Genomic DNA, 57,671 nt, shown 5'->3' on the forward strand with positions numbered 1-57,671 from the left:
TCGCAATCTCGCAATCTCACGCAATCAAAACACCAGTGGCTGGAATATTTAAAACAGCAAGTTGGGACACTTTTTTTCTAACATAATTGGCAATACTGGCGCGACATTCATTGGTCGGGTTCATTATGTCACTGAGTAAAACCATCATCTTATCCTTACGCTATATCCGCCTCTTCTCGCCGGCTGCCTTGCTGTCGATATTCAAGGAGGTACCTCATGAAGCGTAAAAAGATTCTTGCGGTTGGTGCTGGGTGTCTCGCGATTTTTTTTGCCTTGGTGATTGTTGACGAACTCGAGCCAGACGTGCAAAAGGTGAAAGAAAAGCCGCCAGTGTTAGCCCCCGTGTCTGTACTAGACGTTACCCCAAGTGCACATGCATCGAGTTTGACCTTGTTGGCGACAACCTCGGCGCGCTGGCCTGTGCAGTTGAAAGCTTCCAGCAGCGCCAGATTGGCGTGGCTAAATCCAAACATTGAGCCGGGCATATTGGTGCAGAAAGGCACGGAGTTAGCACGTTTAAATACCAGTCTGTTGGTATCCAATATGGCGCAGGCAAACAGTGACCTCAAACAAGCGGAATTAAACCTTAAAAAAGCAGAGCATGAGCAGACGGTAGCATTGCGTATGCTATCGCTTACAAAAAGCTCGCCATTTGCACGAAAGGAGCCTCAAGTTGCTGCTGCAAAAGCAGAATTAAACAGAGCCAAGCAAGCCTATGAGAGCGCGGATGTTTTGCTAAGAGACGCGAATATTGTTGCACCGTTTGATGCTGTGATCATGCGTCGCAATATCAGTCCAGGGGAATGGTTGGTTGCTGGGCAAGTCGTATTTGAATTGGCGGCGAGTGCGTCGATAGATATTGAATTGCCTGTGTCAGAAATGGATTGGCCGAAGGTGCAATCTGCGTTGATTGTGCCTGAGATTCGCATTGTTGATCGCAGTGCAAATGAATGGCCGGCAGATGTGCGCTATGTGTCTCCACAAGCTGATGAAGCAACGCGTCAAAGAAAGGTGGTGTTATCGGTCAGCTATCCTTACCAGCACGAGCCTCGCCTTCTTCCCAATCAGCAGGTCAGTGTGGTCGTCAATTTGGGGGAGCAACAACAGGTTTCTGCCTTGCCGTTGAGTGCGATGACACGCGATGGTTATGTTTGGACGATAGACAAGCAAGATCGCCTGCAAAAAGAGTGGGTCACGCCCGTCGGGCAAGTTCAAGATTCGGTGTTTGTTCGCTTTGATACTGAGCGGGATAATCCGCGCCGTGTAGTGGCGTATCCGTTGATGTCCATGTTGCCAGGTAAGCATGTTTCTCCTCAGCGCTTGAACGCGCAGGAGGTGGCGCAATGAATTGGCTCACCAAATGGTTCATTCATAATCCTGTTGGAGCGAACCTGTTGATGATTGCCATTATTGTGAGTGGTGCGATGGCTGCTGGGCAATTACGGGTTGAATCCTTTCCTCAGATTGCGCCTTCGTCAGTCATGATCACTGTGGCGTATCCCGGAGGCACAGCCAAGCAGATTGATGAAAGCGTTACACAGCGAATTGAAGAAGCCATTAGTGGCGTGGCGGGCATCAAACACATCACCAGTCAATCAAGTGCAGGGCAGTCGAGCGTGGTGGTGCGAAAAACCAGCAGTGCTGATCTTAATAAATTGCTGGATGACATTCGCAACCGGGTGAATACCATTAATGCGTTTCCCACACAGGCAGAAAAACCGCAAGTTGTCCGAAATGAATTTACTAATCTTGCTGCATTTGTTGTGGTGTCTGCTCCGCGCAGTGACCACGAATTACAGCCCATTGCGAGGCAAGTCGAACAGGCACTTAAGAAGCATGCTCAGATCTCGAATGTTACGAACTGGGGCAGTCGCTTCCCAGAGTTGGTTATAGAACCAGACACTGCAGAGCTTAAAAAACTGGGGCTGAGTTTAGATGATTTGGCGACGCTTATTGAACAGCGGTCGCTGGAGTCCCGCACGGGTGAATTGGTCAGTGATAAAGGCCGTATGATCATTCGCGGCGATGGTTACGCAGATGATATTCAAAAGCTACATCGATTAGCGATTGTCGCTGGACCCGCGGGTACGGTGTATCTAGGTGAGATTGCCACGTTACGCCGAGGTTATGAGCAAAGCGGCGCAATTGTAAGAAACAATGGAGAGAACGCCATTGCTTTGTTGATCAGCACCAGCCAGACCGACAATTTACTGAGCGTCAGCAAGGCCATAGAAGAAACCTTGGCGGCACAACGTCACATTCTGCCATCGGACATTGCGTTAGACACAATGGCGGATATGGCCCCCTATATTGAGGATCAGCTTTTCAGGTTGGGCGACAATGCGTGGCAGGGGTTGGCGATCATCATCTTGTTGCTTGGTCTCTTTCTTGAACTGAAGCTCGCGTTTTGGGTGGCTGTTGGAATCCCCGTTGCTTTGGCTGGCACGCTAGGGGCCATGCAATTGGCAAACTATAGCCTTAATGATATTACCTTGTTTGGTTTCATCTTGGTGCTGGGGATATTGGTCGATGATGCCGTGGTGGTTGGTGAATCCATTTATGATGAACGCGCAAAAGGGCTAAATGGTCAAGAGGCCGCGTGGCAAGGGGTGCATTCGGTATCAGTTGCGACCGTGTTTGGTGTATTGACGACCATCGCGGCATTCTCGCCCATGCTTTGGATCGATAACGATTTAGCCAAAGTGCTGGCAGGTTTTTCTGCGGTCGTCATTTTTGCGCTGATCTTCTCCCTGATTGAAAGCAAGCTAATTTTACCCTCACATTTGGCGCACCTGTCCCCGCAAAAACCATCAAAAAGTGCAATCCGGCGCGTTCAAGAAGCCGCCCGGCAAGGGTTAAAAACAGTCAACATGCATGTCTACAAACCCCTGTTAGAAGTGGCTTTAGAATACAAGTTAGCGTCGCTATTAGGGTTTGTTGCAGCCGTGGTGCTGGCCTATGGGATGTGGTCAACAGGATCGATAAGAAGCGCTATTTTCCCCGATATTCCAGGTCGTTATGTCACGGCAAAAATCTCGCTGGAAGACGGCGCGCCATTGCCACTGCAACAACAGGCATTGTTTCAAACGGAATCCGCTATTGAGGCCGTTGCACAGGCATTGAAAGATGACTATCCACTGGTTGCGTCACCGTTGGTGAACGTGCTGGCTTGGTCGGATGGTCATGGCAGTATAGAAATCACCGTAGAGTTAACCCATGAAGCATTAAGTGTATTGCCTGGGAACGTGGTGATTGATCAGTGGCGGGCGCAAACGGGCGCCATTGAAGGTGCGTATTCCGTGCAATTCAGTGCTGCGGATTCACCAATCGGTGGCACGTATGTGTCTATTTCATCCAGAGATCGAGAGTTAGCGAAACGCGTAGCGGGCCAACTGGCTCAAACACTTGAAACGTTGCCAGGTGTCAGCGACATTTATGACGATGGGAAGTCCGGACAGCCTCAGGTACGCATAGTGCTAAATGCGTTTGGTCAGCAATTAGGGGTGACGCAAGCGACCTTGGCACGGTTGGCCGGAGAAGCCTTTGGAGAACGTGAGATCCATCGCTTATTGGAGCAAGGTATAGAGACTAAGTTGCTGCTCAAATACCCGCGAGAGGAACGTAAAACGCTAGCGCAATTGGCACAAGCCTTGGTCAAATTGCCGAATGGTGAGAGCGTTCCCTTAGGCGACATTGCGACATTCCAACACGAGCAAGAAACGCAGATCATTCATCGTCGAAATCGCGAACAGGTGGTGAATCTGTATTGGAAACAAAATCGCGATATCCAAGCGCCAGAACAGACACTTATTCAGCTAGAAAAGACGATCGAAACATTGCACCTCCAATATCCTGATGTGGAGATCAAAGCGGGGGGAGAATTTGAAGAAATCGATGATGTATCTGATGGGTTTACATCAGCGATGGTGCTGACACTTTTGTTGATTTACATCTTGCTTGCGGTGCCGCTCCAGTCCTATTGGCAGCCATTTATTATCATGGCGATAATTCCTTTCGGGTTTGCCGGGGCGATATTCGGGCACTACGTGATGGATTTGCCGATCAGCTTGTTGTCGATGTTTGGCATGATGGCAATGACAGGCATCGTTATCAACGATTCCTTGGTGCTTATTACGCGGTTCAACGCAGAGTATAGACATGGCATGCCATTAAAAGACGCTTTGATCACTGCGGGAACAAGCCGCTTTCGGGCGATATTCCTGACCACGCTCACCACGGTGTGTGGATTGATTCCGCTGCTTAGCGAAACGGCTGAACAGGCACAGTATTTAAAACCAGCCGCTGTTTCTTTGGTGTTTGGTGAGTTGTTTGCAACTGTCGTTACCTTGATTTTGATTCCCGTGTTACTGGGGATGACAACACGCAAATTACCGAAAGTGGACGATGAGTTGTCTTTGAGCGCTGTGTAATTGATTTTAGGGAGTATTGGGGCGATAGTAACCTTATTGTCCCATGCTTTCTGGCACCAATGACTGAACCCCCATCCCCTTTTTACCTCGTTCCTGAAGTTGCCTTGCTCGAACAACTTCCTGAGCATTTGCGTAAACGTTTCATACATGCACTGACTTTGATGCACAAACATCTTGATGATCAGCTTTCATGGGAACAAATTGCCACGAAAAGTGCCATTTCTCCTTATCATTTTCATCGTCAATTTACGGATTTGTTCCATGAAACGCCCGGGCATTACTTAGGCCGACTGCGATTACAGCGGGCAGTGAATCTGTTGATGAAAAATGCACCTTGGACCATCACTGAAATCGCACAACATTGCGGCTTTTCTTCCTCGCAAGCATTAGGGAAAGCGCTTAAGCGTGAATTGGGTGTGACTGCAAAACAGATCCGTAAAATGGGGATTACATCTACCGCGAATGAAACGGTGGCGTTGATGAACAAGTTGGCGCACCCAGGCGAAGGGAACACGCTGGAGCATGAATTAGCGCAAGCGATGCCAACCGAGTTGGTTTGGTACCCGCAAAGAGGGATGAAAAAGATAGCCCTTGATGACCGCAACTGGGATAAGGTATTCAATGCCTATGGTGAGAAAGCTGTTCGGCTCATGGGCATCACGCCGATCAAAGACATAGAGAAATCATGGGAAGAAATTGAAACTGTGATTGGCGATTGGCAGGTGGACAATGAGGAATACGATAACGTTATCCAAGAAGGGTATTTTTTGTGTTGTGATGTCTATGTGGCGTCGGATATCGGTTATATCGCTGCCATTGAATCTTTATTTCAGCGTACAGAACAAGAGCAACTGTCTGTTGATGTAAGAGGCGTTTTGGTAGAAATGATCCGAGACATTGATCTGTCTGACACTGGCGGTGTCACCTTTTCACTGCAAATACCCATCAAAGTGAAATAAGCTTTCTCATTCGTCACCGTTATGATTTTACCGCCAGCACTTCATCGCCAATCCATTGTTGGAGTAGCTGGCCGAATATCATCGACACGTCTTCTTCTGGGAAATTTTCCACCAATTTCGCGCCAATATCATTCAAGGCATCGCCTTCGCGTACATAGCCAATCGCGGCAGATTCCAACGGTGAAATACTGCGAAAATGCGGTGAATCGCCTTTGCGCCAAATCAGTATGTCGATGGCGTGAGGAAGTGGCGCAACCTCGGGTGGTGTTTCATCCTGATCGATGGCGTGCCAGATTTCCAGCGTGTTGAATTGCAGGGTATTGATGGTCAAGGTCGCGACAGGGTGTAGCGCAAAATTCTCCGGGTCACTGCTGGCAAGTCGCTGCAGATCTTCCATGGTCATCACTGTGCTGTTGCCGCCGTCGAAGGCGCGACGTAACGTCCAATCCAATGTGGCTAATTCAGCCACTTCCAAATCATTGGGAAGCTGTTCAGCCAAAAATGTCGTGAACGTTTGACCGTACAAGCCGATGTTGTTGAAGGTGGAGTGGTGCGTCTGCACATAGTCAGCGGCTAACTGGCGAAACCAATTATCGCCAAGGTAGGTCGCGGTATGTTCAAACGTATCCCAAAGCACATCCATTAACCGCACGCGGTACGCATTGTGATAAATGGCAATGCGGTGTTCAGACGTTATACCGTGTGCCGCTTTGGTCACCCAATCCGCACCTGCACTTTCTTTCGCCAATACAGTGCGTTGAAAGTCGTCTTGTATTTCTAGCAGATTCATAGGGCAACCTTTGGATGCAGAATGGCTTGTGCAATCGTTCGCGCGGTATCGAGCTCTTCCAATAGCTCGGCGAGCGGCGGAATGTTGTCGTCGCGCTCAATCATGGTGGGGGTTTCCCCAAACCGAACGAGTGCTTGTTGATAGAGTGTCCAAACGCTGTCGCACACGGGGTGATCGTGTGTATCAATCAAATGGTCGCCGTTATTTTGGTGACCCGCTAAATGGAATTGTTGAACACTGCCAACGGGAATGCCGTTGAGAAATTCTTTCGAAGAGAAGCCGTGGTTGAAGGCGCTGACATAGATATTGTTGATATCCAGCAGTAGCTTTGCGCCTGTAGCTTCATGAATGGCTGCGAGAAATTCCCATTCTGTCATTTGTGACGAGGTAAATTCCACGTAGCTAGATACATTTTCTAACACCAAAGGGCGCTGAAGTACTTCTTGCGCTTGGTGAACGTTACGGATCACCACGTCGAGCGCTTCTTGCGTAAAGGGCAGGGGCATTAAATCGTGGAGTTTTCGTCCATGCACGCCTGTCCAGCAAAGGTGATCAGACACCCACATGGGTTCTATGCGTTGCTCAAGTTTTTTGAGGCGTTTGAGGTAGTCGGTATCAAGGCCATTGATAGAGCCTATCGACATTGATACACCATGCATTGCCATGGGGTAATCGGCACGAATGCGGTCTAGCATGGTCAATGGCTTTCCGCCATCGACCATGTAATTATCGGAAATGACTTCGAGCCAATCAACGGGCTGCGGCGCAGTCAAAAAATCGTTGTAATGTTGAGTGCGTAATCCTAAGCCAAAGCCTGAAGTCATTTCCGTTCTCCTACAAATTACTTGATATCAGAGATAGTGCCGCCTTCGTTCAGGCACTCTTTCGCTTCCATTGCTTTAAAGCCGTGACCTGCACAAACGTTCTGGCCTTTACACGCATTTTCAGCAGTTTTACAGTCTGAGTTGCCTTTACAAGAGTGGATGCCGTAACAGTGAACTTTGTCACCCGCACCAATCGCTGAGCCAGAGCTGCCCGCTGGAAGTTCAGCGGCTGATACGCTTGCGCTCATTGCTAGAGCCAGTGCTACAGATGCGAATGTGCTTGTTTTTGCGATATTGTTCATGGTCTATCTCCAATATGTATTAAGAATGAGTAGCCATTGTTGTGCTCTAAAAGTGAGTAGAATTGAGAGCACTGCCACCATCTGGTATTGACGTATGTCGAATCCAATTAAAGAGACCCACGACATTCTGAGTTTATTTCAAAAATGTAAAAAATATGGAAAATACTTTTAACACATTGTTTTTCTGATAATTATTTTGGGTGAGGAGATAGAGTGCCAAAAGGTGTTGCATGTTTGTCTCAAAGTGACTGAAATCATTCAATAAATGAGACTTAATTTGGCGTGTGTTGTTTTGCAGAAAGGTGCATATAGTGCGTTTTTTAGCTTTTACAGTTGGAGTGACGGTTTATTTTCTTCGATGGAAACAGACGCAGTATGGAAATGGCTATTGCCGTTTTCTGCTTATTTTACGGCGAGATAAAAAATCAGACATGGAATGAAAAAGAGAGGTTTAGAATTAATTCGTTTGTTTCTCTACTTGATAGAACGAAAACAAAACCTCTTTGGATAAACCTAAAAAAAGCCGCTGAGCAGTGGATGTCAGCAGCTATGTTGTTTCTATACGATAGAGGCTGTGAAGTGCGAGGGTGAAGCACTCTCTACGTATATAATATGAACAATGATCAGTTCAATGGTCCCAACGCTTCTGCCACCATGTCAACGTTGCCAAGCCCTTCAGATGGGATGTAACCGCTGCCTGAAAAGCCCGTAAATGCGCTGCGGTTTGTACCAATCAGTTCATTGATAGTCGTGCCATCATTGGTGACGACAAACACATCAGGGCCTGCGGTGTCGGTGAAGGTTTGATCGATAACCTCATTGCTCAACGCAGTCACACGATCGTGTTTATCGACAGACCACCAGTTTGCAATGAAATCAGCGCCGCCAACATGGCATTCAGCGGTGGCTTCAACAACATCACCTGTAATGCCCAACGCGTATTGGCTCTCACCTGGCACGTTGACCTTCAAGTTTGCTGTGCTGCATGTGTTGGGATCGTTGTCAGTGAGTTCATTGACGATGCCTTCATTCAAATCAATGTTCTGCATCCCCGCGCGTTTCATTGCACCGAAGTAAGCTGGCGATGAGGTTTGGTAGCTGAGTGCGTAAATGTTGAAATCTGCACCATTCACGCTGTCGTTTGAATACGTGGTGGCTGGAAGGTTTGACACATTAATCGGTGTGCCCACATGTACAAAAGCAACGTTGTTATCTGTACGTACTCTGTCCTTTGCATCCGTGACTTGAATGGCTTCACATGAGAGCGAGCGCACGATCAGCATGCCTTGTTCATCGGACCCTTCGAACACAAATCCCATGTCGGTCAGGCTATTCACCGTGATGCCTTCAGGCACCTGCGATTGTAAATCGGCCTTTGCGACCACTATGCCGCCAGCGATTTCACGGCAGTTAGAAAAGTCGACATCTGAATTGCTGAGTTTTATTTGGTTACTGTGGCAGGCCGTAACGCCTAAACATAACGCGCCAATAAGGGCGGTGCGCGGGTTGATTGCTGCTCTACGAATTTTCGTTGTCATGCTCGTCGTCATGAAATAGCTCCGGTTTCATATTCTGATAAATGGCGTAGCGAGAAAAAACGGTTACTGAAGTGAGGACAATTTCTGCCCTGTAACGAAATCAAAAGACGCCAGTATGAGTTGGTAAACGGTATCGACTTCGCTGTCAGTGGTAGGGGTATAAATCATCACAAACCCCTCCCAGCCCAATCTTTTTTTCGACCAAGGGTGAGGTGTCGCCCACCCAGCATTGACCGCTTTTACGGCTAAATCGGGTGACAATGAGGCATGCAAACTGCCATCTGGGTGCATGTGGGCGAATTCGCGACCACCCACAATAGATTGTGGGTTTGCCAGTGATACGTGCTCTTCAATCCAGAACCCTTTTGTCCCAGACATGGAAATCACAGTCTCTCGAATATCCACACCAGGAATGCGAGAAGCACGGGCCATCAGATCTTTCAACAAAGCAGGGTTTGATTCTCCGCCTAGCTGAACATGCGGCACGCTGTTTGTCGTAGCAGGGACAGGGCTGGTTCTTGTTGGTAACGTTTCAACGCCAGTCGCGAAGGATGTTTGAACGACAGAAGATGACAAAATGAAGGCAAATAGCGCGCTGATTTTCCGTTTCGTGCTCATAACATCACTCCGTGATTGAGTTGTAGATTGGTTTAGAAGTGGTAACGCAAGCCCACTTGCACTTCATGTGCGGTTGCGTCATCGATACGAAAGCCGTCAGTGAATGAATCTTGGCCAGTGGTGGCATCACCCAATGAAATGTATTGGTACTCACCGATCAGACTCAACTGGTCAGTGATGTCATAGCTAGCACCAACACCGACGTTCCACGTAAATTCGGTCGAGGTTTCGTCAGCATAGTCATCGTAGTAGCCGTCAACAGTCCCATCAATGGAATCGAACGTGCCACCTATTTGATCGATAAACGTATTCACACCTGCGCCACCTAAACGTGCTGAATATTCGTTTCGTGCCACACCCACGCCTGCCTTTATGTAAGGGGTAAATGCAGTGCCAGTGTCAACGTCGTAGAAACCTTCCACAGTCAGCGTCGTGCTCTTGAGTTTGCCGTTAAGCACATATTCTTCACCTGTGCGTGCACCAGTGCCTACACGTTGGCTATTAAATTTGCCTTCGCGATAGCCCAAACGCGTTTCAATGCGGAATTGTTCGTTGATCACATAGCCCAAGCCCAACGTGCTTACGGTGCCGTCACCTGCGCCGAACTTACCGGGGAAATCGGCATCTTGTGCGATGTTGTTACCGTAAGGTTCTGAGTCTGTCGCTTGGTAGCTTTTACCCAATAAACCTGTGACGTATAAGCCTTCTGCGCTAGCGAGACCTGATAAAAAGGTCGTTGCGAATGCGGCAACATATAGAGGTGTGCGCGTTAAATTCATGATGTCTCCCTTCGCGTTACGTGATGTGGTGTATTACGCAGTGAGAAGTTACAACAAATTGTTTACATCTGTTATCCTGTATTATCAGAAGATATAATTCCGTAAAGCAGAACAATGATTGATTACCTAAAGCACATGGCGATATTTGCCCGCGTGGTGGACGAAGGTTCTTTTCGTGCAGCGGCAAAAGATTTGAACTTGGCACCGTCTCGAGTGAGCCAAACCGTGTCAGATCTTGAAGACCATTTGGGGATCACCTTGCTTTACCGCACCACACGAAAACTTGCACTGAGTAATGAAGGGAAGTTGTTTTATCCCCGCGTGGTGGAAATGCTTCGGAATGCGGAAATGGGGTTGGATGAGCTGAATGCCTTGTCCGTTGAGCCGCTTGGTGCGCTGAATGTGTCGCTGCCTGCCTATATGGCCTCTTCTCGGATCTCTACGATTTTGGCCGAATTTGTCCGCGAATACCCTCGCGTTACCTTGTCAGTTTCTTATACCGACCATCTTGTCGGGTTATTGGAGAACGGTTTCGATTTGAATATTCGAATGGGTTGGCTCGAGGACAGTTCCATGGTGGCGCGAAAGCTTGGGGAATATCAGCGAGTGTTGGTTGCAGGGACTGAATATGTCGCGTCTCGCCCTAGCCCTAAAACACCCGAAGATGTGCAATCGTGGGATTGGATCAGCTACAAACAGCGCAATGAGAACATTGAATTCACCGCAAATGACGAAACCTGCGTGATTGCTTTCAATAACTATCGCCTGCAGGTCGACAGCATCGATGCTCTGGCGCATTTAGTGCAGCAAAACGTGGGTGTGACAGTACTGCCGTGGCACCTTGCTGAAGAGGGGGTGACGTCGGGCAAGCTTGTTCACCTGCTGCCAGAATGGACGCTTAGTCCTTTAGGCTGCTACGCCGTCTGGCCAGACAAATCTCGACGCGCCAATCTGACGCTGTTGCTTGCCCGTTTTCTGGCGGAAAAAGAACAGTATTACTCCGTTGCGCCGACGCGCTAGCGGCGCGTTTAACGACTAAGCACGCACTTTCTCAAATAAGCCTCTCATTGCACCCTTGCTGGTTTTACTGATGGTCTGCATCAGTTTGAAGCTCGGGTCGAACACGCCTTGTTGTTCTAGCTCGTCGATCATTACCATCCAGAGTTTTGCAGTCATTTGAGCATCGGCCAGTGCGCGGTGAAAGACGCCGTCGTTGTCGATGTGTTTGAAGCGCACTAAATCGCCCAATTTGTGGGTAGGTGCATCTTGTATCAAGCGGCGAGCAATCAACATTGAACACGCAAACTGGCCAGAATAACGCACGTTCACACGTTCTAATTCAGCATCAAGAAAACGCTTATCGAACGAGGCATTGTGCGCAACAAGGTGGCTGTCGCCAATGAAATGTCCAAATTTCGCCATAACGTCTTCACAACTTGCTGCAGTGCGAAGCATGTTGTTGGTGATACCCGTGTAACCCTCGATAAAACTGCTGACGCGACGGCCTGGATTCATCAATTCTTGGAAGGTATCGACGACGTCACCATTCACTAATTTAACCGCACCGATTTCGATGGCGCGATCGCCCATGTTCGGTGATAAGCCTGTGGTTTCGAAGTCGAGAACGATAACGGAATGCGCGGGTGTTGATGGCATGAAATGGAACCTTGTTGATGTGCGATAGTGCAATAAGGCGGAGTATACAGAGACACGGTTGACTTAGGAATGTGTTCGCGAGCACATCGCCGATGAATCGATGCTAGCGAGAGCGATAATGCGAAAGTGAGAAGAGCACGTTTCAGTGCTCTGTCTGCATGCATCAATGGCTGTCGTCCAACTAGATATTTGCGTTCATTGTGGCGGTGTGTTGAATGTTGAAGCTGGCGAAATCGTTCGCGGCGATGGCGCGTGAGAAATACCAACCTTGTACTTCTACATCCGCTTTCTGTGAGACGTAAGCATATTGCTCCTTGGTCTCTACGCCTTCGACAATAATTTTGATATCGAGCTCGTTGGCAATGGCTATTAAGCCGTTAAACACTTTCTGACCCTTTTCATTGCTGAGTGCAGCCACGAAACTTTGATCAATCTTGAGTGCGTCAATATCAAACCGGTTTAGGTAGCTGAGCGAACTGTAGCCGGTGCCAAAATCATCAATGTGAACGCGCGCGCCAGCCTCATGCAATCGGCGAATCGAATCCCCCACCATGATTTCGTTTTGAATCAATGTATCTTCGGTTATCTCGAAATGGATCAATCCGGGTACGCGTTCAATCAGCAGAAGAATGTCTCCCACCTTTTGTGCATTGGTCAGCGTTGGGCTGGTGATGTTCACACTGATCGGAATTTCCAATCCTTCGCGTATCCATGCTTCACACTGCGCCACGCTATTTTTGACGACCCAAACATCAATGTCGCTCATCATGTTGGCTTTCTCGAAAATATGCAGAAAATCAGCGGGTAACTCGACATTGCCTCGCTGGTCTCTCACCCGAATTAAGGCTTCCATTCCGACGACCTTTTGCGTAATGGAATTGATCTGTGGTTGGTATTCTAAGTAAAACTCGCGGTTAGAGAAAAGTGCCATGCTCTTGTGAGTGTCTTCCATTTCTTTTGAGCGAAGCAACGTTTCGCGTACTGGATCAACAGAAAGCACATATGCTTCTTCTTCGCTGCGAGTAAAGGTGGTGTCGAGAGACGGTATGTAGACCTCTTGCTGCTTGGCTTGATTGTCGATTCTGCGCACGAAAGGCAGATAGATCAGCACATTGAGGGCAATAATAAAGAGCTGCAACACAATAGCAGAAATGTCCCCGCCTGTTGCTACGTATGCATTGATGATGATTGGGCTACTCATCGGCGCCAATGTGTAAGGCACGGCGACCAAGCCCATTTGCAGCACAAGTACGGTCACAACAACGTTCACGAGTGGCGTGAAAAGAAAGGGAAGGAACAAGCGCGGGTTGAAGATAATAGGCAATCCGAATAACAGCAGTTCGTTTATGTTGAAGAGCCCAAGGGGAATACTGGTAATGGCAATTACCCGCATCATTTTGCTTTTGGAAAACGCGATCAGCGCGATGGATAGGCCCAGTGTGGCACCTGCGCCACCAACAAAAACAAACAGAGAGAGGGTAGAAAGGCTCATCACATTGGGAGCATGGCCCCCAGCCAGAACAGCAGTGCGGTTAATGTCCAACGCGGTGATCAATGGCTCAACCATAGGGGTAAGCGCGTAATAGCCGTGTATTCCAATAAACCAAAACATGGAATTAAGCGCGGCAAACGTGCAGCCTGATTCGATAGGGTTGTTTTCAACATCCATTCCATGAAAAGCATTCAATAGGACGTCGAACTCGAAATAATTGAATAAGGCATTAAGTGCGAATGCCACGACGGCGACAGCCGCTGCGACAAGCGCCCCCGGTAGCATCAGGTTCATGGAATCTTTGACGGGTTTGCCAGCCAGTTCGGTTTCTAGAATTCGAGCGAAAGGCATGCGTTCTAATTTGGAAAGCAGTGGCACACTATAGAGCGGCATAGTGAGACCAACAAACAATAACAAGGTGGCTTCAGCTTGGCCTTCGTGACCGAGAATTTGTGCTGTGACCGCAATGTAGGCCATGTTCAAAATGGCGATGGGTGGGCGAGGTAACCGCCAGTAGATTGCGAGCATCATGCTGATGGAGGCGGCAAAAAAATAGGGGTAGAGACTCGTTAACCAATCGTTGAGTTGATGGAGCCCATCCACCAACAGGGGCTCGTCTAAACCGAAAAAATCGAGCAAGCTAGATGCGAATATCAATATGTTCGACAGAATCAAACAGGGAACAAGCCAAAGCATGCCATCTCGTAGTGCGCTGAGTGCGCCTGAACGGCGGGGTAGTGAAGGTGACAAGAGCTGAACGAACCAACTGTTCATTAAAGGGGTTTTCATACCAATTTCTCGTAATACTACGCGGTTGCCTTTCATTGAACGTGTCATACACCAGGGTGTTTTTATTCACGGACAGGCAATAATCATCAAGGGGCCTCTCCTCTCTCAGTGAGACGATAAGAGTGGCACAATGATCCTCTTTTCTTGGGTAGGAAAAAGATAAATTGAACATTAGAAACAAAGCGTTGTGTTGTTTTATTTAATTACGAGCTATTTTATGTATGCGTATTTTATTACTTACTTATATACAATTTGTTGTCTAGCCCGTGTCTATTAATAGTTTATTTGAGGGACTCGTGCCTTCAAATAAAGGAGGTTTAATGAAATTGTTAATTTTCTTCTCAAAAATAAGACCAAAATGTCACTTGCATTTTTGCGTCTTTAGAAAATACAGCATATGCAAGGTGTTAGCGCGTTTGACTTTCCGTTAAGCATTAAAAATGCACTTCGATACAAAATGACAGCGAGTCTTTTTCTCCGCGCAGCTTGAGGTTTTTAGACGACAACCTCCTGAGGTTAGTATTAAGTGATTTGTGGTAAGTTATTGAATATAAGAAATTAAATTCATTAATGTTCATTTCTTATATTATGACACCATTCTTTTTAGTAAACAGAGATGCACGTTTTCGCGTTCAGTTGAGAGGTCTCTTTATTCCTTTTGATTATTTTTACCTGCCCATTTATTTACGTGACGAATAATCTTTTAGATATCAGAAGCATTGTGATGTTGCATTGAATTAAAATAAACACGTCATCCCAAAGATGAAACACATTTTGTCTTTTTTAACATTCACTAACTTGGTAAGTTATCCGAAATTCTGGTGTTTCAATGTGATCTATTTCATACGAGATCCTCACACCACCGTATCGCTCTAGCAGAATAATTAATAACAATAATGACTCACGGCGTGATGCAGTAAGTTTTGGGTGAAGATTTGGATAAAGAAAAGTGGATACTCGTCATTGATGACACAGAAAGCATGATCATCATGATCGAATCGGTGCTCTCTCAACTCGGATATAACAACGTAGTCAGCTTCACAAAGCCGCAATTGGCGCTCGACGCGGTGAAGCAAAACCCCAAGAAGTATGACGTGGTTCTGACGGATTTGAACATGCCAGAAATTGATGGCATGGGTGTGATTCGGGAACTTGGTAATCTCGGGTTTCGCGGTGGTGTGTGCATCGTTTCTGATTTGGAAACCCGTGTTGTAGAGTTGGCCGCTAACATTGCCCAACAACAAGAGGTCTATTTGTTGGGCAGTATTGCAAAACCCATTTGCCGCGATGGCCTTTCGCGGGTATTGAAACGCATGGGGTATGTGGGGCGGAAAAAACGTTTTCATTTAGAAAAAATGACCCGCGACGAATTGGTCGGTCACATATCTCGTGACAGCATCGTTCCTTACTACCAACCCAAGCTAAATCCCATCAGTAATTGCATCGAAAGCTTGGAAGTGGTGGCGAGGATAGAGGTAGAGGAAAATAGCGAGACGATCTTACCGGATAACTTCATTGGCACAGCGATCCAGCACGATCTTGTCGATACCATCACCATGCAGCTGGCTCAGAAAATCTCCATCGATATGCCGGCGTTGCTAACGGCGTTTGGCAGTGACGTGTCCATCAGTATCAACCTCTCACCGACTCAACTTTCCGATCTGGATATTCCTAAACGTCTTCATCAATTGTTTGATGCGCAGAACATCGACAAGCATCAAATCATCCTCGAAATCACTGAGGAACATGCGCTGAAATCTGCCGAGCAATTGGAATCGCTCAACCGTTTACGCATTCAGGGATATGGGGTGTCGATGGATGATTTTGGAACAGGGTTCACCAACATTCAGCAGTTAAGAAGCTTGCCGTTCACCGAAGTGAAAATTGACCGCTCCTTGGTGCGCCAAATCCACAACGACCCTTTCAGTCAGGCGGTTGTGCGGTCTCTTGCTACTTTTTCACCCACCGATAATTTCAAGCTGGTGGCTGAGGGTGTTGAAGAAATAGAAGAGCTGGAATACTTGGTCACGCACTATCCAAACATGCTGATCCAAGGTTTTTTGATTTGCCGACCTAAACCGATCGAACAACTTACTCAATGGCACTCGCGTTGGCGTGAGCAAGCGAACGCCAACCGCGCTTAAGACAAATGTCATTATCCTTTGTATTTCTTTGCCAGATAAAACACAGCGTGGCTTCCCTTTTAGGAGTTGATGCCTGCGACAACAGTAAGTCGGACGAACTCACAGAACGCGACTTCAGCCGGCGTGAGTTCTTTTTTCTTATTCCACGCAATGCCGACGTCCATGCCGGGAACAGAGTCCTCAAGCGTATGTACTTCAACGCGTCGGCCCTCTAACGACCAAGGTCGATAAACCATATCTGAAAGAATGGAAACCCCGTAGCCATTTGCAACCATGCTTCGCACTGCCTCAACAGATGAGGTGCGAAACACCACGTTCGGTCGATATGAGGTTTGATTCCAATATCTCTGCGCCGTGTTACTGGCTTCATCGACGGCCAACATAATGTAAGGCTCATCTGCCACATCTTGTAGAGATATGTGCTTTTTTTGGCGTAGAGGGTGGTTGGTGCCTAACCAGAGTCGTCGTCTTGAACTCAACAACACTTCAAATGCAATATCTTCTTGGTTGACAAGGTTTGACGTTAGCATCATGGCTAAATCGTATTGTCCCGACGCGAGTCCTTCCTCTATCTGCTCACGCTGCGCCTCAAAAAGCTGAATTTCAACTTGAGGAAAACTTCGTTGAAATCTGACGAGATAAGGAGGCGCAAAATACCCAGCCACGGTATACGACATCGCGATGCGGATTTTACCTACGATTTTTTCATGGCTGCGGCTTGGAATTCTCATCGCTTCTTCTACTGCTGACATGATGTAACGCGCGTGCTGAAGGAATTGATTTCCTTCATAAGTGAGCGCCATGCCTTGGGAATGGCGTGTGAACAAAGACGCATCCAGCATTTCTTCGAGAGATTTTAATGATGTTGTTATGGCGGACTGCGAAACGTTCAAATCCATCGCAGCTTGTGACACCTGACCCGTGTTAGCGGTGGCAATAAAATATCGAATTTGGCGTAGTGTGGGCATCATTTCTGAAAAATCCTCTTAATAATTCCAAAAATTTAATATCTCTATTTTTGATGAAGATAATAAATATTATCCAATTTTGAATTTACTTATTGATATTTATGATAATAAACAAGGCGTCTATTTTCCCATTTCCGGTGTATAGGTATCTAAAAAATTGATAAAACTATTCAATTCTTAGAATTATACATATCAACATCGAAATAATAACATCTATTTAACGTTTGGTGCGAGTCTCACGAGAAATGACACGCCGAACTTTTTCGTTAATAAATGGATGGATGTTATGAACAGGAAATCTCTCTTTCATATAGTAAGTGGTACGTGTTTGTCTGCGGGTCTGTTGTTTACCCAAGTCGGTATCGCCAACGCAGATAACTGGTTTCCATACCCCGTTGAAGTCTGGAAACCCGCGTTTGATATGAAAAGTCCAAGGTCGGCTGAGCACTATGCGCCCTTGGAATCAGCGGCTTCCACATGGGATATCTGTGTCTCTTTTCCTCATTTGAAAGATGCCTATTGGACATCGGTCAATTATGGCGTGATAGACGAAGCGCGTCGTCTGGGCGTGAAAGTGCAATTGGTTGAGGCGGGTGGCTACACCAAGCTGAACAATCAAATCTCACAGATTGAAGATTGTGTTTCCTCTGGTGCTGACGCGGTTGTGATTGGCGCGATTTCTTTCGATGGCCTGAATAACCTCGTGAGTACGCTCGCGGAAAAAAACATTCCTGTTATCGACATCATCAACGGCATGTCATCCACTGATATTCACGCCAAGTCCTTAGTTTCTTTCGGTGAAATGGGTTTTAAGGCAGGCGAATACATTGCAGAGCGTCATCCCGCGGGATCTGAACCCGTTAAAGTGGCGTGGTTTCCGGGTCCCCCGGGCGCGGGCTGGGTAGAGGCGGGCAATACAGGTTTTCAAAAAGCCATTAAAGGCAGTGCGATAGAGTTGGTTGAAACCAAATATGGTGATACCGGAAAGGAGGTCCAACTCAAACTGGTTGAGGACACGCTTGAAGCACATCCTGACCTTAAATATATCGTTGGCACAGCGGTCACCGCGGAAGCGGCAACAGGCTTACTGCGTGCGCGTGGCCTTTCTGATGATATCAATATCGTTTCCTACTACTTCACCCCCGGTGTTTACCAAGGTATTCGTCGCGGCCAAATCCTTGCTGCACCAACAGATTCTTCAGTCATCCAAGGCCGAATCGCTATTGATCAGGCTGTTCGCATTCTAGAAGAGAAGCCCTACCTAAAACACGTTGGTCCCAAGCTGTATGTCATCGATGAGAGCAACATTAATGACTTCGAAAAAACGACATCGCTTGCGCCAGATGGCTATAGACCGACGTTCTCCGTCGATCAGTAAAAGGAGTTCTGATCATGGGTGAGTTGCTTCGACTTGAGCATGTCTCTAAGCAATACCCAGGTGTGCTGGCATTGGATGATGTCAGCTTAACCCTGGAACCTGGCGAGGTACATGTGCTGTTTGGCGAGAACGGCGCAGGTAAATCGACACTTATTTCCATGGTGGCAGGGGTGATGCCTCCTTCCAATGGACAACTGATATTCAACGGGGAGCCCGTGCGTTTCAACTCGGTGTACGACGCACGCCTTAATGGGATCAGTGCGGTGTTTCAGGAGTTCTCTTTGGTTGAGTCGCTGACGGTAGGCGAGAACTTGTTATTGGGGGATGAACCCACCAATTGGCGCTTCATTGACCAAAAGACCAGTCAGGAACTCGTCGAGAAAGAGCTGGAAAAATTTGACTTTGATTTGTCGCCAACACAAGTCGTCGGACAGCTTTCTCGCGCGGGTCAGCAAATGGTTGAGATTGCCAAAGCACTGCGCAGTGATGTGTCGGTACTGATTCTGGATGAACCGACGGCATCGTTGACGGAAAAGGAAACCGAACAACTCTTTGAACTTGTCGATGAACTCAAAGCGAAAGGTGTGGGGATTTTCTATATCACGCACCGTATGGCGGAAATTCACCGCATTGCTGATCGTATCTCTGTATTGCGTGATGGAAAACACATCGGGACGGTAAATGCCGAAGAGGTGACGGACGACGAGCTGGTGGAAATGATGACAGGGAGAGTTATCTCCCAGCTTTATCCAGACATTCCATGTAACCGAAGGGAAACCGTTTTGCAGGTATCAGAGCTTCAAACGTCTGATGGCACCGTTCAGAGCGCCACGTTCAGTGTTGCGGAAGGTGAAGTAGTTGGGTTTGCAGGGTTAGTGGGGTGTGGGAAATCGGAAGCACTGAGAGCGTGTTTTGGTATCGAAACCGTCGAATCCGGTCAGGTCACTTTTTATGGTGAAAACGTGACGGGCTTTTCGCCTCGGGAAATGCTGGAAATGGGCATGTTCTATAACTCCCGAGACCGCAAAGAAGAAGGTTTGATGATGGTGCGAAGTGGCAGGGAAAACATTGGCCTAGCATCGTTGGACACTCCTCCCTTTAAAGCATCCGGCAGTTTGGTGAATCGTCGTCATGAAAAGGACATTGCTGAACGCTTAGCGTCGCGCTTACGCCTCTATCCGATGGATACCGAAAGGGATGTATCTCAATTTAGCGGCGGAAACCAACAGAAAGTATTGCTGGCGAAATGCCTCACACGCGGTGTGTCGCTGTACATCTTCGATGAGCCAACGGTGGGGGTCGATGTCGCCACTCGCTCAGAGATCTACGCCTTTATCGGTGAGTTATGTGAACAAGGCGCAGCGGTTGTGATTATCTCTTCCGATTTGCCTGAGATCCTGAATCTAACTCACCGCGCGTACGTGATGCATGAAGGTGAAATCAAAGCGCATTTTACGGGGGATGACATCACTGAGCAGAATATTTTGGGTCATTTCTTTCATCGAGAAGAAACCGAAAGTGCTGCGAGTTGAACCTCTAAAAGATGAGCATGGGACAGACAGGAAGTGAAGAGCATGAACATACAAAACAATGCCTCGACGGGAAATGAACGCGTCGAGATAGGGCAAGGAAAGCCAATGAACAACATGAAATATTTTGCAAAGAAATGGTTTGTCACCCTTGGGGTTTTACCCTTTCTCTTAATTGCGGCAGTGGCCATTTTTGCATCGGTGTCGGACAACTTTCTGACGGTGCGTAACCTACTAAATGTTGTGCGCCAGTCGTCATATCTCACGTTGGTGGCGGTAGGGCAAATGGTGGTGTTGTTGACGGGCGGGTTTGATTTGTCTGTGGGCACCATGATCGCATTGTCATCGGTTGTAGGCGCAACAGCAATGGCTGCTAGCTACGCAGCGATGCCTGACATGGTTTGGCTGTGTATCACGATAGGGCTGATGGCGGGCATGTTGGCTGGCATGACCATTGGTGTTGTGAATGGTGTGGGTGTCGCTGTACTGGGTGTATCTCCGTTCATGATGACGTTGGGCATGGCATCTGTTGGTTTTGGTGCGGCGCTATACCTCACTGGAGGAACACCGGTTTACGGCATGCCGCAGGCGTTTGGTGATTTATTCGGCTTTGGCAGTTTCTGGGGTATTCCCGCTCCAGTTTGCGTGGCGGCTGTTGCGATTTCTCTCGCCGCTATCTTGGTAAATCGAACTCGACTGGGGCGTTATTTCTATGCCGTCGGTGGCAACATCAAAGCGGCTCGCTTGTCGGGGATTAACACAAAACGAACCTTGTTCTCTGCCTACATCATTTGCGCAGGCTTCGCGGCACTGTCGGGGATGTTGTTGACGGCGCGTCTAGATACTGGCGAAGCGAACATTGGTTCAGCAATGCCGCTGGAATCGATTGCAGCGTGCGTGATTGCTGGGGTGAGTTTACGCGGTGGCGTGGGGCGTTTAGGGAATGTGGTTTTGGGCGCGATTTTTATCGGACTGGTGCAAAACGGCATGAACCTAGCGCGCGTTGAGTCTTATCTCCAGACCGTTGTAATTGGGGGCTTATTGATATTCGCCGTGGTAGTTGAACAGGTACGTTTACGCATGATGCAAAGCCTTCACCAAGATTAATCGTGTCGGTATGAGCAGCAAAGTGGCAATGCATTTTTTGCGAGCAGGAGATAGAGAGTCAATGATTAACATTAATAGTGACATGGGTGAAAGCTTTGGCATATGGAAGTTGGGTGATGATGAGGCGCTAATGCCCTATATCACAGAGGCGAATATCGCCTGCGGTTTCCACGCCTCCGACCCAAATCATATGCGAATGACAGTGGCATTGGCAAAAAAATACAACATCCGTGTTGGCGCACACTTCTCCTTACCTGATCTACAAGGGTTTGGCAGACGTGAAATGAAAATGGAAAGGGAGGAGCTTTTCAACGTGATTGTGTACCAAGTCGGTGCGCTGAAAAGCTTTCTCGATATGGCGGGCGTTCCCCTGAATCACCTGAAGCCACATGGCGCACTTTATGGCATGGCGGCTCGACAATCAGACATTGCGAATGCCATTGCCGATGTGGCGCTTCACTATCAGGTTCCCGTGTTTGGTTTGGCCGGTACCTGCCATGAACAGGTGTATACCGAGAGAGGGGTCACGTTCGTGCCTGAGTTTTATGCCGACCTTGATTATGACGAAAACGGGGGGCTGATCATTACCCGAAATCACCCTCACACAGACCCAGACGACGCAGCGGAGAAATGCCTTCGAGCGGTGGATGACGGCAAAGTCAAAACGGTTAACGGCAATTGGGTTTCTGCCACGGTGAATACAATCTGTGTTCACTCAGACACACCCAATGCTGTGGAAGTTGCGCGATCGGTAAGAGAGAAACTGGGCGATCGCGTTGTCTCGCCTTCGCCGGCCTACACGTAATTAAACGCATTTACACGTCAACCAAAACAAGGAGTTGTTTATGGACAAATCAGTGATCGTTTCCCCGTTACCGGGCATTTTTTATCGCACCCCTTCGCCAGATCTACCGAAATATTGCGAGGTGGGTGACACCATCAAGGCTGGCAGTGTGATTGGCGTTGTCGAGGTCATGAAATCGTTCCACGAAGTACGTGCTGATGTGGGGGGCAAGATAGAAGCCTTTCTCATTGAGAATGAAGACCCTGTGATGGCAGGGCAGCCCCTTGTCAAACTCGAACGTTAATTGCGTTTTTGTTTGCCAATACACCCCACTGAAAAGACACATGAATGAAGTAAGGAGGCCAACGTGGCTATTAAAAGGATGCTTGTTGCAAACCGAGGCGAAATTGCCGTTCGGATCATTCGGGCAGCACGAGAATTAGGCATCGAGTCTGTGCAGGTTTATAGCGAGGCAGATGCGGATTCTCTGGCTGTGAAATTGGCAGACAAAGCGGTGTGTATTGGCCCACCCAAAGCGGCAAAGTCGTACTTGAACATTGATGCCATCATGGCGGCAGCGCAACACGAAAAAGTGGATGCGATTCACCCAGGCTATGGCTTTTTATCCGAAAACGCGGAATTTGCGGATGCGGTGGTCAAAGCTGGCATGATTTTCGTTGGTCCGTCTGGCCTCATTATGCGAAAAATGGGCGATAAAGCCACGGCAAAGAAAACCGCAAAACAGGCGGGCGTTCCTACTGTTCCAGGCAGTGATGGTCGTGTTGAGTCATTGGATATTGCCACTGCTGTGGCGGCTGAAATTGGGTATCCCGTGATGATCAAGGCATCAGCGGGCGGCGGTGGCCGGGGTATACGTGTAGTGAACTCATTGGAGGAATTGGCAGAACAGTTCCACCCCGCTCAAGCTGAAGCGGCAGCAGCATTTGGCGATGGTGGCTTGTACGTCGAAAAGCTGATCACAGGTTCACGCCACATTGAATTCCAATTGCTCGCCGATGGAAAGCGTGCGGTGCATTTGTTTGAACGTGAGTGCTCTCTCCAGCGCCGTCGTCAAAAAGTGTGGGAAGAAGCGCCAAGCGCCGTGCTATCGCCGTCCGTTAGAGCCAGCATGGGTAAAGCCGCAGCGGCTTTGGCTGAGTCGGTTGGGTACTGCGGTGCAGGGACGGTTGAATATCTGTACAACGAAAAAAATGGCGAGTTCTACTTCATTGAAATGAATACGCGCATTCAGGTTGAACACCCAGCAACGGAATGGATTACCGGCGTTGACCTCGTCAGAGAGATGATTTTAGTCGCAGACGGGCAACCGTTGCCGTTCACGCAAGATGAACTGTCTATCAAAGGTCATGCCATTGAAGTGCGCATCAATGCGGAAGACCCGACGAAAGACTTCATGCCGTTTCCTGGCAAGGTTGAAAACCTGTCTATCCCCCAAGGCCCAGGCGTCCGCTTCGATAGCTTGCTTTATCCCGGCTATGCGATTTCACCGTTTTATGATTCGTTGCTAGGCAAGCTCATTATTTGGGACACGGACAGAGACAAAGCGATTGCACGTCTTGATCGCGCCTTGAGTGAGCTTTCCATCGGTGGCGTGAAGACCACGAAACCTTTGTTTGTCGCACTGTCTCGAGATCCTGATGTGCAAGCTGGGCGATTTGATACCAAATGGTTGGAGAGTTGGTTGAGCAACTACGGGGCAACGTTGGACGATAGCGACATTCTCGACAATACGTCGACTGACAATGAGCAAAATGTTGATGCGTTGAATACACAGTCGATGAGGGCTTAGGGATGAAGAATCGTTATTCCTTTGGTGGTGATGAACACCTCTTTGTTGAAGTGGATGAAGAAATGTCGCTGGCGGCGTTCTTCAAAGCGTTATCGATGACAGAGACGCTGAAAAGTATGTCGTTAGATGGCGTGGTTGAAATATGCCCGGCTAACGCCTCGTTCCAAATTAAATTTAACCCTGATGTTATTTCACCGGACGAGATACTCGCTGTCATGAAAGACATCGAGAAAGCGGCGAGTGAAGACGAAAAAGCGATTGATACACGCATTATCGAAGTGCCGGTTTTCTACCAAGATCCTTGGACGCAAGAAACCCTGATGCGCTTTAGAGAGCGTCACCAAACACCGGACAAAACTGATTTGGAGTTTGCCGCGCAAATCAATGGATACGACTCTGTGGATGCGTTTATTGATGCGCACTGCGGGTCGCCATGGTTTGTCACCATGGTGGGTTTTGTCTCAGGCCTTCCGTTTATGTATCAGATGGTTGAAAGAGATAAGCAAATCCAAGTGCCGAAGTATCTGCGTCCACGAACGGACACGCCAAAGCATACCGTGGGGTATGGAGGATGCTTTAGCTGTATCTATTCCGTGAGAGGTGCGGGGGGGTACCAAATGTTTGGCGTCACACCGCTGACCATTTTCGATCCTAGCCAAAAAATCAGCTACCTGAATGACTTCATGGTGTTTTTTAAACCGGGCGACATCATTAAATATGTTCCTGTTGATCATGCGGAATTCGACCGGATAACGGCAGCGATTGAAGACGGCACGTATCAGCCAAACATTCATTCAGTGCGTTTTTCCCTTGATGAATTTGAAGCGGATATGCCCGCTTATAACCGTTCTTTGTTGGAGGTGTGTCATGGCGGTTAATGTGCTCAACCCAGGTTTAGCGACCTCGGTACAGGACTTGGGTCGACCAGGCTATTTCCATTTGGGTATTCCGGTATCTGGCGCCATGGATCACCTGTCCCTTCGCTGTGCGAATTTGTTGGTGGGCAACCCAGAAGATGCAGCGTGCTTAGAAGCGGTGTTTGTTGGGCCAACTCTGCAGTTTGAAAAAAACTGTATCGTTGCGGTCACGGGCGGAGACATGACGCCATTGGTTGATGGTGTGGAGCAGGAAACATGGGCGGGCTTTGATGTATTGGCAGGGCAAACGCTGTCATTTAGTCACCTTAAATCCGGCGCGCGTATTTACATTGCTATCTCAGGTGGCATTGATGTCCCTGTGGTTCTGGGCAGTCGTTCGACTTACACCCTCGGCGCGCTTGGCGGTTTTCAAGGGCGGCTCCTTGCGAAAGATGATTGTTTGCCTGTTGGTGACAGCGCGTCATTCAGCCAAACCGCAGGCGCTCAACTTCCAGAAAACTTGCGCCGACAATTCCCGAAAGAACAAACACTGAGAGTACTCCCGGGTTTGTACTGGCATCGAATCACTGAAGCCTCTGGTGAGCAGTTTTTCAAAGAGTCTTGGACGGTAGCGCCCGAAGCTGACCGCATTGGATACCGCTTCAAAGGTGGCACTGCGCTTGAGTTTGTAGAGAGAGAGCAGCCCTTTGGTGCCGGTTCTGATCCGTCAAACATCGTTGATGGGTGTTATCCCTATGGATCGATTCAAGTGCCGGGCGGGACTGAACCTATCATCTTGCACCGAGATGCGGTGTCTGGCGGCGGCTACTTTATGGTAGGCACGGTCATTTCATCTGACCTTGATTTGATCGGGCAAATGCAGCCGAACACCAAAGCCCGCTTTGAATCCGTCACGATGGAACAGGCGCTTTCAGCCCGTCGAGATTATCAACTGAACCTTCAAAAAATCCGCGAAATACTTATCTGACAGGAGTCACCATGACCACAAATCAACAATTGCTACAGCGGCGTGAAGCGGCTGTGGCACGGGGAGTTGCGTCTGCACATCCAGTTTTTGCCGCTCGCGCAGAGAATGCCGAGCTGTGGGATGTGGAAGGAAAACACTTTATTGATTTCACGGCAGGCATTGCTGTGACAAATACGGGCCACTGTAATGCCGCGCTAAATCAGGCGGTTGTTGACCAAATGCAGTGCTTTAACCATACGGCGTTTCAGGTTTCGCCGTATGAAACCTATATCTCGTTGTGTGAAAGACTCAATGAGGCGGCTCCCATGCGAGATGCCAAATCGGTGTTGCTGAGTACGGGTGCTGAGGCGGTAGAGAATGCAGTGAAAATAGCGCGACATTACACAGGAAGAAGTGGCGTTATTTCGTTTACGGGTGGCTTTCATGGGCGTTCTTTACTGACCATGGGGCTGACGGGGAAAATTCTTCCGTACAAATCGGGTTTTGGCCCGTTTCCTAACGACATTTATCACGTTCCGTTTCCGGTTGAGGTGCATGGTGTCTCGGTAGACGAGAGCATTGCGGCACTGTACAAGCTCTTTAAAACCGACATTGAAGCGACCAAGGTGGCGGCGATTATCCTTGAACCTGTTCAGGGCGAAGGGGGCTTTTACAAAGCACCCGAAACCCTCATGACAGCGCTTCGTGATATCTGTGACCTGCACGGTATTGTGCTTATTTTTGATGAAGTGCAAACAGGGTTTGGCCGAACAGGAAAGCTGTTTGCCAGCGACCATTTTAGTGTGAAACCAGACTTGATGACGGTAGCGAAAGCGTTAGCAGGCGGTTTCCCGCTGTCTGGCGTGATCGGTAAGCGTGACATCATGGATAGCCCTGGGCCGGGTGGTTTAGGCGGCACGTATGGCGGAAGTCCGATTGGTTGTGCAGCAGCACATGCGGTGCTGGATGAGATTGAGCGCTTGGATTTGTGCAAACGCAGTGAGCACATCGGTGAGGTCATCAGACAGCGACTGACCAAGCTAAAAACCACGTGCCCTTCTTTGCCTATAGGCGATGTTCGCGGTTTAGGTGCGATGTCCGCGTTTGAATTGGTAACGACTGATGGGCGAACGTCTGCCCCTGAATTCATTTCTCGTTTAGTGACACAAGCTCGAGAGCAAGGCCTGCTTTTGCTTTCTTGTGGTTACTGGGGCAACACGATCCGCTTGCTCCCCCCACTCACCATTGAAGACAGCACTTTGTTGAAAGGTCTCGATATCCTTGAATCTGCACTTTTGGTGGAATTTACGCAGAAGGAGGAGGCATGAAACTGACAGATCATCGTTTGCTTAAACAACGGGCATACATCGATGGTGTTTGGCGTGATGCTATCAGCGGTGCCACGTTTCCGGTTCTAAACCCAGCCTCAGACGAAGTGCTGGTGAATGTTCCTCGCATGGGTCGAGAAGAAACACAGCAAGCTATCCGCGCCGCGGAGAAAGCGTTAGTGGCTTGGCAAAGTAAAACCGCCAAAGAGCGTTCCACGATTTTACGCCGATGGTTTGATTTGATGCTGGAGCACCAAGACGATCTCGCACAAATACTCACCGCAGAGCAAGGTAAGCCGATTGCCGAAGCTAAGGGTGAAATTGCGTATGCCGCGTCCTACATCGAGTGGTTTGCTGAAGAAGGTAAACGTATTTATGGCGATACCATTCCGGGTCATCAAAGCGATAAACGTCTAACAGTGATCAAGCAGCCTGTAGGAGTTACGGCTGCCATTACACCATGGAATTTCCCTGCGGCAATGATTGCCCGAAAGGTGGCTCCTGCTTTAGCGGCGGGTTGTTCTATGGTGGTGAAACCCGCAGAGCAAACACCTCTCTCCGCGTTTGCCTTGGCGCAACTGGCGGAATGGGCTGGCGTGCCAGCCGGTGTATTCAACGTCGTGACAGGTGACCCACGAGAAATAGGGGCAGAAATTTGCGAAAGTCCAGTGGTGCGTAAGTTGTCGTTCACTGGCTCAACGGCAACAGGGATTACCTTGATGTCACAAAGTGCGCCGACGGTGAAAAAACTCTCCATGGAGCTGGGTGGCAATGCGCCGTTCATCGTGTTTGATGATGCAGATCTTGATGCGGCAGTGGAAGGGGCGATGCTTTCTAAGTTTCGTAATGCGGGACAAACCTGTGTGTGCGCGAACCGCATTTATGTCCAGCTTGGGGTCTATGACGCATTTGCGGAAAAGCTGACAGCCGCGGTGAAAAAACTGCATGTTGGACGAGGAACCGATGAGGGCGTCACTACAGGGCCTCTTATCAATGAAAATGCGGTTCTGAAAGTAGAGAAACATATTGATAATGCGGTGAGTCAGGGTGCGGTGATCGCGACTGGCGGTAAGCGACATGCACTCGGAGGCACGTTCTTTGAGCCGACAGTGCTAACGAATATGCAATCTTTCATGGACGTGGCACAAGAAGAAACCTTTGGTCCTTTAGCGCCGCTTTTTTGCTTCGATGACGATGATGATGTGGTCGCCATGGCAAACGATACGGAGTTTGGCCTTGCTGCGTATTTCTATGCCAAAGACATTTCTCGTATTTGGCGTGTCGCGGAAAAACTGGAGTATGGGATGGTCGGCATTAATACAGGCATGATCTCAACAGAGGTTGCGCCGTTTGGTGGCATCAAAGCCTCGGGGTTTGGTCGCGAGGGGTCTCGTTACGGTATTGAAGATTATCTGGAAATTAAATACCTCTGCGTATCTGTGTAGTTTAAATATCTCGATAATATAAACACCCGTTAATGTTTGATGGTGTGAAAGTTCGATATTTTCATTTTTTTATTTTATCTGGTTAATTCTCTCGCTGGGTTTTTTCTTGTTTGAAATATTTAAGTGAATATATCTAAGGACCATGTACGCCTGTCTTTTAATAAAAGGGAATATTTACTGGGTGTTTATTTTGAGTGGCTCACTGCCTTCATCACTATGAGGTCGGCAGTTCGCCTGTGCGAAAATGTCAGTGAAAAATAAATGGAATTAATGATGAAGTATATTAAGTTTACTCTTGGTTCATGCGGTCTATTTCTATTCTCTTCTCATGTGTCAGCAATAGAAATTGAAACGGATACGTGGACGTTCAGTGTCAACGGGAATGTAAATGGTTTTTATAGCCATATTCAATGCGACGACAGTAATAATGTTGTGAATGGTAATCCATTACTTTGTAGCGGTGATGATGCCTCGGCAGTAACCAATGGTTACTTACCTGCGGCACTGGATATTGGTGTTGCTAGAGAAATTTCTGGTTACAACATCAGTGCGCACATCATTTATGAAGGCGGTACCGTCAGCAACGAGGCGTTTAACAATGGCAGTTCCCAAGAAGCTTTCCGTGCGTACATGAACGTCGGGAATGACACAATTGGTAGCGTCAAAATTGGTAAAGATTTTGGGCTATTTGGCAACGACTCTGTGTTCAATGATATGTCCGTGATCGGCGTGGGTGCGCATGCTGTGGCAAAAAATCCTCTCAATACCAGTCTAGGTGCTGTCGGGTATGGTTACATCTTTGCTGATCGTTTAAGCATGATTAACTATACCTTGCCGATTCCGGGTGATTTCACTGCAACGGTGGGCGTGTTTCAACCCCTCGATCTTCTCTCTTTAGGCGCGCAAAACTCGACGACGGGCGACAGTGGTTCCAAGGCACCTGGCTATCATGGAAAACTGAAATATGCGTTTGATGGTGGTTTCGTTTCTACGTCCCTCCTGACACAAAACGTCAAAAATCAGAGTGTGGATGACAATGCGCTTGGTTGGGATGTTGCTGCGAAAATTACGCTGTTAGAGAACCTTAGCGTGTTTGGGTCTTATACCTCATCGGAAGGTGTGGGTAATACGGGGCTATTTTTTGATGCTTATGACGCCCAAGGCGAAGTGCGGAAATCGAGCGGTTATTTTTTGCAATCACTGTATGACTTCGGTGGAACACGCTTGGGTGTGAATTATGGCGTGACGGACATTAAACGTACCGCAAGCGATCCTGTCGAAAACGTGAATAAGAACAGCAAGGTGACGGTGGGTTTATATCACGATCTCTTTGAAGGCTTCATTGTGAGTACGGAAGCGTCGCGTTACCAATCTGAAAACTTTGCGGGCAATGAAATTGAAAATACAGGGCTGAGTGTCGGTGCTGTTTACTTCTTCTAAATGCTCATGATGTTTTTATCGAACCCTACATCTTCGGGTGCTCACCACAATACGTGACGCCCATGGATGTATGGTGTAAAGGGCACCTAATGTGTGTTTGACTGACATCGTTCTGTGCCTGTTTTTATGTTTTATCCCGTTCTATTTTGATGACAATACTGGTGAAATGATTCCCTTAACCACGAATCCAGAGAGTCACATTGATACCTACACCTTCGAGTCTATTGGGTATAGAAAAAACCTCTGTGGTGAGCAGAGGTTTATTTTTTGGTGATGTGCTGTGCTGTGCACGTTGCCGTTACGAACGGGAAGCCAATGAGGGCTGAGGCGTAAAACTAGCGGCTTTCTTTTACCGCGATATAACATTGCTTACGTTCATCAAACTCAAACGTCAGTGAATGCTTAATGCTCTCAAGCTCATCCCCCTGATAGTGGGACACATAAAGAAGCTGGCTAAGATTTTCCTTCGCAATCAGCTCCAAGGTGTTCTTCATCAGCCTTCGCCCCAGATAATCCAGCCCTTGATAGGGTTCATCCAGAATTAACAAGGTTGGCTGTTTAACAATGGCGCGTGCAATCAGCAATAAACGCTGTTGCCCATATTCCAGTTTACGAAAAGGGGTTTTGAGGTATTGGCGCATATGAAGAATATCGAGCCATTCTTTGGCGATTTCTCGCTCTTTTAATGACGGCTGGTTGTACAGACCAATGGAGTCATAAAAGCCTGACAAAATCACATCGAGGGCAGAACAATTCACGCGGTATTGCAGGTGCAAAGCCGACGAGACCATGCCGATGTGTTTTTTGATTTCCCAGATGGTTTCGCCTGATCCGCGCTGTTTTCCAAATATCTGAATGTCGTTGCTGTAACACTGAGGGTGATCGCCAAAAATCATCCCGAGCAGCGTGCTTTTTCCGCAGCCATTCGGGCCTTTTACCTGCCAATGTTGGCCTTTGTCTATGCGCCAATCGACCTCGGTGAAGATGGTTTTCTCGGTATAAGCGACTTCGCCGTTTTTGAGTTCAAAGATAGGGTTTTCAAACGGTGTGCTGTGCTGATAGCGACGAATTAACGCCATCATATGCTCGCTTTGTTCTTTCGATTGGGCTTTTATTTGCGTGATGATGGGGTGGGTATCCCACGCGTTTTTGTTCATCAAACTGTCGAGCTTACCGTGGTTGAACAGTGCAATGTGATCAACCCACTCTGGCATGTCTTCTTCTCGTGAGAAGGTCACGAGCATTTGTAGACGTTGTGAAAGGGCGGTCAGATAGGTTGCCAACGCAGCGCGGTGTGCAACATCAAGGCCTGTGAACGGATTATCGAGCACGATAAAATCAGGTTGGGTAGCCAATGCTCGCGCTAACATCACACGGCGTGTTTCACCGGTAGACAGCACGCGAAAGCCACTCTCTCTCAGGTGATTTAGATCCAGTTCGTTAACGAGCTTTTGTGTGAGGGCGTCATCGTGGCATTGCTCGAATATCAAGGTGTAAACCGTGCTGCCTGCATCAATGCGATCGAGGAAATCGGTGTCATCTTTTGCCAGTTCGTCGTCGAGTAATCGTTGCTGTTCAACCAAGGACACTTGCGCGAACGCCCCTGCATCGACGTGCAATTCGCCATCAAACTCAAGTTCACCCACCAGCAGTTCACCCAGCAAAGAACCAATGTCGCCTTCGGTGCTGAATACCGCCCAAGATTCCTGAGGGGCGATTGTCCAGTGTTCAATATTGAGCGTTGATGTTGCGCCCGTGGCGGTGAGTTGGGTAAACCTAATTTCCATGGTGGTGTCGCGTCCTTTCGTTCAAATATTCGTCGGCATGAGTGGGTTATAACAATTCTGTTCTCTGCCGAGAAGGGTTTTTATTGAGAAACGAGGGGCGAGATTTGAGGGACGAAAAAGAGACAAGAGGCAAGAGAAAAAGAGATGCGCGGAGTGCGTTGAAAGAGAATGAACATCGGGCGGGGGTCGCCCGATGTATGGTGGATAATTTACAAATGACGCTCTGCGGTAATCTTGATCACTTCTACCACCACGGCACTGGCGGCTTGCAGTGATTTCACTGGCAAGTATTCGTAGATGGAGTGGAAGTTGTGCGCACCGGTAAAGATGTTCGGGCATGGCAAGCCTTTCTGAGAAAGTACCGCACCGTCATAACCGCCGCGCATTGGGATCGCGTTCATTTGAATGCCGTTACGAGCATAGGCTTCTTTGGCGATATCAATTGGGAAGCTTGCATCACCTTCTAAGCTGTTTGCCACGTTTTCGTAGCGGTCTGCCAAGTGAATGGATACCGTTCCTTCACCCCACAAGCCTGCACAACTGTCAGACAGGTTCTGCAAGAATGCCATTCGGCCTTGGTAGCCTTGTTTGGTGAAGTCGCGAATGTCCATTTTCAGCACGGTTTTTGCGCTGTTGCCTGTCATCTCTTTCACCCAGTAATAGCCTTCGCGGCCTTCTGTGTATTGCGGTGCTTCACCTGCTGGCAACATGCTGATGAATTGGTGTGCCATCAACAGTGAGTTTTTCAGTTTCCCTTTAGCAGACATTGGGTGCGCAGATTGGCCCGTGAAGGTGATAACCGCGTCGCCCGCATTCCAGTTTTCATGCACGAATTCACCAATGCCGCAGCAATCCAAGGTGTAACCAAAGTCTGCGCCAAAGCTTTCTACGTCGAAGGCTTTCGCGCCGCGTAGACCTTGTTCTTCATCAGGGACGAAGGCCACTTTCACGTCACCGTGAAGAATGTCTGGGTTAGCTTTCAGTGTTTGCAACGCGTGCATGATGGCGGCAATCGCCGCTTTGTCATCTGCGCCTAGCAAGCTGGTGCCGTCGGTCACAATAATGTCGTCGCCAACATACTGAACAAGCTCAGGGAATTCCGCTTGTTTTAGGATGATATCCAGCTCGGCGTTTAGGCAAATATCACCGCCGTTGTAAGGCACAACTTGTGCCTGAGTGTCGTTTGATTGTTCTGCGCTGGTATCAAGGTGCGCAAAGAAAGAAACGGTCGGGATGGCTTGCGCCGACGCTGGCACATTTGAAGGCAAGGTCGCCGTTAGGATGGCGGTATCGCGTAACACGATGTCTTCCATGCCCAAGACTTCAAGTTCTTTGGCAATCAATTGTGCGAGCACCCTTTGCCCATCAGAAGACGGCATGATGCCAGCAGCGCCTTTTTCTCGGCTGGTGGTGGTGTTAATGCGGGTGTATTGCAGGAAGCGATCGACGATATTCATTACGTTCTCCTACACGCGCTTCTTCGTGAATCGCGTGGAATAAATACAAAAACAGGTTGGGTGCGTCATACCGATCTTGTTTAGACCTTGCTTAGACGACACACCTCAACCTGATAAAAACCTACGTGTTCATGTGATGACTGTTTCTAGTGAATTAGATCAGCACTTGTGAACATACGAGCACGGACAGAAGGCCGCCCAGCATTGGGAACATGGTGCGTTTTGCTAGCTCGATAGGCGAAACGTTTGCCACGCCCGCACAAGCGATAACCACACCTGCCACTGGCGATGCAGAGCGCATTAAACCCGCTGCAAGCTGCATTGGCATAGCAACATGTGCAGCCGTTGTACCTACTTGTGCTGCCACTTCTGGCGCGAGGTTTGAGAAGCTGAAGAATGACGCGTTACCAGAACCCGACAGCATGGTGACCAGCACGATGATGGCAACCAACATGATCACCATGGCTAAGTAACCCAAACCAAGGTTTGCCGCACTGCCAAGCAGCATGTCGATAAAGCCGATAGCGGTGAGGCCCACAACGAATACTTGCGCCGAAATGATCAAACTCACCACGCTTGAGAACACCGCACCCATGCCTTCCAAATACACCTTCAAAGAGGCAGCAACGGCTTTGCCGTCGCGGGTGTAGATGAAATCGCAGACCATGGCGACGAACAAAGCGATGAACATTGCCGTAACAACGTCCATGCGAACGGTGGTGATGGCAAATTTACTGAAGGTCAAAAGAAGCATCAAAGGAAGCACTGGCAGAATCGCAAACCATTTTGGCGCTTCGCGTTGCTCTTTCGCTTCAATGTTGAATTCGTGGGTGACGCCTTTTTCTGCGTCTTTCTTGTCGAAGTAACGCTGGCTAAAGTAGTGCAGGGCGGCGATAACAATCATCGACACCATGGCCACTGGGAACTGGTAGCTGGCGAAGTAGGTGGCAACATCAATGCCTGACACTTCCGCCGCTTTGTTCGCTGCAGAAGATGCTGGGCCTAAATCCAAACAACCCGTGGTCGCAACAACCGCTGCAGCGGCGGCTGGGTTACAACCCACGCCAACCAAGACCGGATACATGGCAACAAGCAACAAGAGTGCTAGGCCGGTTGCGCTCGGAATGAAGATGTTGATTAACTGGCCAATGATGTAAGCCAGTGCCAATACCATGTAAGGGTTTTTAATGTGAGAAAGGGGCTTGGTGGCGATTTTCACCATCGCGTTTGCGGCACCAATGTGTCCCATGTATTTCGAGAAACCACCCACGGCCATGATGATCAGGCCGAGCTTCGAAAGGGTCGACGAAGAAATGACTTTAATCACTTCAAAGAAATCGACAATGATTGAACCTGTTGGTTTTCCGCCTTTAGGCAGAAAATCGGTAGTGCCATCAATCACAGCGAGCGCAATCATGAATAAGCCAGCAAGGAACAGCACAGCTTGCGTGTTATATTTTTTAACAATGAAGTAACCGACACCGAAAATTATCGGTAAGGCTAGTAATGTGATCATTTAAAACCTCATTTCTTACAGTCAAATGTGAAACTCTTTAACAAAAAGAGCAAAATGTGAAAATTAGAGACGACTTTTATTGAAATTAACGCGTGAGAATCCCTTCGCCATGTTGTTAATAAGTGGCGATGTTATGTGTTTATTTGTTAATGAAAGTTATTAACGGCTTTTATGAAAAAACGGAACGACTGATTTATGGGTGAATAAAATGGCAGTTAAATAGATGCGCTTAAAAACGATACTTAAAAAGCTGCGCTTAAAAAACGTTGAATTCTTCAAACAGGCTGTCTATTCGTTTAAATCGGTCATTTTTTTCTTTTTGGCGAGAAAGTCCTTTTATAAATGCTTCGATCAATGCGAAGCCTGAAGTGCGATTGTTGAAGAAACCTGAACTTGCGCTTTCCACCGCAAACTGAACGTCGCAGTAAGAAACAAAGGGGTTTACAGGCTGATCTGTAACGAAAACAACATGCCCACCGTGCTGATGGAACCACTTCACGAGCCGAACGGTGGTAAGTGAAAAACGGTGATAAGAAATAGCGAGTAAGGTGTCGTTCGTTGAAACATCAATAAGCTGGTGGGGCAGTGTGGAAATATCGGCTTTAAGCCAAATCACATCTTTGCGTAAATATCGCGCGAGTAAATAGAAGTAATTGGCGAGAGCTTCTGACGAGGCGCTGCCAATAACATACAACTTCCCATTGGGGTTTTGCATGTAATCAATGGCGAGATTAAAGTCAGATTCAGAAAGGGATGCGATGGTTTTCGTCATGTTCGACATGACTTCATCAAAATGACTTTCCAATACGCTTTGCTCAGCGTCTGTATGTTGTGTGCCTTCATAGCGTTCAACAGGTGTGGTGAGTGTGAGCGCAAGATCGTTTGAAACCTGCTTTTTAAACTCTAAAAAACCACTAAACCCCAAGTGCTGCAAAAAGCGGCCGAGGGTGGCTTTTCCCACACCCATCTGTTTGCAAAGCTCATCAATCTTGGCAAACGGCAGCATCGTGTAATGCTTCATAAAATACTGAGCTATAACGACTTCTGCGGTTGTTAACGAATCCAATCCATTCACCGTGTCGATGAAGGTTTTTCTGTCCATGGGGAATTTTTCCCAAATCCTTAATCTGCGGGACATATTTCCACTCGGCCTGTGGGAATTCAAGAGAATTGCAGTTTCCCACATAAAAAGTGTGACTAATATGTCCTTGTATTTATTCCGTTAACGACTCGGTAGGCTTTGTTATTGATAATACGCTTAACATCTAGTTTTTGTTATATAACCAGATGGATATGCTGCAAATGCGTCTCTATGCTGCTGTTTGATCAAGGAAAATTTGGAATCTCTTGTTTAGATTGCGTTATCGGATCGCCATTGGTCCTTCCTCTGATATCGATTTTCAGAGCATTCGCACAATTCAAAAGGAGTTTTCATGGGCAGTATGCATTTGCCACGTATTGGCATTATTGGTGGCTTAGGCAATGAAGCCATGGTGGATTTGGTCGAAAAAATTGATGCCACAAAGGGCGCGAATAAACGCGCGTTTATTGTATTCGGTAACTCACGTTTGGCCTACAAACCCGATGAAGTGATGCAAAGCTGGACGGCAACGGACGAACCTGAATTAAGAAAGGCGGATACTGCTGTTTATACACTGCGTTTCATGCAATACCTCGGTGCGGATGTCATGGGTTTAGCCTGCAATAGCGCCCACGATTTGTTCCGAAAACTGTTGCCAGAAGTGCCAGTGACTTTCGTGGACATGCTTCATCGAACCGCACATACCTTAGAAGGCACACAAGACAACGTACTGGTGATGGGTGTGAACAGTCTGGTGGACTCGGGTCTCTATCAATCGGCGTTGATGGAGCAAGGTGTGTCATCCACCAAGCCGTCAGCCGAAAACCAACAGAAAGTGATGGCGGCGATTTACGATCCTGCCTTTGGTATTAAAACGGCGCAAATCACACCAGAAGCGGAAACTCTTCTTTGTGATGTGATTCGTTCTGAGTGCGAGCTGCAAGGTTGTTCTAAGGTCGTTCTCGGCTGCACGGAATTACCTCTGGCATTGACCGCGGAAAGCTGCGCGCGTTTCAAGCAAGAGGGGTTGATTCCAGCACACATCGAGGTGATTGATGCATCAAACGTGCTGGCACAATGCCTTTTGACGGCGCACGGTAAAGGCAAAGCACTTGATGGCGCGCTTGATCACTACAAAGGCAAGCATACGGATTGGTTTGCGCCGCTGACGTTTAAAGTGACATCACTGTCTGCAATAGCGCGTATCCAAAAAGAAATATTTCGTCATACCGTTGAATTCTTAGCAGCACGCGGTCAGTCAGTGACTGGCAGCTATTTACATTTACCGACGCTGTTTGTATCGAGCTCCGCTAATGATGTGGAAGACAAACTGATCGACATGGGCATTCCTGTTCACTGTGCAGGTGATGATCTGGGCCCCGTTATTGTCGACGCGCTGATCCGTTACAACGACGATTTGAGCCGAGACTGAAGCTATTTTCTAGCGGCTGACATTCAAAGGATTGAATCAGATTCCACCGTAAGTTTCAGTTATCATTGATAGGTTTGGTACGCAGTGTGCGCGCCAAACTAGAAGATGGAGCTTTTGCGGTGCTAGGAATCGAAAACATTTGGTTGTTTGTTATCTCAGGTTTCCTGCTCAACATGATGCCGGGGCCTGATTCATTGCTCATTGCTGGTCGTGCGGCCAGCCAGGGATTTAAAGCGGGTTCTGCAGCGGCATTAGGGATCGGCAGTGGAACGCTTGTTCATGTTTCTGCGGCGGCTTTTGGGCTTTCGGCCATTATGGCGACATCCGCAACGGCGTTTACTGTCGTGAAAATGCTCGGTGGCCTGTACTTGATCTACATGGCGGTGACGATGCTAATAGCAAGCATGAAGAACACCGTTGAACACCGTACTGATTTGCCGCCTCAACCTACTAAAACATCCTTAATGAAAATTTACTCTCAAGGGTTTGTTACGAATGTGTTCAACCCTAAAGTGGCGATTTTCTTCCTCGCGTTCGTGCCTCAATTCATTTCAGATACCAGTGAAAACAAAGCGCTGGCCTTTATCGTGCTTGGCCTTATTTTTAACCTTAACGGCATGATTTGGTGTCACTTCATCGCTTGGGCTTCTTCCTTGATTAGCCACAAACTGTCGGTGAGTGATTCTGCCCAGAAATGGTTAACTCGACTCTCTGCGAGTTTGTTTGGCTTTTTCGGTATCAAACTGTTGATGTCGACACAAGATTGATCAAACAAACAGCACCTTGTTCACTCAGTGATCCAACAGACCCCATTTGATTGCATTGTGTAAAGCGCCTCGTATGATGACGGCGTGTGGGGCGAACTGCGTGCAGTGCGTTTTCACAACACAATGATGAAAACTAAAAAGTGGTAGGTGGGTATGCAGTTAGTCGTTAGGGAAGCCAAGGCCGAGATTCATGATGCAGAAGGTATCGTGAACATTCTCAATCCGATCATTGAGGAAGGGCGCTATACAATCCTTGATATGCCATTCTCTGCGGAAGAGGAAGTGCAATTCATTAAAGATTTCCCTCAAAATGGTGTATTCAATATCGCTATTAACACTCAAGATTCGATCGTGGTTGGGTTTCAAAATGTTGAGCCTTTTGCATCGTATACCAGCGCCTTTAACCATGTCGGCATCATTGGCACCTTTGTGGATGCGCAATATCGTCGCCAAGGTATTGCAACCGCGCTTTTTAACGCCACGTTTTTAGATGCGAAAAACAAAGGGTATGAAAAGTTGTTTGCCTATGTGCGCAGCGACAATGAAAACGCGCTGGCGACCTACCTAAGGCAAGGTTTTGAGGTTGTGGGGACGGCGAAGAAACACGCGAAAATTCGCGGCGAATACATCGATGAAGTCCTGATCGAAAAATGGTTGTAACGTTTCGCTACCCGCGATATTCAGCGTGATAAAACAAGAAAAAGCACAGTGTATTCACTGTGCTTTTTTTAGTTTTGGCCTCAACTAAAGTAAGGGCTTTTGTTGCCCTAGTGAGAATTGCCTTCATTGAATCAAAGCGTTGCTCTGGATCTGAATCCAATGCCGCACCGTGTTCGTCCCGCCTGTGTGTTTACACAAACACCGAATGCAACACCCCAGAAATAAAGCCAAAAACTCGGTGTTTCTCTTATCAACACCTTTGTCGATCTTCTCGTTGTCACCCGACTATCGGAGACACATGGGGACTTCAAAGGTTGGGTATATCAATAGGACGATAAAATGAAATACATAGTAGCAGCGGCAGCCTTAACCACATTGGTTGCATGCAATGATGACGATAACAACACGGTTACGCCTTCATCCCCTGATTTTACGGTCACCAAAACGTACACATTGATGCTGACAGGACAACAAGCGGTGCCGATGAACGATTCCACACGCTCAGCCAGCTCAACGATAGACGTGGATGAAATTGCCAAGACACTGAAAGCCACGCTTGATACCAGCAACTTTAGCGATCTCACTGCAGCGCATATTCACGCTGGGGACATTGGCAGTACAGGCGCTTTGGTTTTCCCATTTGGTACGCCAGATTCAAACGGCATGGCCAGTATCGATGCGAGCGATCTGACCGATGAACAACTTCAAACACTGTTGAGCGGTGATTGGTACATTAACCTTCACACAAGCACGGTGCCTTCAGGTGAGGTGCGGGCGCAAATCGTGCCTGATACCACCACCATTTATACCTTTGAGGTGGATGGCACGCAGGAAGTACCCGCTGTGACCACGAGTGCAAGTGGTGACGGGTATGCCGAATACAACAGTGAAAATCAGACGTTGAACCTTCGCGTAAACACTGAAGAGATCGACGACGCGACGGCTGCGCATATTCACATCGGTGAGGTGGGCAGCAATGGCGGCGTGCTGGTTGTTCTCGACCAAGACGCAACAGATGCTGGCGTTTGGACAACGCCTGCGAACACGGAACTTGATGCGGCAACATTGGCGACCTTAAATGCGGGTGGCTATTACACAAACTTCCACACGCCTGGCACGCCAAGCGGTGAGATAAGAGGCCAGATCACCACGAACCAACAAGTGCTGTTTACCTTCCCGATTGACGGAAACCAAGAAGTGCCTGCGGTGACAACCCCTGCACAAGGCAATGGTTACGCGCTGTTAAACACAGAGACAGGTAGCTTGACGCTGAAAGCGATAACAGAGGGCGTTTCAGGTGCCACCGCTGCACATATTCACATCGGTGTCTCGGGTGCGAATGGCGGTGTGCTTGTGGGGCTCGAGCAAGATGGTGGGGATGTGAATATTTGGCAGACACCCGCCAACACGGTGTTGGATGCAGGGCAGCAAACCACGCTTATCGAAGGCGGAAATTACGTGAACGTGCATACGCCTGCAAATGCAGGCGGAGAGATTCGCGGCCAAATTATTGAGTAAGGTAAACGTAACGCGAAAAACAAATGCCCCAGTGTCTTCAAGCATCGTGATGAACAGTAAACATCGTGATGCCCAGTGCCACTGGGGCATTTTTGTAGATGTAGAAATTCCGCTTATGACACGCCACCACAGTTGTTGCAGCCGTCACCTGAACTTAAATAGATGATCACAAGTCGGTTTTGATAGTCATTAACGTAGTTCCACGGCGAAACATCATACGGTGCGCGTTGATAACGGCCTTGGATGAAAATGGTGTCGCCTTGGTTTAGGTACATGATGCTGTCCACCGCGGCCACGCCGGGAATGGCACATCCATTGTCGTTGTTGGCAAACGTAACAGGGCCAATAGAAGCGTTGCTGCCAGGGGCTATTGCGTTTGGAATAGAAATACCGATGCGGAGCAAATATTTAAAGCCACAGGTACGCTGCGCATAACGTGCATCAACGTTGTATAACCCTGAAACAGGCGCTGTAAAGGTGTGGCTGCTGGTGTCGAACGAATCATTGAAGTTGATCACCGCATGGTTATATTCCACGACTTTAATGCCGCCATTGTTGTTCGCCGTTAACTCATTGCCTGTGATGCGCGCATCGACAACGACAGATTGTGACGCCAGATACCCGTTGTATGGCTCAGCAGTGGCTGTTGCCGTGACAAAAAGGCAGGCAATACCGAGCACGAACGTTTTGAGGCTCGGTGCGATTAAATGCATAAATCATTTTCCTTATTCTGATGTTCGGTTATTCAAGCTTCGGCGTGTTTATGCGGCCCGCCAATAATTCATTCAATGAACAAGGTTATGACATTCATTGCCACTGAGGCATCTCAAAAACGATATAAATGTGCATGAAAAGCTAGATATAAAACAAAGTGTATATCTTTATTTTATACGCTTTATTAGGCAGGTAATATAAGGGCGAGACAAGGATAGATAGGGATGGATAGGGATGGATAGGGATAGATATGGATAGATATGGATAGGATACGTGCGATAACAGGAAGAGAAAAAACGGACGGCTAAAATCGTTGTATCTGGCTCAAGCGTTCCTTCAAAGAAGGCGGGGGAGCAAGTAACCAATAACAACGAAGGGCGGAATGCCGTCCGTTTGCGTGTGAACTGTCTCTGCATACAACATTTTCACGCCAAGTCTTTCCATGTTTTCAAAATAAGCTGCCACGCTTTTTCTTGTGTCTACTTGCTTCCTGTCAGACGTCCTTCATTAAAATGGTATGTTCACCGCCAGCCATTGCTATGCCAGTTCGAGTTGGCTAACCCGCTGGCGGTGAAGCCAAGCTTTACTCGGTGCGTTCAATCGTTACGCTGATACCTGGGTTCAGGAAGCGATGCTGTGTTAACAACGCAGAAGTTGTTAGCCCGTCGTCACTGCTGATTACACCCGGGTGAACGGTGACTTGATCATCACTACCACGTGTTGCATTAAACCCTTCACCACCGCCAGCAGGGCCCGGAATGTTTGCGGCAAGCTCATCGTTTGCTTCTGTACCTGCATCCCAGATCAAAGCGTTCACGCGTTGCTTGTCACCCGCTTCTAGCGCGCTAATATCCATAGCACTGAAACCCGCAAAAGCATCGTTGGTGTTCACTAACATGCCCGCGACAGACAGGTAACCTGCACTGCTCGGATCCATGGTAAAGGTGAAGGTTTCTTGGCCGCCCGGAGGAATGGGTCCAGTACCGCCCATGGTCAGTGTGACGTTGTCATCGCTGCTGTAAGCAAGAAGGTCTGTGTTGTCGCCACCTTCTGCCATGACTTCAAGCGGGACAGATGCGGCTTCACCTGTTGTGAACAGTGCAAAACTGTCGTTGTGTGCGAGCACGGCAACCGGAGAAACGGGTTGTGCTGCAGTCAGGTTTTTCACCGTGACGCTATAGCTCGCACTGGTTGGCGTGCTTGGTGAATCAGGGGTGGTCGATGTGCTTGGAGAATCGTCGCCATCGAACGGACAACCCGCGAGTAATATGGCGGAGCTCGCAACGAGCATTAATCGTAATTTCATAAAAACCCCCTTATTTCACCACAACAGTCATCACGGCAACGGGATTCAACCAACGGTGTACGGCGAAATCGAAATCACTCGCGCCAGCTGTTGCATCGGCATCACCTAGGTTGCCCGGGTGAATGTGTACCGTGGTGTTGCTCGCTGTTTGCTCAACACCGGTGCCGTTCGCGCCGAGGTTGGTGATAAATGGCGGGTTAGGAATGCTTGTCGCTAACTCATCGTTGATTTCTGTGCCTGCATCGTAGCCATTAAGGTTGATGGTGTACGTGCCGGCTTCCGTTGGAATCTTCCAGCTATTTAGGCCAACAAAACCATCGTTGGTTGGCAGTAGCATGGCGGTAAGAGAGAGGTATTCTTGCGAGCCAGTGTCAAAATCAAACGTGGTAATGCCAGCAGGTGCAAGCGGGCCAGCTGCGGGGTTTTCCACCACGTCGCCACCTGCGTTACTTACCGCAGAGGAGAGCCCAGAAATGTCGCCGCCTTCAGCCATGGCTTGAAGTTCTGGCGATGCCGCGGTCCCTGTTTCGAACAAAGTGTTACTGCCATCATGTGCGGCAATAAGAAGGGGGGTGAAATAGATACCTTTGGTGGCATTCGTTACGGTGATTTCAAGCTCTGCTGCAGCGAGGTTGCCTGATACTAGGCAGCCAAGAAGTGAAAGTGCGCAGAGTCCTTGCTTAGATGTTTTTGTCATTGTCGTTCATCCTTTTTAACGGTTTAAAACAGAATGAAGGACAAAACTTGCAGGCCAATCTCGAACGTTTCGCAAAAGTCTCGCGAATTTGTATCAAACAATGTCGCGATAGAAAGTGAACACTATTTTAAGGAATTACCATAGAAAATGATGTGAATAACCCAAAAACCAAGCAACGATAGAAACAATGCAATGGCCGTGCTTAAAAATGAGTAGGGCGGAGAAATGCTGGCATTAAAGAGAACGAATGCACATCCATTGACTATTGAATGGGCGAAAATGGATGGCCATAACGAACGGCTTTTATAGAACAACCAAGCAAAGAAACAACCTGCGATTGAAGCAGAAATGAATTGATAAAGATTGGCGTGAAAAACCCCAAAAAGTAACGAGGAGAGAACTATCGATTTTGCAGGGCTATAGTGGTTTAAAAAGCCTCGAAGAATAATTCCTCTGAAGAGCATTTCTTCTAAAAGTGGGGCTAGAACGCAGAGAACGAAAAGGGATAGCGCCCCGCCACTTAAAATCCTTTCTAGCATCTGAAGGGTAATAGGATCTTCTGGCAAAACACGTTCAAGATAGTGCATGCCGTTCGTTAACCAAATCGACGAACCGACACATATGAGCAAGATCGGTACTGCCAATACAACGAAGGTATTCTTGGCTGAGCTGTCTGATACATGGAATAAATTCCTGTATGAAAGGCCAGTGAAATGCATAACCGTTGCGATGACAATTCCTGTTGCAGGAACTGCGACGATGAACGATCGAGGATCGCCATACTCAAACTTCAAACCTGCATCATACAAGCCTGCTGCCAGCAGAAGTTCCAATGCAAATAGAATAATGAGGATAATGCTAGCTACTAATATATTGGGTGCGTTTTTTGTCATCCGTGACCTATGTCTTTCTGCTTTTTATGCTGATAAATAGAAAAGAGTGTGCTCTTCGATGCTGCCAGTGTTTACTTGTTTGCGGGGTGAAAGCCTACATGAACTGGATTCGATCTTTTGTTGCAAATGCAAAAAACTAAGTATCAGAAATCTTTCGCTCTAGCACCCTGTGAGGGCGCTATTGTTTTTTGCGCTAATTATTTACGCGTTGCTTGGGTAAGGTGTTGAGGTTCAGCAATGTTTTAAGGTGCTCTGGTAAGCGAGCTTCTAGTTGAGGCTGATGTCTGAGTAGATCTTTTAGTTTATTGTGCGCCTGTACCTCGTTTCCTTCTTCAAGCAATGCTTCTATCTCAACGAAAGGATTGCGGGTAATGGCTTCTTTCACTACTTCCATTTCATTGTCTACCATCATCTTACTTCTAAGCATTTCTCGCGCAGGCGTCGGGGATGTTGCCGACTCTGTTGTTTTTTCAGGCAAGGCGGGTTTCATGCTTTTTGCCCGTGGGGCGTCTTCACTTGGCGATGCGAACTTGTGAAGTTTGGCATCTGGCACCGCATCTGCTGCGGATGGCGGAATCTCTGCTTCTTCCAGCATCATCAGGTCGGGCGAAGAATATTGTTGGACATCCTGTGCGCCAGGCAGTGTTTGATCGACCCATTGCCACGGCGCAAGCAGGGCGACAAACATGGCACCGGCGGCAAGGCCAAATATCGGCCACCAATTCTTTGCGGATTTGCCTTTTGGTGTTGCCGTTTCTGCTTCTGGTGACGCAGCGTGTGCTGTTTGCTCTGACGCATACGCCAATATGGCATCATCAAGCGAAGCGGAAGGGGCTTCTGTCGCGCTGTTTTTGTACATGGACGCGATATCATCATCGCTAAAAGGCTTGCTCATTCTCGGCCTCCTAATTTACGGGTTAGGCATTGCCTGAGTTGTTCTATGGCATAACGCAGTCGGGTTTTCACCGCTTCTGGCTTTGCATCTACAATCTCGCATATCTGTGCAGGTTCAAACTCCGCTTCGTGGCGTAACAAAAAGGCTTCGCGTTGAAGTGGGGCAAGGGCATCCATACACACTTTGATGGCGTCTTTTTCTCGCGCTTCCGCGTCGTTCATGTCTGATCTTGGCTCGTCAGGAAGCTGTGCAGCATAGGCGTTTTCCGACAGGCGTTTTCGGTGTTCGTCAATCACGAGGTGGTGCGCGATGTGATACAGCCAGGTCGTGAATTTGGCCGTCGGGACATAGCTTTCTCGCTTATCAATCACACGATACCAGACGTCCTGATACAGTTCTTCGGCTCTGCCGCTGCATCCTGCACCAAGCTGGCGCAAGAAATAACGGTAAAGCGATCCTTTGTGTCGCTGGTACAGGGCCGCGAAGGCCGGTTGGTTGCCTTCGCGAAACTGCAGCATCAGTTGTTCGTCGGGTATGTTTTCCATGAAGCCTTATTGGTGATTACATCGCCGTTATGAAACGTGTGATTATTGACTGCCGCTGGCTTTCCTATCCATCGCTATTAAAGGCTCTGTGCCACTTCTACTAAGCGAACAAATTCGCCGCGATAGTTGTAAGGGTCATTGCCGCGATTGTCTCGTGCGATGGTCGCGATCTGTGCGTAATCAAAATCATCAAGGTAGCTATTTTCTTTGAGTTTCTGTGCAAATGCCGCTACCGCTGTGGCAAATTTGAAATCTGCGCTCGCTTGGGTGAAGCCTTTTTTGATGTCGTTTTGATTTACGTTACCTTCTACCAGTGTGCTGGTGGTGGAGCCGGGCAACTTATAGCGAACTTTTACGTGTGCCAGTTCGTTATTGTGACTGTTTGTCGACGCCATAGCGTTGTCTTTTTGTTGATAACGCAGATCATCAATTCGGCCTTGGTCGCCCGTTAACGTCAGCTCATAGAGCGCGGTGACAGTGTGACCCGCGCCAATTTCGCCTGCATCAACCTTGTCATTGTTAAAGTCTTCGTCGCGCAGCTTGCGGTTTTGATAGCCAATCAATCGGTACTCTTTGACGTTAGCCGGGTTGAATTCGACTTGAATTTTCACGTCAGACGCAATGCTTTGAAGCGTGCCACTCATCTGGCGTAGTAGCACTTTTTGAGCTTCATGCAGCGTATCAATGTAAGCGTGATTCCCATCTCCCGTGTTCGCCAGTTGCTCCATCAAGGCATCGTTGTAGTTGCCTCGTCCAAAACCAATAGTCGTGAGAGAAACGCCCTTCTTACGTTCAGCGGTAATGATGTCTTTCAGCTCATCCATGTTGGTCACGCCGAGGTTGAAATCGCCGTCTGTCGCCAGAATTACGCGGTTAACGCCGCCTTTGATGAACCCCTTCTGGGCTTGTTGGTAGGCGAGTTTAATGCCGCTTTCCCCGTAGGTGCCGCCTCCTGCATTCAAACTTTTGAGCGCATTGAGGATGGTTTGTGTGTTGTCGCCATCCGTTGGTTTTAGCACCACGTTGGCATTACCCGCGTAGGTGACCAAGCTGACGGTGTCATTTTCCACCAGTTCTTTCGTTAGCATCGACAAGCTTTGTACCAGCAGTGGCAACTTGTTTGGCTGTGCCATTGAGCCTGATACATCGACCAAGAAAACAAGGTTCGACGCTTTACGCTCTGCTTTTGGAATGTCGTAGCCTTTGAGCGCAATACGGAGCAATTGGCGCTCCACGTTCCAAGGTGATGGTGCAATTTCTGTGTTTACTGAAAACGGCTGCTTCGTGCTGTTTGGCGTGGCGTAGTTGTAATCAAAATAGTTGATGAAGGCTTCTTCTCGTATCGCGTCAGCGGGCGGTTTTTGTCCCATGGTCAGATAGCTGCGCACATTGGCGTAACTGCCGGTATCAACATCAATCGAAAAGGTCGAAAGCGGCGTTGTGTTCACTTGATGTACGCCGTTGCTGGGCGTGTCGATATAGTTGTCACGATTCTCAGCGTGGGGATAGGGTTCATAACCCGGCATCACCATCAATGCTTTGCCCATGCGATTGGCAGGCTGCGCAGCGAACGCCATGTCGACCGAGGCGTCATGCACCGCAGCGAGTTCCTCCATTTCAGGCTGGGGCTGGATCTGCGGTTGAGGCAATTGAGTATTTTGTTTCGAGGTAGGGGTTTGAGCGTTCTGCGCTGTGTTTTCTGTTGCTGTGTCATTCATTGCGACATCAGAACAGGCAGTGGTGATCCCTAAGGCAAGTGTGATCGCAATAGCAAGGCGTTTTTTTGAAAGCGTGTGCATGGTGTCGTCCTTTATTCATCGGGTATTTACACACTACAAACGGACAAGTCCTTAGAAGGGGTGATCTTTTTTCATTTTATTTTCCGGCAACACTTAAGTGATTGTTTTTAAACACCAGCAATGGGTGCATGTGAGGCATTTAAATGAAAACGATTCAGCAAGTGGTTATAAAGCAATCAATGTGTCTGCAAGATCATGGGTTGAGTAGTTAGCCATTCGGTGAATGAAATGGATTACATTTTATTTGTCTGCTTTATGTGAAATTTCCAGATTATTACATATGTTTTTTCGTTATTTATCGCAAAAAAGGAACTGCGTTACATTGGCGGCAACAGAATAAAGGAGTACTTCCCCATGCCTTCAATGAAAAACCTACTGGTTGCCACACTTGCACTTGCAGCCAGCTTTACCTCTACCGCATCGCTTGCTCAAGACGAAATCAAAGTCGGCATGTCGGGCCGTTATTTTCCGTTCACGTTCGTGAAACTCGATAAGCTGCAAGGTTTTGAAGTGGATGTGTGGAACGAAATTGGTAAGCGTGCCGACTACGACGTTGAGTTCGTGACCTCAAGCTTCTCAGGCCTGTTTGGCATGTTGGAAGCGGGCCACATTGATACCATCAGTAACCAGATCACCATGACAGATGCACGCAAAGCAAAATACGCGTTTTCTGTGCCTTACGTGGTTGATGGTGCGCAAGTTGTTATCCGTAAAGGACGCGATGACATTCAAGGCATTGAAGACCTGAAAGGGAAAAAAGTGGCAGTAAACCTAGGGAGTAACTTTGAACAATTACTGCGTAACTACGATAAAAACAACGAAATCAACATCATCACGTATGACTCTGGCTTCGAGCAAGATGTTGCCCTAGGCCGCACCGATGCATTCGTGATGGACCGTGTTTCTTCTGCACAATTGATCAAGAAATCAGGTTTACCGCTCGCACTGGCGGGTCAACCGTTTGAAACCATTCAAAACGCGATGCCGTTTTTGAATACACCAGAGAAGTTAGCGATCAAAGCCAAAGTAGATAAAGCGCTGAATGACATGAAAGCCGATGGCACCCTAAGCGCAATCTCTCAGACTTGGTTTGATTCAGACATCACGAAATAATGAACGGGTTTGATTTTGACTACATGATGGCGTTGTTCCCGATACTGTTTAAGTATCTGGGAATAACCCTCGAAATGTCACTCATTGGCTTTGTTGTGGCATTGGTGTTGTCGCTCTTTCTTGCCTTAGTGCGTGTGTTTAAAGTGAACGTGTTGAACACCGTTGTGGTGGTGTATATCTCCTTCTTTCGCGGCACACCACTGTTGGTTCAGTTGTTCTTGCTCTACTACGGATTGCCACAAATTTTCCCTATCTTTGTTGGGATGGATGCATTCACGGCAGCGGTGATTGGTTTGTCACTCCACTTTTCTGCTTACATGGCAGAAAGCATTCGCGCGGCGATCTTGGGCATTGATAAAAACCAAATGGAAGCCAGTTTGAGTGTTGGGATGACACAGCTTCAAGCCATGAAGCGCATTATCCTTCCGCAAGCAGCTCGCGTGGCAACGCCGTCATTGATGAACTATTTCATCGACATGATCAAAAGTACGTCCCTGGCCTTTACCTTGGGTGTGGCGGAAATCATGGCAAAAGCGCAGATGGAGGCGTCATCAAGCTTTAAGTTTTTTGAAGCCTTTATGGCGGTCGCGCTGATTTACTGGCTGGTAGTGATTTTCTTCACGCAGATTCAGTCGTGGTTGGAAGTCAGATTGAATAAGGCGTACGCACGATGAATACGGCTAATCAGATGATCGCGGTAAAAAATCTCAGCAAACGCTTTGGTGATGTTGAAGTGTTAAAGCACATCGACTTGGACGTGAAGCAGGGTGAAATTGTGGTCATTATCGGGCCGTCAGGCACGGGAAAATCCACCTTGCTGCGCTGCCTAAACTACTTGGAAACACCCACCACGGGTGATATCCAAATCGGTGATGCGCATGTGAATGCGGAGAAAGCGTCGACGTCAGACATTCACAACTTACGTAAACAAAGCAGTTTCGTGTTTCAAAGTTATGCTTTGTTCGCGAACAAAACGGTATTGGGAAATGTCGCTGAGTCCTTGATGACGGTGTGGAACGAGCCTAAAGAAACGGCACAACATACAGCCCGACAATTACTAGACAGCGTCGGTATGTCAGATCACCTGAACAAGTACCCAGCTCAACTTTCTGGTGGTCAGCAACAACGCGTTGGCATTGCACGTGCGATGGCCTGTAAAGGTGACGTGATTTTGTTTGATGAACCCACGTCTGCGCTTGACCCTGAATGGGTGGATGAAGTGTTGGCAGTGATGAAACAACTGGCTGAGAAAAAACAAACCATGGTCGTTGTGACCCATGAAATGCAGTTTGCGCGCGACATCGCTGATACCGTGATTTTTATGGAAGGCGGTGTGATTGTTGAGCAAGGGCCACCCTCACAGATTTTTGGCAACGCCCAGCATGATAGAACCCGCGCATTTGTTGCAAGGGCCATGGGCAACTAGGATTTATGCCTGCCTGAAAAGAGAAAAGCCAGCGTCTGCTGGCTTTTCTCTTTTCGATGAATCTACAGGGAGCGGGAGAGCCCGTTAAGCATGTAGGTTATAAGCAGGCTTTACGCTCTTCTACACATTCGTACGAACCCATTTCGAACTCTCGGCAAATCCAAGGGCGATTTTCATAAATCGTACACATCAGGGTTTCTCGATCGACCGCTGAACACCAGCCATCGTCCAAACGCAGCATGGTTTCTGCGCCCCACTCATCCACCGCGATATGTTCTTCAGGCACACCCGTGTCTGTGATGATCATGACTTCGAGACGGCAACAACACGCTTGGCAGTTCGCGCACGTAACTTCCGCCGTTGGGATATTTTTCACTTCAATGGTCATAAACATCTGTACCAAATTTAATTGCTGCATAGTACTGGAAATCACGTGATTGGCACACCCGTATTTTTCACTTAACAGCGGATACAGCGTGAGCTGTAGGGCGTGGTTGTTTGCTTGGGTTATGAAATTAATGTGTTGTAATCAATAAAAATAGTGTGGGTAATTAACATTAAATCATGTTGGCGAGCCTTCTAAGGCTCAACTATTTTTAGTTAAGCAATATACGTTTGTATGCACATTATCGCTGCGGTGTTTGTATTAGGGAAAGCTAATGTATAGAAAAAGCATGTTTAGTTCGCTGTTTACAAGAATGAGGTTAATTCATTGGGTTGGCATTGTACTGCTGTTAGTGAATGCGTTTTTCTTCACCGACAATGTCTATTCGGTGATCATTCAATTGACGTTGGCGGGCGTACTCTTGATCCACGATATTGATGAGAAAAAGTGGGGCGTTGACTCGCTAAACGAAACCAAGCGCTATTTAAAAAACTTCGAAGAGAACAATCTTAGTGTAAAAAACAACGTGAAATCGTCATTAAACAGTGAAATGGAAGACTTTTTACGGGTTATTGAAAACTTCCGCATTAGTATTCGCAATACACTTGAGACGATTGATGAATCCTCAAATGAGTCAAAATCCTTGTCTGACGGCATGCTCATGAAAGTGAAAAACATCAACGAAGATCTTGTTAAGCAAGATGACAACTATGAGCTTGCGACAACGAACCTGTCGTCATTGAAAACCTTTTCCTCTTCCATGGTGCAAACACTCAAAGACACGGCGTCTTCCACGCAGCAAGTGAAAGGGGATTTGATTGATTTAAACACCAAAAACATTTCGTCTCTTGAGCAGTTAGAAAATTATTCAAACAGCGTTGAGCACATGTACACCTCTTTTATCGAACTTAAAGCGCAGGCTGAATCCATCGAAAAGTTTGTTGAAGTTATCAAGTCGATTTCAGAGCAAACTAACTTGCTGTCTTTAAACGCAGCCATAGAAGCAGCACGTGCAGGTGATCAAGGCCGAGGCTTTGCAGTGGTAGCGGATGAAGTGCGTCAGTTAGCGCTCTCTACGCAAGACAGCTTGGGTGACATCACGAAGATTGTGGCTGAGATCCGTGGATCTGTCGTGCAAATCAGTGAGCGTTTAACCACGCAAAAAGAAGAACTGCTGGATATCATCTCCCATTACCAAGGCTCTAACCAAACGGTGCAAGATGCGGTGTCTTCCATCAATGACGTTGTGACGCTAATTTCTGCTGACGATGAGAACACGGGGCTAGATGAATTACTGGGCCAAATTGAGCACTTGAACACGTCTATGTTGAAGATTAAGGAATCGAAAGACTCCATTGTGAACTTGAGTGATCAAATTCGCGTGGATAACCAAAACTTGGTTAATTCGAACGGTGTGTTGAAGCAGCGTGTCTCGCAGTTTGTGTTGAGGTAGTCAAAGAAAGCAAAACGGCCTAAATATGCCATGAATACGCCTTTCTCAGGCATCTGTGAGCTAGCGTTAATTGAGCAAAGGTCTGCCTGTTATGGGCAGACCTTTTCTATTGTCGAAGCGTTATTTTATGCGAGTACTTTCTGCTCGTGAAAGCATAAGCCTGTTGCCTTAAAGCGCGGGGATATTAAACCTCGGCGCGTTACGATCGAGCGACTGCCCATCCGAAAACGATGAAATCCAGTTATCTTGCTTCCAATATTCCCAGCTACCATTTTTATAAACGAAGCTAAACCCAGCGCCCCATTGCGCCCAATTCTTGCTTGTTAAGGCCATTGCGGTCGGGCGTCCCTGGGCGTCGAAAAATGCATACCCCCAGTATCCGTTCCAATCGGTTCCACCGTTGGTGCCTTTTGTCCATGCTTCGTCTGATTTTATGGTGCGCCCGTTTATACCCATCGCCATTGAACCATCGTTAAACTTGAGTACAGCGTTAACCCCATCCCCGTAACTGTTAATGCCGCAGTTTTGTTCGGTAATGTTTCCTCCATTCGATAGCCATTGGCCGTATTCTAGTACGCCATCTTTTGAGCAAAATGCAGGGTTTTCCCAACTGCTGGCACTCCACCACGCCCGCCAGTCCGCGTAATTTTTTGTCAGCACTTTGGTGACGGTTTTCGCTTCTTTGGCAAGATGTGACAGTTGAAGCGCTTTTAGTTGGCTCAATGTCTCGTTGGTGACGCCCGCGGCTTTGGTGTTTTGTGGGCTGTTTTCCAATGCAAGATCTTGTTCCAGCCTCGTTACGTCAACTTTCTGAAAATCATTCAGATCCAGAGGGACTGCGGTAACTCTCTCCCACGCGGCAAGCGCTTCAGATTTAGATATTTGCAGTTCATGAAAAATCTTGCGCATTCTCGCTATTCTCATGTCGATGGAGGTTGAGCGTTTTTTGCGAAGGTGAATGGTAACGTCAGGTATATCCCCGTAATCCGTATCGATTGGGAGCGCGTCTGGATGATATTCAACCGAGTAAGCGAGGTTGATGAGCCCAACACCTGATTGAACAAAATTACGCCAAACCACATCTCTAAAGCCTGCAACGCCCGCATTTATTCCGTATTGCATCGATTTAAACACGCCGTCTACGGCTATCCATGTCCCCATGTATGCTGTCGCAGCACCATAAGCGCTACTCGCATACTCAGAGGTGGTTGAATTTTTAGTGACGGGTTGCCATTTCGCATAGCCACCCCATGCTTGATTCCCTGCATACGCGGCAATGCCACAGTTGATAGACGAGGTAAGAAGCTGCCATTTTTGTGAGCCAAGGTAGGGGACGAGAGACTCATGATATGACGCGGGCAGGGAGGTGTAAGTACCGCCATTTTTATATCTAACAAATTCGCCAACCATGCCATTTAAGCCGCCCCAAATCGCGGTATCGACGACTTTTAGTGGCCATGCTGCCGCTGTGGCATTGTGGCTATCTGCGACTTTTTGAATCATTGCATTTGTACCAATGGCACCGACAAACATCATGAGTCCAAGTTCTTCACGCAGCACACGCTCCGAAAACGCCCCTACTTGCAATGTATCGGCGACGATGCTGCCGACTCTCGGAATACTGCGGAACATATCATTGATTCGCTGCCCATCACTGGCATGGCTTCCCGGAAAACCATGAACCCATTGTGCTTTGCCCAAGACATAGTCAAACATCGCCCAAGAGAGAGGAACGGCGAGCCCTTTGGCGGCATTAAAGGTTTCTTGGCTAATCGCTGTGCCACCGACATAGCTATTGTAAACATCTTCAGCTAATCCAATGGCACCGAAAGACCCAAACGCGCTTAAGGCAGTGCCTGCACCTGAACGGCACAAACCACGTATGAGATTATTTTGAAAAATATTCGGCATGCTGGGACGATAAGCATCGCTTAAAATAGGATCATAAGAATGTTGTGCAAGGTAATTGACGCCTATTTTTTTTGCGTACAGGGCTGCTTCAATATCAATCTCTGATTCTGATAATTCCGGTTTTAGCGCATGAAATCCTTCATGAATAATAACGGATTGAAGATTGTTTTGATCACCAATTTTTTGGCTGTTTATTGTTACTTTTCCATCGTGATAAAGGGCGATGGCATTTTCATACCCTTGTTGATTGATATTTCCAAATTTAATCTCAGGCTGGGTGTGGCTAAATAGCTTGTAGTCAGAGCTGACTTCTTTTTTCTGTAAAGCATGAATTATATTATCAATGTCAGCGTCATCATATTGCGCTTGAGAGGCATAAAGTGCAGAGGATTGTCCGAGTATGCTAAATCCAATGAGAATGGAGAGAGCAGACAGTTTCTTGGGTGTCATAATCATAACCTTTCTAATGTTTTATAAGGGTGGTATATCAGCAATCACTTAATTTTCACGTTTAAATAATCACTGGTGTTTAAAGGTAGGGAGTGTGGAATTAATTGCAAGTCAGGCATTGTTAACAATGTCAATATGAGGTCATATTTTGTTTTAACCACATGAAAAATATATTTATACTTATTGTGTTAAATATTTAAATCGTGACATTTCCCGATAAGTTAATACTATCAATTGATAACATTAATTTGTTTCATGTCTTATGTTCTGTAAAAATGGTGATATTTTTCAATTAATATTTATCAATTGATAAGTGATAAATATTAGACGAGGGTTAATATTCTTTGAATATTTCAGTGTCTATCAATGCGTCGACGGGTCTCTTTTTTAATGAGAGGGATGATTATCGGCAGGAAGATAATCATTCGGCGTCTAAAATGCGTTATTTTTGCGGAATGATCATTTTTATTGGGCGTGTGTTTTGGCGGACTTCATTGGAAAAAAGGAGCGGTGTGCGCCCCTTTTAGTATCAGCTGAGAGATTTCAGGGGGCGTTATATCAAGGCGACGGTTTAGACAATGATTCTGAAGTTAGTTGTCCGTAACCATTAAATAAGCGTCGGCTGACGAAATACAAGGTGGTTGCTGCGGAAACGAACACTGAGATGAAAATCGCCACCATAATCACGAGTTGATATTTCACGGCAAGCAGGGGTTCTGTTCCACCGAGTATCTGACCTGTCATCATCCCTGGAAGGCTAACGATGCCGAGTGTGCTCATGGCGGCAATAGGTGGTCGTAATGCAGCGGTGAGAGCCTCACGCAAAAATGGACGGCTCGGATTCGGTGCGCCCAGCGCGACATAAAATTGATATTCAGCGTGGCGTTTTTTTAAACTGGTAAGTAACCGTTCCAGAGCAAGCACGTTGGCTGACAATGCGTTTCCCAGCAACATGCCTGCAACGGGAATGAGGTATTGGGCTTTCCACCAAGGGTCAGCTTGAATCACCCCAACCATTAACACCGGCAATACCAGTGACATGGCGAGCAGTTGGCCTGCCAATATTGGCGGCATGAGCTGTTTTAAGTTGGCGCTGGCTTGTTTGCAGATGGTGCCACTCGCCACCAAAATCATGATGAGTAGCCACAAGGTATTGAGCCAGATATTGGCGAAAGCGAACAACGTTTGCAGGTACAAACCGACCACGGCCAATTGCAGTGTCATGCGGACCACGGCGGAAATGAGACTTTTACTGAGCCCAAGCTGCCAACGCTGGAAAAGAACCAACGGAATAACAAAGAGTAGGTATAACCCCGCAAGCGCCCAACTGTTGATGTTTAACGCTTCATTCATGATGATCTCCCAACACGAAGGTGTGGCTTGCTGCGCGCATCCATTCAGGATCGTGTGAAATAGACACAGCAATAATGGGAAGTGTTTTGAGTAACGTCATCAAGCTGTCTCTGCTTTTTGCGTCCAGCGCTGATGTGGGTTCATCCATCAGCCACACGGGTCGATCCAGCAACAATGCGCGTGCAATGGCGAGCCGTTGTTTTTCGCCTCCTGAAAGGGTGTCAACATCATGGTTCATGTTGTGCTGAAAGTTCAGGCTCGCAAGGGCGGTTTGGCAGGCTTCATCGCTTGGTGAAGGTTTGTCGGTTGCTTGTAACGACCAAGGTAATCGGAGAACTTCTGCGATGGTGTTCGCCCCCATCACGGGTTCTTGCGGGAGGTAGCAAAATTGACGACGCCACCAAGGTAAGTTTTGCACCGATACAGTGTGTTGTTGGTAATCAATATGGCCGTGTTGCGCGGGTTGCAGTGCGCACATCACGCGCAATAAACTGGTTTTTCCTGATCCCGATGCACCTTTAATCACAAGGTGCCGACCCTGCGAAAGCGCCTCGGTTAACGCCGATGTTTTATCAGCCTCATACCCTGAACGAAGCTGGTGGAATTGGAGCGTTGCTGTGGGAACTGTCATTCGGCGTTTTCTGGCAAAAGATACTTCTGTAATGCGTTAGCGGTCTCTTCTGGAATGGCGCAACTCTTTCCGTCACTGAAATCACAATACACCACCAAGGCTTCACCTACCGCGACACGACGCTGTTGGTTGTGGCTATGGATTTCATATTTCATGGTGTAGCGTTTTTCTTGGATGTCTTCGACCCATGAAACTGTAGTGATGTTGTCGGGGTAGACCAAAGGGGCTCTGAAATCACAGCGGGTAGAGGCAACCACTGGACCGATATTGTGACGCTTTACGTACTCAAAAACCTTGAGTTCTTCCAACATCACGACGCGAACGTCTTCAAAATAGCGAAAATAGACGGTGTTGTTGATGTGCTGTAGCGCGTCCATGTCGTTCCACACTAATGACTGCGTGTGCTGGAGAGGAAAGTGGCTGAAATTGTTGTCTGTCACGGTGCAATCCTTTTGCGTTCAGAGACATTGATTGGACACCGTTTCGCTGTGACTGACAAGGTGCTCAGTTTTTTGAGCGCGGGGAATGTGACCTCTGCCATTATGCAGGCCAAGACCAGACCAAGACAGGGGAATGGCCAAGGAGAAGACTATGGCCAAGACAAAGATAATGGCTAAGACAAAGACAGCAGGAAAAAATAAGCGGAAACACGAGAGAGAAGAACGTTAGAAATCTACCTTGCCGCGCATGGATTTGGTTTTTCCACGAATGGTTTTTCCATCCATACGTTTGCGCTGTGATGACTTGGACGGTTTGGTCGCTCTGCGCGCCTTTTGTACCACGCCGACGCTTTTGATCAGTTCTTGCAAGCGTGCGAGTGCATCGTCACGGTTCTTTTCTTGTGTGCGATATTGTTGGCCTTTGATCACGATGACGCCGTCTTTGGTGATGCGGCTGTCTTTTAATGCGAGCAAGCGTTCCTTGTAAAAATCAGGCAGTGACGAGGCATGAATATCAAAGCGAAGGTGAACCGCAGAAGAAACCTTATTAACGTTTTGACCACCTGCACCTTGAGCGCGTATGTAGGTGATCTCAATCTCGTCATCTGACAAGGTCACGGTCTGAGAAATGTGAAGCATTTTGCTGGGTGTCCTTTCTAAATCAAGGCGACACTATAGCTGAATACGACGGATTTTACGACGATGGTGATTCTTGTGTCGCGCGGCGTCGAATGTTCGCAATCACAAGCCCAGATACGATAAAAGCGATGCCTATATAGTGATAAGTCTCCATGCGTTCTCCCAGTAATAGCATGGAAAAGACCAAACCAAAAACGGGGATAAGGTGCATGAATTGCCCTGTTGTCGCTGCCCCCATGCGCATCAACGCGGTATTCCAACACCAAAACGCGATGCCCGAAGCAAACACACCGGTATAAAGAGAGATAGCAATGCTCTGCGGGGAAATTGGCATGGTTTCGTACAACACAGATTCCGCCACATAAAAGGGCAAAATCATCACTACGCCAAGGCAGACGGTGTACCCCAAAATGGGTAAACCTTTCAGTGCGTCGGGGAGTTTTTGCACCAGCACGGAGTAAGTGGCCCAAACCAAGATACCGAACAGGGCAATAAGCTCGCTGTTTCCAATGGCGAAGTCTGTGACTAATTGGCCTTTGGTAATGATGAGTAACACACCGATAGCAGACGTCAGTATGGCGAGGGTTTGCTTTAAGGTAGCGGCTTGTTTGAGCAAAAAGAATTGCACCAACAGAATCATCAATGGTGAAGCCGACTGTAAAATTACGACGTTGGTGGAGAGGGTGTTTTCAAGTGCGATATAGACCAAGCTGTTGTAACCCGCCACGCCCAGCAAGGCAAGCAACAACACCAATCTAAAGTGTTGCTTAAACAGTGGCCATTTGTCTTTCATCGGCTTGTAAACAAAAGGCAGCAACACGACGGCGGCAACGGCCCATCGCCAAAATGACAACCCCAGTGGCGGAATG

General features: G+C 47.8%; 52 protein-coding genes (1 of these 52 only partly in view). 25 read left to right on the plus strand and 27 right to left on the minus strand.

From position 1 onward, the window contains the following. Positions 1 to 216: 216 nt before the first annotated feature. Genes BCT27_RS05055 through BCT27_RS05065 form a run of 3 tightly spaced genes read left to right on the plus strand, consistent with a single transcriptional unit; the run spans position 217 to position 5,389 of the window. Positions 217 to 1,347, plus strand: a complete 1,131-nt coding sequence (locus BCT27_RS05055; RefSeq protein ID WP_102395216.1) for an efflux RND transporter periplasmic adaptor subunit — start codon at positions 217 to 219, stop codon at positions 1,345 to 1,347. Then, positions 1,344 to 4,430, plus strand: coding sequence for an efflux RND transporter permease subunit (locus tag BCT27_RS05060; RefSeq protein WP_102395217.1), 3,087 nt, complete (start codon positions 1,344 to 1,346; stop codon positions 4,428 to 4,430). Before BCT27_RS05055 ends, BCT27_RS05060 begins: the two co-directional genes overlap by 4 nt. A 59-nt stretch (positions 4,431 to 4,489) precedes the next feature. Continuing rightward, positions 4,490 to 5,389 carry a helix-turn-helix domain-containing protein gene (locus BCT27_RS05065; protein WP_102395218.1) on the plus strand — a complete coding sequence of 300 codons (900 nt, stop codon included), beginning with the start codon at positions 4,490 to 4,492 and terminating at the stop codon, positions 5,387 to 5,389. A gap of 19 nt (positions 5,390 to 5,408) precedes the next feature. On the opposite strand, the gene BCT27_RS05070 is transcribed toward BCT27_RS05065, so the two are convergent. From BCT27_RS05070 to bufA2, 3 genes are read right to left on the minus strand one after another with little or no spacing between them, the layout of a single operon-like run. Then, positions 5,409 to 6,179, minus strand: a complete 771-nt coding sequence (locus BCT27_RS05070) for an HvfC/BufC N-terminal domain-containing protein (protein ID WP_102395219.1) — start codon at positions 6,177 to 6,179, stop codon at positions 5,409 to 5,411. Beyond that, a complete protein-coding gene (gene bufB / locus BCT27_RS05075; RefSeq protein WP_102315938.1) occupies positions 6,176 to 7,003 on the minus strand; it encodes an MNIO family bufferin maturase in 828 nt (275 codons plus the stop codon). The genes BCT27_RS05070 and bufB overlap by 4 nt, the downstream gene beginning before the upstream one ends. Positions 7,004 to 7,020: 17 nt before the next feature. Then, positions 7,021 to 7,305, minus strand: a complete 285-nt coding sequence (gene bufA2, locus BCT27_RS05080) for a BufA2 family periplasmic bufferin-type metallophore (RefSeq protein ID WP_017011686.1) — start codon at positions 7,303 to 7,305, stop codon at positions 7,021 to 7,023. Positions 7,306 to 7,680: 375 nt separating this feature from the next. Here bufA2 and BCT27_RS05085 point away from each other — a divergent pair, with 375 nt between their 5' ends. Then, a complete protein-coding gene (locus BCT27_RS05085) occupies positions 7,681 to 7,896 on the plus strand; it encodes a hypothetical protein (RefSeq protein ID WP_102315939.1) in 216 nt (71 codons plus the stop codon). A gap of 32 nt (positions 7,897 to 7,928) precedes the next feature. On the opposite strand, the gene BCT27_RS05090 is transcribed toward BCT27_RS05085, so the two are convergent. From BCT27_RS05090 to BCT27_RS05100, 3 genes are read right to left on the minus strand one after another with little or no spacing between them, the layout of a single operon-like run. Then, on the minus strand, positions 7,929 to 8,855 hold the full coding sequence (locus BCT27_RS05090; protein WP_102395220.1) for a hypothetical protein: 927 nt from the start codon (positions 8,853 to 8,855) through the stop codon (positions 7,929 to 7,931). A 51-nt stretch (positions 8,856 to 8,906) separates the two neighbouring features. Then, the gene (locus tag BCT27_RS05095) at positions 8,907 to 9,461 is read right to left on the minus strand and encodes a luciferase domain-containing protein (protein ID WP_017011684.1); all 555 of its coding nucleotides are present in this window, start codon (positions 9,459 to 9,461) and stop codon (positions 8,907 to 8,909) included. Between the two features lie 32 nt (positions 9,462 to 9,493). Continuing rightward, complete coding sequence (locus BCT27_RS05100; RefSeq protein ID WP_102395221.1) at positions 9,494 to 10,240, minus strand: outer membrane protein; 747 nt, start codon at positions 10,238 to 10,240, stop codon at positions 9,494 to 9,496. A gap of 114 nt (positions 10,241 to 10,354) precedes the next feature. On the opposite strand from BCT27_RS05100, the gene BCT27_RS05105 reads away from it, so the two are divergent. Then, the gene (locus BCT27_RS05105; protein WP_102395222.1) at positions 10,355 to 11,260 is read left to right on the plus strand and encodes a LysR family transcriptional regulator; all 906 of its coding nucleotides are present in this window, start codon (positions 10,355 to 10,357) and stop codon (positions 11,258 to 11,260) included. 15 nt (positions 11,261 to 11,275) lie between these two features. On the opposite strand, the gene BCT27_RS05110 is transcribed toward BCT27_RS05105, so the two are convergent. Together BCT27_RS05110 and BCT27_RS05115 are read right to left on the minus strand one after the other, a co-directional pair. Beyond that, positions 11,276 to 11,896, minus strand: coding sequence for a 3'-5' exonuclease (locus tag BCT27_RS05110; RefSeq protein WP_102315944.1), 621 nt, complete (start codon positions 11,894 to 11,896; stop codon positions 11,276 to 11,278). A gap of 181 nt (positions 11,897 to 12,077) precedes the next feature. Further along, a complete protein-coding gene (locus tag BCT27_RS05115; protein ID WP_102395261.1) occupies positions 12,078 to 14,177 on the minus strand; it encodes an EAL domain-containing protein in 2,100 nt (699 codons plus the stop codon). Positions 14,178 to 15,100: 923 nt separating this feature from the next. On the opposite strand from BCT27_RS05115, the gene BCT27_RS05120 reads away from it, so the two are divergent. Next, positions 15,101 to 16,321: an EAL domain-containing response regulator gene (locus BCT27_RS05120; RefSeq protein WP_102395223.1), complete on the plus strand. Its 1,221-nt coding sequence runs from the start codon at positions 15,101 to 15,103 to the stop codon at positions 16,319 to 16,321. A 59-nt stretch (positions 16,322 to 16,380) separates the two neighbouring features. Here the strand turns inward: BCT27_RS05120 and BCT27_RS05125 are convergent, their stop codons facing one another. Next, a complete protein-coding gene (locus tag BCT27_RS05125; RefSeq protein ID WP_102315946.1) occupies positions 16,381 to 17,292 on the minus strand; it encodes a LysR family transcriptional regulator in 912 nt (303 codons plus the stop codon). 283 nt (positions 17,293 to 17,575) lie between these two features. Between BCT27_RS05125 and torT the strand changes: the two genes are divergently transcribed. The 11 genes from torT (at position 17,576) to BCT27_RS05180 (ending at position 29,934) form a co-directional block, all read left to right on the plus strand. Then, on the plus strand, positions 17,576 to 18,667 hold the full coding sequence (gene torT, locus BCT27_RS05130; protein WP_102395224.1) for a TMAO reductase system periplasmic protein TorT: 1,092 nt from the start codon (positions 17,576 to 17,578) through the stop codon (positions 18,665 to 18,667). Between the two features lie 14 nt (positions 18,668 to 18,681). Beyond that, on the plus strand, positions 18,682 to 20,199 hold the full coding sequence (locus tag BCT27_RS05135; RefSeq protein WP_102390125.1) for a sugar ABC transporter ATP-binding protein: 1,518 nt from the start codon (positions 18,682 to 18,684) through the stop codon (positions 20,197 to 20,199). A gap of 42 nt (positions 20,200 to 20,241) precedes the next feature. Continuing rightward, positions 20,242 to 21,303 carry an ABC transporter permease gene (locus BCT27_RS05140; protein WP_241908513.1) on the plus strand — a complete coding sequence of 354 codons (1,062 nt, stop codon included), beginning with the start codon at positions 20,242 to 20,244 and terminating at the stop codon, positions 21,301 to 21,303. 61 nt (positions 21,304 to 21,364) lie between these two features. Then, on the plus strand, positions 21,365 to 22,108 hold the full coding sequence (locus tag BCT27_RS05145) for a LamB/YcsF family protein (RefSeq protein WP_102395226.1): 744 nt from the start codon (positions 21,365 to 21,367) through the stop codon (positions 22,106 to 22,108). 40 nt (positions 22,109 to 22,148) lie between these two features. Further along, positions 22,149 to 22,391, plus strand: a complete 243-nt coding sequence (locus BCT27_RS05150; protein ID WP_102315951.1) for an acetyl-CoA carboxylase — start codon at positions 22,149 to 22,151, stop codon at positions 22,389 to 22,391. Positions 22,392 to 22,469: 78 nt separating this feature from the next. Next, entirely contained in the window at positions 22,470 to 23,897 is a 1,428-nt protein-coding gene (locus BCT27_RS05155; RefSeq protein ID WP_102395227.1) for an acetyl-CoA carboxylase biotin carboxylase subunit, read from the plus strand. Between the two features lie 2 nt (positions 23,898 to 23,899). Continuing rightward, positions 23,900 to 24,775: a 5-oxoprolinase subunit B family protein gene (locus tag BCT27_RS05160; RefSeq protein WP_102395228.1), complete on the plus strand. Its 876-nt coding sequence runs from the start codon at positions 23,900 to 23,902 to the stop codon at positions 24,773 to 24,775. After that, positions 24,765 to 25,742: a 5-oxoprolinase subunit C family protein gene (locus BCT27_RS05165; RefSeq protein ID WP_102395229.1), complete on the plus strand. Its 978-nt coding sequence runs from the start codon at positions 24,765 to 24,767 to the stop codon at positions 25,740 to 25,742. The genes BCT27_RS05160 and BCT27_RS05165 overlap by 11 nt, the downstream gene beginning before the upstream one ends. Before the next feature lie 11 nt (positions 25,743 to 25,753). Continuing rightward, positions 25,754 to 27,049 (plus strand): 4-aminobutyrate--2-oxoglutarate transaminase, encoded by a 1,296-nt coding sequence (gabT, locus tag BCT27_RS05170; protein ID WP_102395230.1) that lies wholly within the window; start codon positions 25,754 to 25,756, stop codon positions 27,047 to 27,049. Further along, positions 27,046 to 28,494: an NADP-dependent succinate-semialdehyde dehydrogenase gene (gabD, locus tag BCT27_RS05175; protein WP_102395231.1), complete on the plus strand. Its 1,449-nt coding sequence runs from the start codon at positions 27,046 to 27,048 to the stop codon at positions 28,492 to 28,494. The genes gabT and gabD overlap by 4 nt, the downstream gene beginning before the upstream one ends. Positions 28,495 to 28,767: 273 nt before the next feature. Further along, positions 28,768 to 29,934, plus strand: coding sequence for a porin family protein (locus BCT27_RS05180; protein ID WP_102390132.1), 1,167 nt, complete (start codon positions 28,768 to 28,770; stop codon positions 29,932 to 29,934). A 335-nt stretch (positions 29,935 to 30,269) separates the two neighbouring features. On the opposite strand, the gene modF is transcribed toward BCT27_RS05180, so the two are convergent. The 4 genes from modF to BCT27_RS05200 all read right to left on the minus strand — a co-directional run bounded on the left by modF (position 30,270) and on the right by BCT27_RS05200 (position 35,796). Beyond that, positions 30,270 to 31,721: a molybdate ABC transporter ATP-binding protein ModF gene (gene modF, locus BCT27_RS05185; protein WP_102395232.1), complete on the minus strand. Its 1,452-nt coding sequence runs from the start codon at positions 31,719 to 31,721 to the stop codon at positions 30,270 to 30,272. Positions 31,722 to 31,930: 209 nt separating this feature from the next. Beyond that, positions 31,931 to 33,178 carry a peptidase T gene (pepT, locus tag BCT27_RS05190; protein ID WP_102395233.1) on the minus strand — a complete coding sequence of 416 codons (1,248 nt, stop codon included), beginning with the start codon at positions 33,176 to 33,178 and terminating at the stop codon, positions 31,931 to 31,933. A 154-nt stretch (positions 33,179 to 33,332) separates the two neighbouring features. Continuing rightward, positions 33,333 to 34,694 (minus strand): C4-dicarboxylate transporter DcuC, encoded by a 1,362-nt coding sequence (gene dcuC / locus BCT27_RS05195; RefSeq protein WP_102395234.1) that lies wholly within the window; start codon positions 34,692 to 34,694, stop codon positions 33,333 to 33,335. A 256-nt stretch (positions 34,695 to 34,950) separates the two neighbouring features. Continuing rightward, entirely contained in the window at positions 34,951 to 35,796 is an 846-nt protein-coding gene (locus tag BCT27_RS05200; RefSeq protein WP_102395235.1) for a MurR/RpiR family transcriptional regulator, read from the minus strand. Positions 35,797 to 36,127: 331 nt separating this feature from the next. On the opposite strand from BCT27_RS05200, the gene BCT27_RS05205 reads away from it, so the two are divergent. The 4 genes from BCT27_RS05205 (at position 36,128) to BCT27_RS05220 (ending at position 40,152) form a co-directional block, all read left to right on the plus strand. After that, the gene (locus tag BCT27_RS05205; RefSeq protein WP_102395236.1) at positions 36,128 to 37,207 is read left to right on the plus strand and encodes an aspartate/glutamate racemase family protein; all 1,080 of its coding nucleotides are present in this window, start codon (positions 36,128 to 36,130) and stop codon (positions 37,205 to 37,207) included. Between the two features lie 119 nt (positions 37,208 to 37,326). Continuing rightward, a complete protein-coding gene (locus tag BCT27_RS05210) occupies positions 37,327 to 37,974 on the plus strand; it encodes a LysE family translocator (protein WP_102395262.1) in 648 nt (215 codons plus the stop codon). 153 nt (positions 37,975 to 38,127) lie between these two features. Beyond that, entirely contained in the window at positions 38,128 to 38,634 is a 507-nt protein-coding gene (locus tag BCT27_RS05215; RefSeq protein WP_102395237.1) for a GNAT family N-acetyltransferase, read from the plus strand. A 339-nt stretch (positions 38,635 to 38,973) separates the two neighbouring features. Further along, positions 38,974 to 40,152, plus strand: a complete 1,179-nt coding sequence (locus tag BCT27_RS05220; protein ID WP_102395238.1) for a CHRD domain-containing protein — start codon at positions 38,974 to 38,976, stop codon at positions 40,150 to 40,152. 113 nt (positions 40,153 to 40,265) lie between these two features. Here the strand turns inward: BCT27_RS05220 and BCT27_RS05225 are convergent, their stop codons facing one another. From BCT27_RS05225 to BCT27_RS05255, 7 genes are all read right to left on the minus strand, one after another. Beyond that, the gene (locus BCT27_RS05225; protein ID WP_102315965.1) at positions 40,266 to 40,865 is read right to left on the minus strand and encodes a hypothetical protein; all 600 of its coding nucleotides are present in this window, start codon (positions 40,863 to 40,865) and stop codon (positions 40,266 to 40,268) included. A gap of 584 nt (positions 40,866 to 41,449) precedes the next feature. Beyond that, complete coding sequence (locus BCT27_RS05230; protein WP_102315966.1) at positions 41,450 to 42,172, minus strand: spondin domain-containing protein; 723 nt, start codon at positions 42,170 to 42,172, stop codon at positions 41,450 to 41,452. A gap of 10 nt (positions 42,173 to 42,182) precedes the next feature. Next, positions 42,183 to 42,869: a spondin domain-containing protein gene (locus tag BCT27_RS05235; RefSeq protein ID WP_102390138.1), complete on the minus strand. Its 687-nt coding sequence runs from the start codon at positions 42,867 to 42,869 to the stop codon at positions 42,183 to 42,185. A 122-nt stretch (positions 42,870 to 42,991) separates the two neighbouring features. Next, on the minus strand, positions 42,992 to 43,762 hold the full coding sequence (locus tag BCT27_RS05240) for a CPBP family intramembrane glutamic endopeptidase (protein WP_102390139.1): 771 nt from the start codon (positions 43,760 to 43,762) through the stop codon (positions 42,992 to 42,994). 193 nt (positions 43,763 to 43,955) lie between these two features. Then, positions 43,956 to 44,657 carry a hypothetical protein gene (locus tag BCT27_RS05245; RefSeq protein ID WP_102395239.1) on the minus strand — a complete coding sequence of 234 codons (702 nt, stop codon included), beginning with the start codon at positions 44,655 to 44,657 and terminating at the stop codon, positions 43,956 to 43,958. After that, positions 44,654 to 45,202, minus strand: a complete 549-nt coding sequence (locus BCT27_RS05250) for a sigma-70 family RNA polymerase sigma factor (protein WP_102395240.1) — start codon at positions 45,200 to 45,202, stop codon at positions 44,654 to 44,656. The genes BCT27_RS05245 and BCT27_RS05250 overlap by 4 nt, the downstream gene beginning before the upstream one ends. A gap of 77 nt (positions 45,203 to 45,279) precedes the next feature. Next, positions 45,280 to 47,001 carry a vWA domain-containing protein gene (locus BCT27_RS05255; protein WP_102395241.1) on the minus strand — a complete coding sequence of 574 codons (1,722 nt, stop codon included), beginning with the start codon at positions 46,999 to 47,001 and terminating at the stop codon, positions 45,280 to 45,282. Positions 47,002 to 47,355: 354 nt separating this feature from the next. Between BCT27_RS05255 and BCT27_RS05260 the strand changes: the two genes are divergently transcribed. From BCT27_RS05260 to BCT27_RS05270, 3 genes are read left to right on the plus strand one after another with little or no spacing between them, the layout of a single operon-like run. Then, positions 47,356 to 48,114, plus strand: a complete 759-nt coding sequence (locus BCT27_RS05260) for an amino acid ABC transporter substrate-binding protein (protein WP_102395242.1) — start codon at positions 47,356 to 47,358, stop codon at positions 48,112 to 48,114. Next, entirely contained in the window at positions 48,114 to 48,788 is a 675-nt protein-coding gene (locus tag BCT27_RS05265; RefSeq protein ID WP_102315972.1) for an amino acid ABC transporter permease, read from the plus strand. Before BCT27_RS05260 ends, BCT27_RS05265 begins: the two co-directional genes overlap by 1 nt. 14 nt (positions 48,789 to 48,802) lie before the next feature. Then, on the plus strand, positions 48,803 to 49,540 hold the full coding sequence (locus BCT27_RS05270; protein ID WP_102395263.1) for an amino acid ABC transporter ATP-binding protein: 738 nt from the start codon (positions 48,803 to 48,805) through the stop codon (positions 49,538 to 49,540). A 97-nt stretch (positions 49,541 to 49,637) separates the two neighbouring features. Here the strand turns inward: BCT27_RS05270 and BCT27_RS05275 are convergent, their stop codons facing one another. Beyond that, positions 49,638 to 49,928 (minus strand): YkgJ family cysteine cluster protein, encoded by a 291-nt coding sequence (locus BCT27_RS05275; protein ID WP_102316192.1) that lies wholly within the window; start codon positions 49,926 to 49,928, stop codon positions 49,638 to 49,640. A gap of 271 nt (positions 49,929 to 50,199) precedes the next feature. On the opposite strand from BCT27_RS05275, the gene BCT27_RS05280 reads away from it, so the two are divergent. Continuing rightward, the gene (locus tag BCT27_RS05280; RefSeq protein WP_102395243.1) at positions 50,200 to 51,378 is read left to right on the plus strand and encodes a methyl-accepting chemotaxis protein; all 1,179 of its coding nucleotides are present in this window, start codon (positions 50,200 to 50,202) and stop codon (positions 51,376 to 51,378) included. Positions 51,379 to 51,546: 168 nt separating this feature from the next. Here the strand turns inward: BCT27_RS05280 and BCT27_RS05285 are convergent, their stop codons facing one another. The 6 genes from BCT27_RS05285 to BCT27_RS05315 form a co-directional block, all read right to left on the minus strand. Continuing rightward, on the minus strand, positions 51,547 to 53,739 hold the full coding sequence (locus BCT27_RS05285) for a hypothetical protein (RefSeq protein ID WP_102395244.1): 2,193 nt from the start codon (positions 53,737 to 53,739) through the stop codon (positions 51,547 to 51,549). 558 nt (positions 53,740 to 54,297) lie between these two features. Further along, positions 54,298 to 55,092: an ABC transporter permease gene (locus BCT27_RS05290; RefSeq protein ID WP_102395245.1), complete on the minus strand. Its 795-nt coding sequence runs from the start codon at positions 55,090 to 55,092 to the stop codon at positions 54,298 to 54,300. Continuing rightward, the gene (locus BCT27_RS05295; RefSeq protein ID WP_102395246.1) at positions 55,085 to 55,723 is read right to left on the minus strand and encodes an ABC transporter ATP-binding protein; all 639 of its coding nucleotides are present in this window, start codon (positions 55,721 to 55,723) and stop codon (positions 55,085 to 55,087) included. The genes BCT27_RS05290 and BCT27_RS05295 overlap by 8 nt, the downstream gene beginning before the upstream one ends. Then, positions 55,720 to 56,163: an acyl-CoA thioesterase gene (locus BCT27_RS05300; RefSeq protein ID WP_198597514.1), complete on the minus strand. Its 444-nt coding sequence runs from the start codon at positions 56,161 to 56,163 to the stop codon at positions 55,720 to 55,722. Before BCT27_RS05300 ends, BCT27_RS05295 begins: the two co-directional genes overlap by 4 nt. A gap of 225 nt (positions 56,164 to 56,388) precedes the next feature. Continuing rightward, positions 56,389 to 56,802 carry an alternative ribosome rescue aminoacyl-tRNA hydrolase ArfB gene (gene arfB / locus BCT27_RS05310; RefSeq protein WP_017014891.1) on the minus strand — a complete coding sequence of 138 codons (414 nt, stop codon included), beginning with the start codon at positions 56,800 to 56,802 and terminating at the stop codon, positions 56,389 to 56,391. A 55-nt stretch (positions 56,803 to 56,857) separates the two neighbouring features. Further along, a protein-coding gene (locus BCT27_RS05315) for a DMT family transporter (protein WP_102395248.1) crosses the window boundary here: on the minus strand, positions 56,858 to 57,671 show its 3' portion. It continues 116 nt past the right edge of the window; the window shows 814 of its 930 coding nt (coding positions 117–930); the start codon falls outside the window, past its right edge; the stop codon is at positions 56,858 to 56,860.

It is taken from the genome of Enterovibrio norvegicus (assembly GCF_002876705.1).
GTDB lineage: Bacteria > Pseudomonadota > Gammaproteobacteria > Enterobacterales > Vibrionaceae > Enterovibrio > Enterovibrio norvegicus_B.

Coding starts and splice junctions, on each gene's coding strand:
- BCT27_RS05145 (WP_102395226.1), top strand. CDS start 21,365: ATGATTAACATTAATAGTGACATGGGTGAAAGCTTTGGCATATGGAAG.
- BCT27_RS05055 (WP_102395216.1), top strand. CDS start 217: ATGAAGCGTAAAAAGATTCTTGCGGTTGGTGCTGGGTGTCTCGCGATT.
- BCT27_RS05255 (WP_102395241.1), bottom strand. CDS start 47,001: ATGCACACGCTTTCAAAAAAACGCCTTGCTATTGCGATCACACTTGCC.
- gabT (WP_102395230.1), top strand. CDS start 25,754: ATGACCACAAATCAACAATTGCTACAGCGGCGTGAAGCGGCTGTGGCA.
- bufA2 (WP_017011686.1), bottom strand. CDS start 7,305: ATGAACAATATCGCAAAAACAAGCACATTCGCATCTGTAGCACTGGCT.
- BCT27_RS05265 (WP_102315972.1), top strand. CDS start 48,114: ATGAACGGGTTTGATTTTGACTACATGATGGCGTTGTTCCCGATACTG.
- dcuC (WP_102395234.1), bottom strand. CDS start 34,694: ATGATCACATTACTAGCCTTACCGATAATTTTCGGTGTCGGTTACTTC.
- BCT27_RS05275 (WP_102316192.1), bottom strand. CDS start 49,928: ATGACCATTGAAGTGAAAAATATCCCAACGGCGGAAGTTACGTGCGCG.
- BCT27_RS05070 (WP_102395219.1), bottom strand. CDS start 6,179: ATGAATCTGCTAGAAATACAAGACGACTTTCAACGCACTGTATTGGCG.
- BCT27_RS05230 (WP_102315966.1), bottom strand. CDS start 42,172: ATGAAATTACGATTAATGCTCGTTGCGAGCTCCGCCATATTACTCGCG.
- BCT27_RS05245 (WP_102395239.1), bottom strand. CDS start 44,657: ATGAGCAAGCCTTTTAGCGATGATGATATCGCGTCCATGTACAAAAAC.
- arfB (WP_017014891.1), bottom strand. CDS start 56,802: ATGCTTCACATTTCTCAGACCGTGACCTTGTCAGATGACGAGATTGAG.
- BCT27_RS05225 (WP_102315965.1), bottom strand. CDS start 40,865: ATGCATTTAATCGCACCGAGCCTCAAAACGTTCGTGCTCGGTATTGCC.
- BCT27_RS05135 (WP_102390125.1), top strand. CDS start 18,682: ATGGGTGAGTTGCTTCGACTTGAGCATGTCTCTAAGCAATACCCAGGT.
- modF (WP_102395232.1), bottom strand. CDS start 31,721: ATGGAAATTAGGTTTACCCAACTCACCGCCACGGGCGCAACATCAACG.
- BCT27_RS05060 (WP_102395217.1), top strand. CDS start 1,344: ATGAATTGGCTCACCAAATGGTTCATTCATAATCCTGTTGGAGCGAAC.
- BCT27_RS05140 (WP_241908513.1), top strand. CDS start 20,242: ATGAACATACAAAACAATGCCTCGACGGGAAATGAACGCGTCGAGATA.
- BCT27_RS05095 (WP_017011684.1), bottom strand. CDS start 9,461: ATGAGCACGAAACGGAAAATCAGCGCGCTATTTGCCTTCATTTTGTCA.
- BCT27_RS05180 (WP_102390132.1), top strand. CDS start 28,768: ATGAAGTATATTAAGTTTACTCTTGGTTCATGCGGTCTATTTCTATTC.
- BCT27_RS05290 (WP_102395245.1), bottom strand. CDS start 55,092: ATGAATGAAGCGTTAAACATCAACAGTTGGGCGCTTGCGGGGTTATAC.
- BCT27_RS05155 (WP_102395227.1), top strand. CDS start 22,470: ATGCTTGTTGCAAACCGAGGCGAAATTGCCGTTCGGATCATTCGGGCA.
- BCT27_RS05160 (WP_102395228.1), top strand. CDS start 23,900: ATGAAGAATCGTTATTCCTTTGGTGGTGATGAACACCTCTTTGTTGAA.
- BCT27_RS05065 (WP_102395218.1), top strand. CDS start 4,490: ATGACTGAACCCCCATCCCCTTTTTACCTCGTTCCTGAAGTTGCCTTG.
- BCT27_RS05260 (WP_102395242.1), top strand. CDS start 47,356: ATGCCTTCAATGAAAAACCTACTGGTTGCCACACTTGCACTTGCAGCC.
- BCT27_RS05240 (WP_102390139.1), bottom strand. CDS start 43,762: ATGACAAAAAACGCACCCAATATATTAGTAGCTAGCATTATCCTCATT.
- BCT27_RS05295 (WP_102395246.1), bottom strand. CDS start 55,723: ATGACAGTTCCCACAGCAACGCTCCAATTCCACCAGCTTCGTTCAGGG.
- BCT27_RS05205 (WP_102395236.1), top strand. CDS start 36,128: ATGGGCAGTATGCATTTGCCACGTATTGGCATTATTGGTGGCTTAGGC.
- bufB (WP_102315938.1), bottom strand. CDS start 7,003: ATGACTTCAGGCTTTGGCTTAGGATTACGCACTCAACATTACAACGAT.
- BCT27_RS05285 (WP_102395244.1), bottom strand. CDS start 53,739: ATGACACCCAAGAAACTGTCTGCTCTCTCCATTCTCATTGGATTTAGC.
- BCT27_RS05110 (WP_102315944.1), bottom strand. CDS start 11,896: ATGCCATCAACACCCGCGCATTCCGTTATCGTTCTCGACTTCGAAACC.
- BCT27_RS05150 (WP_102315951.1), top strand. CDS start 22,149: ATGGACAAATCAGTGATCGTTTCCCCGTTACCGGGCATTTTTTATCGC.
- BCT27_RS05105 (WP_102395222.1), top strand. CDS start 10,355: ATGATTGATTACCTAAAGCACATGGCGATATTTGCCCGCGTGGTGGAC.
- BCT27_RS05280 (WP_102395243.1), top strand. CDS start 50,200: ATGTATAGAAAAAGCATGTTTAGTTCGCTGTTTACAAGAATGAGGTTA.
- BCT27_RS05090 (WP_102395220.1), bottom strand. CDS start 8,855: ATGACGACGAGCATGACAACGAAAATTCGTAGAGCAGCAATCAACCCG.
- BCT27_RS05250 (WP_102395240.1), bottom strand. CDS start 45,202: ATGGAAAACATACCCGACGAACAACTGATGCTGCAGTTTCGCGAAGGC.
- BCT27_RS05165 (WP_102395229.1), top strand. CDS start 24,765: ATGGCGGTTAATGTGCTCAACCCAGGTTTAGCGACCTCGGTACAGGAC.
- BCT27_RS05220 (WP_102395238.1), top strand. CDS start 38,974: ATGAAATACATAGTAGCAGCGGCAGCCTTAACCACATTGGTTGCATGC.
- gabD (WP_102395231.1), top strand. CDS start 27,046: ATGAAACTGACAGATCATCGTTTGCTTAAACAACGGGCATACATCGAT.
- BCT27_RS05270 (WP_102395263.1), top strand. CDS start 48,803: ATGATCGCGGTAAAAAATCTCAGCAAACGCTTTGGTGATGTTGAAGTG.
- BCT27_RS05200 (WP_102395235.1), bottom strand. CDS start 35,796: ATGGACAGAAAAACCTTCATCGACACGGTGAATGGATTGGATTCGTTA.
- BCT27_RS05235 (WP_102390138.1), bottom strand. CDS start 42,869: ATGACAAAAACATCTAAGCAAGGACTCTGCGCACTTTCACTTCTTGGC.
- torT (WP_102395224.1), top strand. CDS start 17,576: ATGAACAGGAAATCTCTCTTTCATATAGTAAGTGGTACGTGTTTGTCT.
- BCT27_RS05115 (WP_102395261.1), bottom strand. CDS start 14,177: ATGAAAACCCCTTTAATGAACAGTTGGTTCGTTCAGCTCTTGTCACCT.
- BCT27_RS05215 (WP_102395237.1), top strand. CDS start 38,128: ATGCAGTTAGTCGTTAGGGAAGCCAAGGCCGAGATTCATGATGCAGAA.
- BCT27_RS05125 (WP_102315946.1), bottom strand. CDS start 17,292: ATGATGCCCACACTACGCCAAATTCGATATTTTATTGCCACCGCTAAC.
- pepT (WP_102395233.1), bottom strand. CDS start 33,178: ATGAATATCGTCGATCGCTTCCTGCAATACACCCGCATTAACACCACC.
- BCT27_RS05085 (WP_102315939.1), top strand. CDS start 7,681: ATGGAAATGGCTATTGCCGTTTTCTGCTTATTTTACGGCGAGATAAAA.
- BCT27_RS05100 (WP_102395221.1), bottom strand. CDS start 10,240: ATGAATTTAACGCGCACACCTCTATATGTTGCCGCATTCGCAACGACC.